The sequence below is a fragment of the Methylomonas rivi genome (assembly GCF_024505165.1).
GTDB lineage: Bacteria > Pseudomonadota > Gammaproteobacteria > Methylococcales > Methylomonadaceae > Methylomonas > Methylomonas rivi.
Window position 1 is genome coordinate 1 of sequence record NZ_JANIBK010000021.1, and the last position, 44,436, is coordinate 44,436.

The 44,436-nt window shown below is 53.6% G+C and carries 43 protein-coding genes and 1 tRNA gene; 25 read left to right on the forward strand and 19 right to left on the reverse strand.

Annotated features, from left to right (window positions below):
- Positions 1–545 precede the first annotated feature (545 nt).
- From NP596_RS05945 to NP596_RS06000, 12 genes are all read left to right on the forward strand, one after another.
- Complete coding sequence (locus NP596_RS05945; protein ID WP_305891694.1) at positions 546–893, forward strand: GTP-binding protein; 348 nt, start codon at positions 546–548, stop codon at positions 891–893.
- Positions 886–1,131, forward strand: a complete 246-nt coding sequence (locus NP596_RS05950; RefSeq protein ID WP_256614362.1) for a hypothetical protein — start codon at positions 886–888, stop codon at positions 1,129–1,131. The genes NP596_RS05945 and NP596_RS05950 overlap by 8 nt, the downstream gene beginning before the upstream one ends.
- A complete protein-coding gene (locus tag NP596_RS05955) occupies positions 1,128–2,642 on the forward strand; it encodes a DUF1826 domain-containing protein (RefSeq protein WP_256614363.1) in 1,515 nt (504 codons plus the stop codon). Before NP596_RS05950 ends, NP596_RS05955 begins: the two co-directional genes overlap by 4 nt.
- Positions 2,643–2,652: 10 nt before the next feature.
- Positions 2,653–4,362 carry a formylmethanofuran dehydrogenase subunit A gene (locus NP596_RS05960; RefSeq protein ID WP_256614364.1) on the forward strand — a complete coding sequence of 570 codons (1,710 nt, stop codon included), beginning with the start codon at positions 2,653–2,655 and terminating at the stop codon, positions 4,360–4,362.
- Between the two features lie 2 nt (positions 4,363–4,364).
- A complete protein-coding gene (thrS, locus tag NP596_RS05965; protein WP_256614365.1) occupies positions 4,365–6,149 on the forward strand; it encodes a threonine--tRNA ligase in 1,785 nt (594 codons plus the stop codon).
- On the forward strand, positions 6,146–6,559 hold the full coding sequence (gene queD, locus NP596_RS05970) for a 6-carboxytetrahydropterin synthase QueD (protein ID WP_256614366.1): 414 nt from the start codon (positions 6,146–6,148) through the stop codon (positions 6,557–6,559). Before thrS ends, queD begins: the two co-directional genes overlap by 4 nt.
- Positions 6,556–7,368 (forward strand): GTP cyclohydrolase FolE2, encoded by an 813-nt coding sequence (folE2, locus tag NP596_RS05975; protein ID WP_256614367.1) that lies wholly within the window; start codon positions 6,556–6,558, stop codon positions 7,366–7,368. Before queD ends, folE2 begins: the two co-directional genes overlap by 4 nt.
- Positions 7,365–8,354: a CobW family GTP-binding protein gene (locus NP596_RS05980; protein WP_256614369.1), complete on the forward strand. Its 990-nt coding sequence runs from the start codon at positions 7,365–7,367 to the stop codon at positions 8,352–8,354. Before folE2 ends, NP596_RS05980 begins: the two co-directional genes overlap by 4 nt.
- A 388-nt stretch (positions 8,355–8,742) precedes the next feature.
- On the forward strand, positions 8,743–9,018 hold the full coding sequence (locus tag NP596_RS05985; protein WP_256614371.1) for a type II toxin-antitoxin system Phd/YefM family antitoxin: 276 nt from the start codon (positions 8,743–8,745) through the stop codon (positions 9,016–9,018).
- A 2-nt stretch (positions 9,019–9,020) separates the two neighbouring features.
- Entirely contained in the window at positions 9,021–9,437 is a 417-nt protein-coding gene (locus NP596_RS05990; protein ID WP_256614372.1) for a putative toxin-antitoxin system toxin component, PIN family, read from the forward strand.
- A 780-nt stretch (positions 9,438–10,217) separates the two neighbouring features.
- Positions 10,218–14,048: an AAA family ATPase gene (locus tag NP596_RS05995; protein ID WP_256614373.1), complete on the forward strand. Its 3,831-nt coding sequence runs from the start codon at positions 10,218–10,220 to the stop codon at positions 14,046–14,048.
- Between the two features lie 264 nt (positions 14,049–14,312).
- Entirely contained in the window at positions 14,313–15,293 is a 981-nt protein-coding gene (locus tag NP596_RS06000; protein ID WP_256614374.1) for a CobW family GTP-binding protein, read from the forward strand.
- A 412-nt stretch (positions 15,294–15,705) separates the two neighbouring features.
- Here NP596_RS06000 and NP596_RS06005 read toward each other — a convergent pair whose 3' ends face one another.
- Positions 15,706–16,167, reverse strand: a complete 462-nt coding sequence (locus NP596_RS06005) for a single-stranded DNA-binding protein (protein ID WP_256614375.1) — start codon at positions 16,165–16,167, stop codon at positions 15,706–15,708.
- Positions 16,168–16,202: 35 nt separating this feature from the next.
- Entirely contained in the window at positions 16,203–17,588 is a 1,386-nt protein-coding gene (locus tag NP596_RS06010) for an MFS transporter (RefSeq protein WP_256614376.1), read from the reverse strand.
- Positions 17,589–17,664: 76 nt separating this feature from the next.
- On the opposite strand from NP596_RS06010, the gene uvrA reads away from it, so the two are divergent.
- Positions 17,665–20,481, forward strand: coding sequence for an excinuclease ABC subunit UvrA (uvrA, locus tag NP596_RS06015; RefSeq protein ID WP_256614377.1), 2,817 nt, complete (start codon positions 17,665–17,667; stop codon positions 20,479–20,481).
- A 4-nt stretch (positions 20,482–20,485) separates the two neighbouring features.
- Here uvrA and NP596_RS06020 read toward each other — a convergent pair.
- Positions 20,486–20,561, reverse strand: a tRNA-Val gene (locus tag NP596_RS06020).
- Positions 20,562–20,876: 315 nt separating this feature from the next.
- On the opposite strand from NP596_RS06020, the gene NP596_RS06025 reads away from it, so the two are divergent.
- Positions 20,877–21,911 carry a GGDEF domain-containing protein gene (locus tag NP596_RS06025; RefSeq protein ID WP_256614379.1) on the forward strand — a complete coding sequence of 345 codons (1,035 nt, stop codon included), beginning with the start codon at positions 20,877–20,879 and terminating at the stop codon, positions 21,909–21,911.
- 73 nt (positions 21,912–21,984) lie between these two features.
- On the opposite strand, the gene fabG is transcribed toward NP596_RS06025, so the two are convergent.
- The 6 genes from fabG to NP596_RS06055 all read right to left on the reverse strand — a co-directional run bounded on the left by fabG (position 21,985) and on the right by NP596_RS06055 (position 26,582).
- On the reverse strand, positions 21,985–22,731 hold the full coding sequence (gene fabG, locus NP596_RS06030) for a 3-oxoacyl-ACP reductase FabG (protein WP_256614380.1): 747 nt from the start codon (positions 22,729–22,731) through the stop codon (positions 21,985–21,987).
- A complete protein-coding gene (gene fabD / locus NP596_RS06035; RefSeq protein ID WP_256614381.1) occupies positions 22,706–23,674 on the reverse strand; it encodes an ACP S-malonyltransferase in 969 nt (322 codons plus the stop codon). Before fabD ends, fabG begins: the two co-directional genes overlap by 26 nt.
- 8 nt (positions 23,675–23,682) lie before the next feature.
- A complete protein-coding gene (locus NP596_RS06040) occupies positions 23,683–24,651 on the reverse strand; it encodes a beta-ketoacyl-ACP synthase III (RefSeq protein WP_256614382.1) in 969 nt (322 codons plus the stop codon).
- Positions 24,648–25,676, reverse strand: coding sequence for a phosphate acyltransferase PlsX (plsX, locus tag NP596_RS06045; protein WP_256614383.1), 1,029 nt, complete (start codon positions 25,674–25,676; stop codon positions 24,648–24,650). Before plsX ends, NP596_RS06040 begins: the two co-directional genes overlap by 4 nt.
- A gap of 199 nt (positions 25,677–25,875) precedes the next feature.
- The gene (gene rpmF, locus NP596_RS06050; RefSeq protein ID WP_256614384.1) at positions 25,876–26,061 is read right to left on the reverse strand and encodes a 50S ribosomal protein L32; all 186 of its coding nucleotides are present in this window, start codon (positions 26,059–26,061) and stop codon (positions 25,876–25,878) included.
- Between the two features lie 2 nt (positions 26,062–26,063).
- Complete coding sequence (locus NP596_RS06055; protein ID WP_256614385.1) at positions 26,064–26,582, reverse strand: YceD family protein; 519 nt, start codon at positions 26,580–26,582, stop codon at positions 26,064–26,066.
- A 68-nt stretch (positions 26,583–26,650) separates the two neighbouring features.
- Here NP596_RS06055 and NP596_RS06060 point away from each other — a divergent pair, with 68 nt between their 5' ends.
- Positions 26,651–27,229: a Maf family protein gene (locus tag NP596_RS06060; RefSeq protein ID WP_256614386.1), complete on the forward strand. Its 579-nt coding sequence runs from the start codon at positions 26,651–26,653 to the stop codon at positions 27,227–27,229.
- Positions 27,230–27,237: 8 nt separating this feature from the next.
- Here NP596_RS06060 and NP596_RS06065 read toward each other — a convergent pair whose 3' ends face one another.
- The 8 genes from NP596_RS06065 to NP596_RS06100 form a co-directional block, all read right to left on the reverse strand.
- Positions 27,238–28,089: an HDOD domain-containing protein gene (locus tag NP596_RS06065; protein ID WP_256614387.1), complete on the reverse strand. Its 852-nt coding sequence runs from the start codon at positions 28,087–28,089 to the stop codon at positions 27,238–27,240.
- 2 nt (positions 28,090–28,091) lie between these two features.
- Positions 28,092–28,667 (reverse strand): lytic transglycosylase domain-containing protein, encoded by a 576-nt coding sequence (locus tag NP596_RS06070; protein WP_256614388.1) that lies wholly within the window; start codon positions 28,665–28,667, stop codon positions 28,092–28,094.
- 22 nt (positions 28,668–28,689) lie between these two features.
- Entirely contained in the window at positions 28,690–29,892 is a 1,203-nt protein-coding gene (purT, locus tag NP596_RS06075) for a formate-dependent phosphoribosylglycinamide formyltransferase (RefSeq protein ID WP_305891695.1), read from the reverse strand.
- On the reverse strand, positions 29,889–31,487 hold the full coding sequence (locus tag NP596_RS06080; RefSeq protein ID WP_256614389.1) for a MutS-related protein: 1,599 nt from the start codon (positions 31,485–31,487) through the stop codon (positions 29,889–29,891). Before NP596_RS06080 ends, purT begins: the two co-directional genes overlap by 4 nt.
- 28 nt (positions 31,488–31,515) lie before the next feature.
- Entirely contained in the window at positions 31,516–32,493 is a 978-nt protein-coding gene (gene hemH, locus NP596_RS06085; protein WP_256614390.1) for a ferrochelatase, read from the reverse strand.
- Positions 32,494–32,499: 6 nt separating this feature from the next.
- Positions 32,500–33,045: a GTP cyclohydrolase I FolE gene (gene folE, locus NP596_RS06090; RefSeq protein ID WP_036275942.1), complete on the reverse strand. Its 546-nt coding sequence runs from the start codon at positions 33,043–33,045 to the stop codon at positions 32,500–32,502.
- 39 nt (positions 33,046–33,084) lie between these two features.
- Entirely contained in the window at positions 33,085–34,089 is a 1,005-nt protein-coding gene (dusA, locus tag NP596_RS06095; RefSeq protein ID WP_256614391.1) for a tRNA dihydrouridine(20/20a) synthase DusA, read from the reverse strand.
- 289 nt (positions 34,090–34,378) lie between these two features.
- Positions 34,379–34,705 (reverse strand): hypothetical protein, encoded by a 327-nt coding sequence (locus NP596_RS06100; protein ID WP_256614392.1) that lies wholly within the window; start codon positions 34,703–34,705, stop codon positions 34,379–34,381.
- Positions 34,706–34,994: 289 nt separating this feature from the next.
- On the opposite strand from NP596_RS06100, the gene NP596_RS06105 reads away from it, so the two are divergent.
- Both NP596_RS06105 and dctA read left to right on the forward strand, forming a co-directional pair.
- Positions 34,995–35,651 (forward strand): DUF1614 domain-containing protein, encoded by a 657-nt coding sequence (locus NP596_RS06105; protein ID WP_256614394.1) that lies wholly within the window; start codon positions 34,995–34,997, stop codon positions 35,649–35,651.
- A gap of 39 nt (positions 35,652–35,690) precedes the next feature.
- Positions 35,691–36,977: a C4-dicarboxylate transporter DctA gene (gene dctA / locus NP596_RS06110; RefSeq protein WP_256614395.1), complete on the forward strand. Its 1,287-nt coding sequence runs from the start codon at positions 35,691–35,693 to the stop codon at positions 36,975–36,977.
- 52 nt (positions 36,978–37,029) lie between these two features.
- Here dctA and NP596_RS06115 read toward each other — a convergent pair whose 3' ends face one another.
- On the reverse strand, positions 37,030–37,341 hold the full coding sequence (locus NP596_RS06115; protein WP_256614396.1) for a DUF5710 domain-containing protein: 312 nt from the start codon (positions 37,339–37,341) through the stop codon (positions 37,030–37,032).
- A 390-nt stretch (positions 37,342–37,731) separates the two neighbouring features.
- On the opposite strand from NP596_RS06115, the gene NP596_RS06120 reads away from it, so the two are divergent.
- Together NP596_RS06120 and NP596_RS06125 are read left to right on the forward strand one after the other, a co-directional pair.
- A complete protein-coding gene (locus NP596_RS06120) occupies positions 37,732–38,127 on the forward strand; it encodes a DUF5658 family protein (protein ID WP_256614397.1) in 396 nt (131 codons plus the stop codon).
- A gap of 118 nt (positions 38,128–38,245) precedes the next feature.
- On the forward strand, positions 38,246–38,722 hold the full coding sequence (locus tag NP596_RS06125) for a ProQ/FinO family protein (RefSeq protein ID WP_256614398.1): 477 nt from the start codon (positions 38,246–38,248) through the stop codon (positions 38,720–38,722).
- 64 nt (positions 38,723–38,786) lie between these two features.
- On the opposite strand, the gene NP596_RS06130 is transcribed toward NP596_RS06125, so the two are convergent.
- Positions 38,787–39,485: a ComF family protein gene (locus NP596_RS06130; RefSeq protein WP_256614399.1), complete on the reverse strand. Its 699-nt coding sequence runs from the start codon at positions 39,483–39,485 to the stop codon at positions 38,787–38,789.
- Between the two features lie 68 nt (positions 39,486–39,553).
- On the opposite strand from NP596_RS06130, the gene bioB reads away from it, so the two are divergent.
- From bioB to NP596_RS06160, 6 genes are all read left to right on the forward strand, one after another.
- Positions 39,554–40,546 carry a biotin synthase BioB gene (bioB, locus tag NP596_RS06135; protein ID WP_256614400.1) on the forward strand — a complete coding sequence of 331 codons (993 nt, stop codon included), beginning with the start codon at positions 39,554–39,556 and terminating at the stop codon, positions 40,544–40,546.
- The gene (bioF, locus tag NP596_RS06140; protein ID WP_256614401.1) at positions 40,543–41,703 is read left to right on the forward strand and encodes an 8-amino-7-oxononanoate synthase; all 1,161 of its coding nucleotides are present in this window, start codon (positions 40,543–40,545) and stop codon (positions 41,701–41,703) included. The genes bioB and bioF overlap by 4 nt, the downstream gene beginning before the upstream one ends.
- Complete coding sequence (bioH, locus tag NP596_RS06145) at positions 41,700–42,461, forward strand: pimeloyl-ACP methyl ester esterase BioH (RefSeq protein WP_256614402.1); 762 nt, start codon at positions 41,700–41,702, stop codon at positions 42,459–42,461. The genes bioF and bioH overlap by 4 nt, the downstream gene beginning before the upstream one ends.
- Positions 42,458–43,249, forward strand: a complete 792-nt coding sequence (gene bioC, locus NP596_RS06150) for a malonyl-ACP O-methyltransferase BioC (protein WP_256614403.1) — start codon at positions 42,458–42,460, stop codon at positions 43,247–43,249. Before bioH ends, bioC begins: the two co-directional genes overlap by 4 nt.
- The gene (gene bioD, locus NP596_RS06155) at positions 43,246–43,911 is read left to right on the forward strand and encodes a dethiobiotin synthase (RefSeq protein WP_256614404.1); all 666 of its coding nucleotides are present in this window, start codon (positions 43,246–43,248) and stop codon (positions 43,909–43,911) included. The genes bioC and bioD overlap by 4 nt, the downstream gene beginning before the upstream one ends.
- Before the next feature lie 85 nt (positions 43,912–43,996).
- Positions 43,997–44,392, forward strand: coding sequence for a bacteriohemerythrin (locus NP596_RS06160; RefSeq protein ID WP_256614405.1), 396 nt, complete (start codon positions 43,997–43,999; stop codon positions 44,390–44,392).
- Positions 44,393–44,436 lie beyond the last annotated feature (44 nt).

A 44,436-nucleotide genomic window follows, 5' to 3' on the forward strand; every position in this document is an offset into this window, starting at 1 on the left:
AGATGGAGCGCTGCAGCCGGCCACTTTGCGATATTCAGATAACTGAAATTCAATGATCAAGAACGTCAGGTTTATGGCGTCATGCTGACATTAACACTTGAATTTTTAATTCAGCATCTTGACTTCCGTCTATATGGCGTCGGACTCAATTCTCCGAAAGCGGGAAATCCTAACCAAAATCTTTATCCATATCGCTCGTCGCTTAAGGGGAAATATTGGCGCATCAGAACGATATGTTATATTGTAACAATTACGATTAAAGATGTACTATATGCTTTACCGCAACCCATAAATAATGGGATAGCAGGAATTTACAGAGGCAAATGACCTACATGTTTGATTGCATATCCAAAACGAAGGCCAATCTGTTTACAACAAAGATCGTATTCAGCTTCCTTCTTACTGTGCAAGGTTTGTCCGAAACCAGTCCCTGCCGTAAGCGAAACCAGACTTTAAATTCTGTAAGTTACCCTGCTAACCAAGATGTAGTCATAGGCCGACTAAATCTTAGTTACAACCAATAAAAGTTTTAACATAGCATTGCAATGACATTGATTCCGAATCAGACACTCTCCGGCAAACTGCCCGTCACCGTGCTTTCCGGCTCTCTCAGTGCCGGCAAAACCATGTTGCTCAAACATATTCTCGGCAACCGCGATAACCGTCGACTAGCAGTCATAGTCAACGACATGAGCGAAGTCAACATCGACGCCGCATCGGTTAAAAACGAGGTGCAATTGAATCGCGGCCAGGAAAAACAGCTCGAAATGAGCAACGGCTGCATTTGCCGCACCCTCCGCGAGGACTTGCCGACCGATGCCGAATTGGTGGCCGGCCCGGACGCCTGGCGCAACTACCGGGATGATTTTCCGCAATGGTTTGCCGATGGCTAGCATCGACACCTACTTGCACATCATCGGTATCGAGTTGTTGGCGATGCTGGCCATCGTGCAGGCGTTGATCGATGCGGGTAAAACCAAGCGAGCCTTATCCAGACTGTTTCTGACTGTACTCGGTTTTATGCTCGCGCATTTCGCCGCGCACATATTGCCCAACACCCTCGCCGAATTTATCTACAGCTCGCGCCACGAATATCACTCGGTCAAACCCTTCGCATTACATCGAACATGACGATTGCTTTAACCACCCTGGCCGGCACCATCGCTGCCTGTCTCGCCGTCAGCTTGTGCTCGCTGTCGAGTGCGATTGCGCTTTGGCTAAAAACCGAGACTTTAAAATGGCTGGTACCCAATCTGGTGGCCCTGGCTGTCGGCGTACTGCTGGGCGATGCCTTCATTCATCTGATTCCCGATGCCATTCAACGCCATGGCGCGGTCAGCGAGGTCTGTCTGACTGTGCTGATCGGCATGTTTGTTTTTTTCGTGTTGGAAAAAGGCGTGCGCTGGCGACACGACCACAATGTCGACTGCAGCCCAACGGCCGATCACATTTTGCCCCTGGCGAAAATGAATCTGATCGGCGACGCCATGCACAACTTTGTCGACGGCATTTTGATCGCCGGCAGTTTTCTGGCCGATCCGGTCATGGGGCTAACTACCACGCTGGCCATCGTCGCCCACGAAATTCCGCAAGAGTTGGGCGACGTCGGCGCACTGCTGCGCGGAGGTTATTCGCCACGGCAAGCAGTGCTCTACAAACTTTTACTGCTCGCTGAGCGTGTTGCCTGGGGCGATATTTACCTTGCTGCTCAGTCAGGCCGCCGAATCTTCCTTGATCGTGTTGCTGCCGATAGCCGCCGGCGGCTTCATCTACATCGCCGCTTCCGACCTGATCCCCGTGTTGCACGAGCGTTCCAGCCTGGCCCATCTCGGCGGTCAAAGCGCGGCTTTTGCCTCGGGCATAGTTTTCATGCAATTCATTGTTTTTTTCGAACAAGCCTTACTGGCTGCCTAAGGAGTTTTTCAATGTTCGCCCGTGTTCCATTTCGTCAACCTGACATTGCATCATCCCTCATTGCCGGCGGATTTCGACCGCTATTCAACCCCTCGGCAACCAGGACCGTCATCTCCAATCAGTTCGCCGATTTGTCGCGCATTTATGAAGACGGCGTCAATCTGTGCCTGATCGAACGGCCGTTACCTGCCGCTATAGAGCAATTCGTCTATCGGGCTGTGCAGGATGCCGGCCGCGTTGAGATTAGCCAGCCGGTCGATCAGCTGCATTTCGACTTCAATCGCTTATGGCCAAACGCAGCTCAACTGCCCGGCTATCACCTTTGGCTGGAGGATGTAGAGATGCTGGTCTCGGCGTTCTGCGAATTGTTCGACCGCCGTGAAGCCGGTTTGCGCCTGCGTACATTGGATAAAGCCATGTGCCCGCGTTTTCACGTCGACCGGGTGCCGGCGCGAATGATCTGCAGTTACGGCGGCATCGGTACTGAATGGTTGCCTGAATATGCGCTCAATCGCCATAAACTGGGCATGGGCGGCTGTGGCCAACCCGATGCCGAATCCGGTTTGATTGCCGATCCGACCGCAATCCGGCAAATGCCGGCTTACGCGGTGGGGCTGATGAAGGGCGAAAACTGGGAAGGCAATGAAGGCCACGGCCTGGTGCACCGCTCGCCGCAACCCACCGCCGTGCAACCGCGACGTCTGTTGTTGACCCTGGACATGTTGTAAGGACACGGATTTGCTGATCAAGTTGAGTGGCGGGCAAATTTTCGATCCCGCGCAAAATCTGCATGGCGAACAACGCGACCTGTTCATCCGTGACGGCTTGATAATAACCAATCCCGGTCCGGACGCTCGCTTCGACACCGTTTACGACCTATCCGGCCAAATCGTGATGGCCGGCGCGGTGGATATCCATAGCCATATCGCCGGCGGCAACGTCAACACCGCGCGCATGCTGTTGCCGGAGCAACACCGCAACCACATGGCGCGCCGCTTAAACCAGCCGTTTTCCACCGCCAAATGGTCCAGTACCGACACCGGCTACCGCTACGCCCGGATGGGTTACACCACCGTGGTCGAGCCGGCCATGCTGCCGGTCAACGCGTTGGACGTGCACCTGCAAATGGCCGACATCCCAATCATCGACACCGCCGCGCTGGAGATTCTGGGCAACGACGACTTGCTGCTGCGGCTGATGCGGGCCAAGGCCGGCCAAAACCAAATCAACGATTACGTGGCCTGGACCCTAAACGCCACCCGCGCGCTGGGTTTGAAAGTCATCAACGCCGGCGGGGCCAATGCGTTTAAAAGCAACGTGCGCCAATTCGATCTGGACGACATCGTGCCGGATTACGGCGTCAGTTCCCGGCAAATTCTGCAAACCCTGCAAACCGCCGCTTGCCAGCTCGGCGTGCCGCACCCGGTGCATGTCCATTGCAACAACTTAGGCATTCCCGGCAACGTCGAGACCATCGTAGCCACCATGGAAGCCGCGCAAGGCCTGCCGATGCATCTGGCCCACGTGCAGTTTTATGCTTACGGCAACGAGGGCGCCAAGGGCTTTTCTTCGGCGGCCGCGCGATTATTGGAAGCTTTCAACCGCCACCCCAACATCACCATGGATGTCGGCCAAGTGCTGTTCGGCCAGACCGTGACCATCTCCGGCGATGTGATTGCCCAATACAGCCGTCACGGCGACGCCAGCCCCAACAAGTGGATGATGTGGGACGCCGAATGCGAAGGTTCCGGCGGCGTGGTGCCGTATCGCTATCGCGAAGCCAGCTTCGTCAACACGCTGCAATGGGCGATTGGTTTGGAGTTGTTTTTACTGGCCGAAGCCCCGGAGCGGCTGTTTTTCACCACCGATCATCCCAACGGTGCACCGTTCACGGCTTATCCGGAATTGATCCGGCTGCTGATGGACGCCGATTATCGGCAAGCTTGCATGGCCCGGCTGAATCAGGAGGCATTGGCCTTAACCCTGTTGCCGAACCTAACCCGAGAATTTAGCTTGAGCGAAATCGCCACCATGACCCGTTTCGCCGCCGCGCGCTTGCTGGGCTTGCGCGACCGAGGTCATCTCGCCCCCGGCGGCATTGCCGACATCGCTGTATACGACCCACAGGGCTGTGGGAAGTGCGGCAAAACGCCGGGAGCGTTTGTTGCCCAACCGCAAGCCGACTATCGAGCCATGTTCGCCGATGCCGCCTTGGTGTTCAAAAGCGGCCACTTGGTAGTCAAAGACGGCGAAGTCATTGCTAGGCCGACCGGTAATGCTCACACCGTTCAGCCCAATTTCGACCCGCGCATCCAACGCGATATTCAAAACCATTTCGACCGCTTTTACAGCCTGAAATTAAACAACTTCAAAGTCGACGATGTCGCTTTTAGCGTCGAAGATAGCCAGCGTTTCCGCAACGTCGACGTGAATCAATCAACCAATTAACCATGACTTCCTCAGCAGACCAAACCGAAGACTCTCTCGACACCTTACGCCACGATACCGCGCACCTGATGGCCCAAGCCGTCAAGGAACTCTATCCTGATACGCAAGTAGCCATTGGTCCGGCTATCGAAAACGGCTTTTATTACGATTTTGCCTTTGCCGAACCGTTATCCGTCGACGCCTTGCTCGTCATCGAACAACGCATGCGCGACATCGTCGAGCGTGCCGACCCTATCACCCGCGAACAATGGAGCCGGGAACAGGCGATTGCCTTTTTCAGTCAGTGCAACGAGTGTTTCAAGCTGAAACTGATCACCCGTATTCCCGAACATGAGACTATCTCCGTCTACCGACAAGGGCAATTTACCGACCTGTGTCGTGGCCCGCACGGTGCGGATACCGGGCAAATTGGACTAGCCTTCAAACTGCTCAAATTGACCGGCGCCTATTGGCAAGGCGATCACACGCAGCCCATGCTGCAGCGTATCTACGGCACGGTGTGGCCGACACAAACCGAGCTGGATTGCCATCTCAAGCAATTGGGGGAAGCGGAATTACGCGACCATCGTCGCCTGGGCAGAGAGATGGACTTGTTTCATTTTCAGGAACAGGCACCCGGCTCGGTCTTCTGGCATGCCAAAGGCTGGCGATTGTTTCAGCGCTTGATCGGTTATTTGCGGCAACGGCAGACGGCGGCGGGCTATCAGGAAATCAATACGCCGGACGTGATGGACATTGGCCTGTGGCAGGCCTCCGGGCACTGGGAGAAATTCGGCGAACACATGTTTACCACCCAAACCCCGGATGAGCGGGTGTTTGCGCTGAAGCCGATGAACTGCCCCGGCGGCGTGCAGGTATTCAAACAAGGCCTGCGAAGCTATCGGCAATTGCCACTGCGGTTGGCGGAATTCGGCAAGGTGCATCGTTACGAGCCGTCATGCGCCTTGCACGGCTTGATGCGGGTGCGGTCTTTTACCCAGGACGATGCGCATATCTTTTGCAGCGAGCAGCAAATCACTCAAGAAAGCCTGGCCATCTGCGAGCTGATTTTAAGCATCTATCGCGACTTCGGCTTTCACGACATTCGCATAAAATTTTCCGACCGGCCGGCGCAACGGGTGGGTGGCGATGCGGTTTGGGATCAGGCCGAGCAGGCCTTGATTCAAGCCATGCAAACCAGCGGACTGCCGTATACGCATAACCCCGGCGAAGGCGCGTTTTACGGACCGAAACTGGAATTTGTGCTGCGCGATGCGATGGGCCGCGATTGGCAGTGCGGCACCTTGCAAGTCGACCTCAATCTGCCGGACCGTCTGGGAGCCAGCTATATCGACGCCGACGGCAACAAGCAAACCCCGGTGATGCTGCATCGAGCCTTGTTCGGCTCCCTGGAACGCTTTACCGGTATCTTGCTGGAGCATTACGCCGGTTGGCTGCCGTTCTGGCTAGCGCCACTGCAAGTCGTGGTCGCGCCCATCAGCGAACAAACCGAAACCTATGCGCTGGAAGTTGCCGAGCAATTAAACAGCGCCGGTTTGACGGTGGAAACCGACTTACGCAACGAAAAAATCGGCTACAAGATCCGCGAACACAGTTTGGCCAAAGTGCCGCTGCTGATCGTGGTCGGCCAGCGGGAAATGCAAGACGGCCATGTCACGCTGCGCTGGTTGCACGGCGGTCACCAGCAAACCTTGCCGTTGGCGCAAGCCCTGATCGAACTGGCCGCGCAAAACCGCTACCCGTCTTCCCTACACACCATTGACTCACGACACGTTGAAAATCGATGACAATAACTGAACAAACCCCGTCCACCTGCGGCCTCTATACCCTGAAAGTTCACGCGCAATTTTGCTCCGCCCATGCCTTGCGCGAATATCCCGGCGATTGCCGTCGCCTGCATGGGCATAACTGGAAAGTCGAAACCGAAGTACAAGCCAAGGTGCTGGATGACATTGGTATCGCCATCGACTTCAAAGCCATCAAGGCCGCGACCCGACAACTGGCGGATAGTCTGGATCATCGGTTTTTGAACGACATCAAGCCCTTCGACCGCATCAACCCCACCGCAGAGAATTTGGCGGCCTGGTTTTACCGCCAACTATCGGCCACCCTGAACAGCGCGCATGTCAAAGTTGCTGCCGTCACACTATGGGAAACCGACAACGCCTGCGTGCGTTACAGCGAGGTGGCCGCATGAACATCAGCGCCATCGAAGACATTCAAGGCCGCGCCGACAGCCGCCGCATCGCCATCGACAAAGTCGGCATCAAGGACATCCTGCACCCGGTGCGGGTTAAGGACAAGAGCTGCGGCGAACAACATACCGTCGCCCGCTTTGATATGTACGTGAATTTGCCACATGATTTCAAGGGCACGCATATGTCGCGCTTCGTCGAAATATTGAATAGCCATGACCGGGAGATCAGCATCGCCTCATTCCCGGTCATGTTGCAAGAAATGCTGTCCCGGCTGGAAGCCGAATCCGGTTATATCGACATGCGCTTTCCGTACTTCGTCGACAAGGCCGCGCCGGTCAGCGGCGTGCGTAGTCTGCTGGATTATCAGGTCAGCTTCATCGGCGAAATCGACAGTACCGGCTGCCGGATCAAAGTCAAAATCGTGGTGCCTGTCACCAGCCTGTGCCCGTGTTCCAAGGAAATTTCAGAGCGTGGTGCCCACAACCAGCGCTCGCATGTGACGATTACCGTGTCGGCCAGCGAATTTATCTGGATTGAAGAACTGATCGCGCTGGTGGAAGCCGAAGCCTCGTCACCGATCTATGGGTTGCTGAAACGCCCGGATGAAAAATACGTCACCGAATATGCCTATGATCACCCCAAGTTCGTCGAAGACATGGTCCGCGACGTGGCCGCCAGATTGGAGGCGGAGCCCCGCATCGCCGCCTATTCCGTGGAATCGGAAAACTTCGAGTCTATACACAACCATTCCGCCTACGCATTAATCGAACGCGACAAACGACAAATCCAGTCGCAAGGAAACTTATGAACCGCATTCTCAACTTCCCGGTGCCAGTCACCATTCTGACCGGCTTTCTCGGTGCCGGTAAAACCACCTTACTGAACCGCATTCTGACCGAACACCACGGCCGCCGTATTGCGGTGATCGAAAACGAATTCGGCGAAACCGGCATCGATAACGAACTACTGGTGCAGGCCGACGAGCAAATCGTGACCATGAACAACGGTTGCATTTGCTGTACGGTGCGCGGCGACCTGGTGCGCATCCTTGGCGAATTGTCCGACCGCCGCGAAAATGGCGACATTCACTTCGAACGGGTCATCATCGAAACCACCGGCCTGGCCGATCCGGCGCCGGTGGCGCAAACCTTTTTCATCGAGCAGGACATCGCCGAAAACTATAAGCTGGATGCCATCGTCACCGTGGTCGACGCGGTACATGCTCATCAACAATTGCAAGAACACCACGAAGCGCAAGAACAAGTGGGGTTTGCCGATCGCATCCTGTTGTCGAAAACGGATTTGCAGGAAGCCGAAGTGATCGCCGATCTGGAAACACGACTGCGGACCATGAACCCCAGAGCACCGATCAAACGCGTGCATTTTGGCGCAACCGAGCTGAGTGACATTCTGGACATCGACGGCTTCAACCTGGACGATATACTGAAAATCGAACCGGACTTTTTGGAGGACGTCAGCCACGAGCATGAAGACGACATCAGTTCATTTGTATTTCGCACCGACAGGGAGCTGGATGCTGCGCGCATACTCGCATTTCTGGACATCATGGTTCGCGACTATGGTAACGACCTGTTGCGCTATAAAGGTATTTTGAATATCGCCGGCTGCGACAAGCGTGTCATCTACCAAGGCGTACACATGCTGATGACGCAGGATTTTGGCGCCCCCTGGCAAGACGGCGAAGCCAAGGCATCAAGCCTAGTGTTCATAGGCCGCAATTTGCCCAAACAGGATATGCTGGAGGCCTTGGAATCGTGCCAAGTGGCGGCTTGATGCTTTGATTGGTTCTAAGATCAGCCTATAAACCAAAAAGCTTCAAATTCAATGTAACTGTTCAGTATGGGTTCAGAAGTGATCCTCCCCCTTTGAAAAAAAGGGGGATTTGAGGGGATTTATTTGAAAAATCTCGTTGTATGCGTCTGTGTCAGCAGTTGAGCCATTTCTGCCGGTTAAGAAGGGCCGCTTTATGGCGATGAATATGGTGGAATGAAGCTCGGCAATTAGCGTAATCAGGTCGCCAATTGATCTAAAAATAACCCTGTTGAACGCCCAATTTCCCGGCCAAACGTTGACATGGGCTTAAATTAATGATCAATTTGCCATTAACTTAATAAATCATTATGATCAATATGATCTCGGTTTCTATAATAAGAGCGTTATTATGATTAATGAAGTAAATGCTGTTGCTTTTCGGCAAAATCTAGGGGAAATGTTGAATCAAGTTCAATACCGGCATGATTCAATTTTAATCAAAAAGGACGGGAAACCAGTGGCGGCACTGGTCGATGCGCAATTATTCGATCGAATTCGCCGTTTCAAAGATCGATTTGATCAATTAAGTCAACAAATGGCCGATGCTTTTGCAAACGTGCCTCAAGAGGAAGGGCTAAATGAAATTGATGCCATAGTTTCAGAGACTAGGCGTTCTCAATTTTAGCTATGACGCAAATTTACATTGTCCTCGATACCAACGTTTTGCTTTCCGGCACCGCCTATCCCAACTCGATACCGGGCAAAATCGTTTCCGCTTGGCGAAACGGAAGCCTGGAAGTTGTTCTTTCCCAATATATCTTGGATGAATTGCAGCGGGTTTTACCGCGGCTCAATCACCGTCTTGCTTGGTCAAGTGTCGAAATTCGCGACTTTGTCGATAGCCTGACTTTCCTTGCCGATCTGGTCGACCCGGTGGAAACAGCCGAGCCTGCACTCCGCGATAGTGCCGACCAACCCGTACTGGGGACTTTTCTGGCTGCAAAAGCCAATTACCTTGTTACCGGCGACAAGGACTTATTAGCCCTATCCGCGCACTATCCCATCGTTACCCCGGCCCATTTTTGGCAATTGCATGGCGGATGAGCCGATTGCGTTGAACATGGCTGCCATACTTTAGATTAAGGATAAGCTTTGAGTCTTGCAGGCGTGCGTTCCAATCGAGGCGATCATTACCAAACCTTAGTCGCGTTTGACTGGGCGTTAAGCATTTTGGTTGATGAAGCCTACCATTGGCTGGAAGTTGATTCCACGGCACTGGATGCCAGCGGAAAACCGATACCCGTAGACGATGTGGTAATCGGTTGCGCTGATGGTAGCCTGATAGCTTGTCAATGCAAAAAGAACCAACCCGATTTTAAACCGTGGTCGATTGCCGACTTAGGCGATGAGTTGGTAAAAGCCTCACGATTCCTGGCAGCTAATCCAAAGGCCCAGCTCAAGTTTTACTCTCGTAACGATTTTGGCGACCTTGCTAAGTTGCGAGAGCATGCGCGAACACAGCCTAATACTGCTGCTTATCAGCAAAGTCTAACATCCCATCATCGTAAGACCGATGTAGCCTTGGCTCAGCGATTAACTGAGACACCTAGCCTGACGACATATGATTGGCTCCACCAAACTTCGTTTGAAGTTTCCAATGAATTCGAACGCACGGAAGAGCTTCTAAAAGAACGGCTACGGTTTTTAGCGACCAACGCCGAGATGGCTTTCAGCGCTCTCAAGGACAAACTGAGCAACCTTGGTGCCTGCATCGGCGAAGGCGGTTCATCGGCTCCGCCCTCGCATCGACTCAGCAAAGCCGATCTTATAGACATATTGGAAAAATCTGGCGCAACGCTAGCGCCGCCAATGTCGCAACAACAAATGCAACAATCGCTTGCCAGCGCCTCGACAGTCGGACGTTCATGGCGGCGAGATATTTCCGGTACTCGTCTGCATGTCGATACCGCCGCTGAATTGATAACAGCCATTGAATCGACGGATCGCTCAATACTGCTCAGCGGAATTCCAGGTTCGGGCAAGACCTGTGTGCTGTTGGAGCTACAGGAAGCGTTGGATCAACGTAACGATTTGGCCTCTGTGTTTATCCAAACCCGCGAATATGCCTGTTGCCTGACACCCGAAGCACGGACCGCACACGGCCTGCCCGCAGACTTGGTCGGCCTAATTGCCCGGATGGCGGACAACAAACCCGTGGTTATCGTCATCGACTCGCTGGATGTGCTTTCCTTGTCCCGCGATCATGTGGTTTTGGATTTTTTCCTGGCGCTGATGGATCGCTTGCTGCTGATTCCCAAGGTCACCCTGATCGCGGCTTGCCGGGAGTTTGACCGAAAATATGACCGCCGTCTGGCCGAGCGCAGCTGGGATAAGGTCGTCAACACCCAGCCTTTAAATTGGGATCAGGTCGTTGCGCCTATCATCAATACCTTTGGCATTGATCCACAAACGCTGGACTCGATGACGCAAAGCTTGTTGCAAAACCCGCGTGAACTGGCGATGTTTGCCGATATTGCCAAGCAAACCGGCGGCTTTAATGTTGCGTCCAGCCAGGCGCTGAGCCGTAAGTACCTGGAAATAGTTGTTCAAAACGACAGTTTGTTGGGTGATGAAGCTATGGCGGCACTCGAAAAAATCGCCGGCAAGATGTTGAAAACCCGCAAGCTGGACATTGTTCGGGTGCAAGCAGCGTTGCCGGATAACATGCGCAAGCGATTATTGAGCGCGAATGTGTTGCACGAAAACCAGTTCGGCAATATCGAATTCGGCCATCAAACCTTACTGGATGTACTGGTGGTCAGTGGCGCGCAACGCAACGATTTGACACTGAAGGCCTTTATCGAACAACTGCCTGCCGTACCGTTTGTAAGGCCAACCATACGTGCCTATGTCGCTTATCTGGCGGCAGGCGATAGAAGCAGTCTGCGTAAGCAACTGCGGGCGGTTTTCGATAGTCAAGCCGCATTTCATATCCGCCGCTTGGTGGCCGAATCCCTGGCCGAGTTAGTCCCACAGGATGACGACTGGTCTTTGCTCAAACACCTGCTTAGCCAGCATCGCGAACTGTTTACCCCGTTGTATTACCAAGCTGCATCGCTGGAATGGCATCGTTTTTGGCTCAAATTTCTTATCCCTAACCTGTTGCAACAACGTGATGCACAAAGCCTGTCACTACATGTGCAGCATATCGGGCTTTGGAAAAATGCCGATCCCGAGGCTGTCGTGGCTTTCTGGATGTTGGCCTTGCAACAGGAATGGGCGGATCGTGAGCAGTTGGCGGACAACTTAAAGTTTCAGTTGCACGATTTCGACTTTCGTACCCAAACTGTTGTTGCTGCCTTGATCGAAACATTGCTGAGTTATCCGCGCCGTGATCACGATTTTCTTGGCCGAGCCATTGCCCGATGCGTGGAAGCAGGCGGCGCCGACGACACATTGTTGTGGCACTATATCGCCGGCGACATCCAGCCGGATGATGTGTTGAAATTTCATTTCAGCCAAAAACTCAGATGCGATCCGCATGTGTTTGACAATCAAGATTTCCTGGCCAACCGCATGCAGGAATCCGAATGCCTGCTTAATCTGGCTATCGACGCAGTTGAGCGGTGGAGTGCGATAAAAACCGAACACTATTATGGCAAGCGGGAATTGGGGACGCATTTCCTGAATTTCACTTCATATGAATATACCCACAGCCAACACGATACTTATCATGTTTCCGCTGAAAATGTGCTGTTTGGCGCCATGGAAAAATCCATTATCCAGCATGCCAAACAACACTCCATCTGGTGGCAGGCCAATCGACAAAAGCTTTGCCATAGCCGGGAATTGGCGTTGCGCTATCTGGCACTGTTGGCATTGATCGAATCGCCCGAGCCGAATCTGGCCGAGGTGTGTGGTTTGCTAACCGATCAAGAAATGCTGACTTCGGATTTGAGTTTCGAGTTGGGCAATTTGATCCAGGCTGCTTTCATATTCCTGCAACCGATGGTTCAAGATGCAATTGAAACCGCAATCCTGTCATTGGGAGGCAATCAAAATCCTGCTGAAAATCCGCGGATACTTGGGGCGAGAGCGAAATTATTGGCGACCATTCCGGTTTTCTTACGATCACCCACTGCTCAAGCAACCTTGCTTGAATGGGAGAAGACCTTTGGTCCCTGTATCCGTCAGCCGCATATCGGTTCGCGGGGTGGCACGGTGCGAGCTCCATTTTCTTATGAGCTGTTTCTGGAGTTTTCCGACGTAGGTATATTGAAACTTCTAAAACACTATCGAAATGATACCGGCCGCGATTGGGGCGAGGATTTTCTGGTGGGCGGCACGGAAGAAGTGGAATGGCAATTGCGCGAGGCCGCTTCGCGTAGTCCAATGCGTTTTATGCATTTGTTGGCCGAAAATTGGGCCGATATACCCGAACGTTTTACCGATGACATCCTGGATGGCGCGGCAAGTTTTCTGCTAAATCGTTACGGCAATCGTCGTCCCGCCGACAATCAGTGGGAACCTGTAGAACAACCCGACCCACAACAGCTAGCAACCGTGCTTCTCGATGAGATTGAAAGGCATTCGACACACTGGCGACATGATCGAGTTGCCGCCAACGCATTGGAAGCCTTCGCCAACGTAATCGAAAACGAGCAAGAAACAAAGCGTCTCATTTTTGCCGCCATTGGCTTTATCGATTTACAGGAACATAGCAACAACGACGATAGGGATCTGATCGGCGAGGGCATCGGCATGATACGCGGAAAGATAACCGAAGCTCTCATGATTGTGGCTACGAATTGGTCGGAAAAACAGAAGCCTTTCCCGCAATTGCTGGTGCCGGCGTTGAGGCGTTTGGCTTGCAACCCGGAGCCAGCCATCCGCGCCTTGATTCTGCGCCGTTTACCTTATCTGCAAAGTCACAGTCCGGAACTGGGTTGGGAATTGTTTCATTTGGCACTTTCCGAAGAAGAGCCTAAGCTTTGGAAGGAGGCGGAACCGTGTCTGTATTACGCCTATCATCAACGTTTTGCCGAGGTCGGCGCGGTATTGCAGCGGATTGTTTGCCATGAATTGGGCGAGCCGTTGGAAACCTGGGGCCGGATTTCGGCGTTAGCGGCGTTTTCAGACTATATCGATTTTCAGCAGTTTATTCACCAATTAGAGACACTCGCCAGTATCGAGGCCTGGAAAGGCGCGGCAACGGTTTGGACTCACAAAGATAACCATGCCCGGCATGCCGAACAATGTTTGGCCGGCATCCGTGCGGGCCTAAATCAGCCGAATGGGTTTGCTACGACTATAGCCCGGGAACTGTCGTCGTTGTTTGATAAAGACCAACCAGCAATCTGCATTTCTTGGGATATTGTCGATCTGTATTTCTCGGCTTACGAACAAGATCAGAGTGACGAACGTTTTCGTCTTTACGGTTTCGACGAGTGGCTAAATGCATTATCGCAAAGCTATCCCGATGAAAGCTTGGCGGCCGCCGAACGGTTTGCGGTGTTTATGCGTGGCGGTAATCATCCCGTTTATGACCGTGGGCCACTTTCCCAGCTATTGACCCGATTATTCCGGGAAGCGGAAGAAAGGGAAGAATCTGACGATGGCCGGATGCTGTGCCGGGTTATTGCATTGCAAGATGCGTTTTTGGCTATCGGTGTTAATGGTTTGCAAGATTGGTTGCGGGATGCTGAGCGGCCTTAAGCGGCTCTCAATTCGATATAGTCACTTGCGGATATCGGAAATGGTACTTTGCCAATAACCGGTATCGGCAAGCCTAGAACCCTATTCGAATATTTCAACGAGGCCGAAACCTTGCCAGTTATTGATTTATCATGTTGAAGCCGATTTTCATCAATGGCAGCTTGGTTTAAGACTTTTACCCATAAAACAGTTAATCCTGCGAGCTTAGCCCGACGTTATTGAGAACTACTAAACCGCGTTCATGAACCTTTTCTGCAGCAACTTATGATGGAATTAACCAAAATCCCCGTTATCGTTGTCACCGGTTTTCTCGGCAGCGGCAAGACCACGCTGTTAAACCGCTTGTTGGCGGACGGGGTGAAAACGGCGGTGGTAATCAACGAGTTCGGCGCTACGGCTATCGATCAGGATTTGCTGCTAAATCAGGACATTCCGATGACGGTGCTATCGGGCGGCTGCTTGTGTTGCCAGATCAAGGGCGCGTTGGCGCCGACTTTGAAGAATTTGTGGATGGCTTGGAATAAGACAGACACCAAGCCTTTCGAACGCATCATTATCGAAACCAGCGGCGTTGCCAGTCCGGAACCCATTTTAGACACACTACTGCGCGAACCCTGGCTGTCCAAACGCTACCGGTTGCAACAAATCGTCGCCACGCTGGCGATTCCGTCCGCCATTACCCAACTGGAGCGCCACGCCGAAGCTCGCGCGCAAATGGCTTGGGCCGACCTGTTGCTACTGACTCACGCCGATCTGGCCGATGCCGCGCAACACGCGGAACTGATCGACTACTTAAAGCTGCAGGCACCGGCTACGCCAACGCTGACGGCTACGCGCGATCCGTTTGATACCTCCACGTTGCAAAGCAAGACGCCACCGTCTTTCCGGCGAGTTCCCTCCGGGCAAGCCTTGCCGGAACACGGCTTTCGCAGCGTGTCGCTTTATCTGGAACACACGCCGAGTTGGCCTCGGTTGCAGGCCACTTTGCAAGCCTTGTTGACCAACCATGCCGATGACTTGGTTCGCATCAAAGGGGTTGTTTATTTCCCCGAGTGTGCCGAGGCGTTTGCGGTGCATGCCGTCGCCGGACATTTGTATCCACCCATTCAGTTGCCGGAACGTCCGAACCTGGATAGGCGTAGCCGCTTGGTGTTGATCACGGTTTCGAATCCCGAACAATTGGCCAATGAATTATTAATCCACTTGGGTGTGGAACGCAGTCAAAATCCGATACGGCTGCATTGAGAATTAAGTTGGCAATTGGGGGAAGGTGGACTTGGTCGTCAGTTGCCGTTTGGCGGAGGTTAGGCGAATTTAAAAATTTATTGGCGATAAAAAATATCCCCAACCGATAGCCTTAATTTTTGTCGTGTCGCAATTCGACAACAGGAGTTATTTAGAGATTCTGCACTCTGTGATTTCAAGATTTGAATGGCGGCTATACCGGTCACGGCAGACATAGAAGGCTGACATGTCTGACTGGCAGAAGGGGCATAGCCAGACAGTCACGGCGGTAATGCGATTTTATCCAAAGTGACAGCGGCTTTGCGGCTGGAATCAGTGGCCCGCCAGCCCATACAAACCGTTGCATAAACCAAAAAGGCCGGCAAAAGCCGGCCTTTTTGGTTATTCGCTGCATTTCTAAAAATGCATCGGATCAAAACGGAATATCGTCGTCGAAATCGTCGTAACTGGCGGGGGCCGGTTGCGAAGAATTGGACGGTGCAGGGCGATTATTGTCATAACTGCTAGCCGGCGGGGCGTTATCGGCATAATTAGCGGTACCGCCGCTACGGCTGTCCAACATGTGCATGTTGTCGGCGACGATTTCGGTGGTATAGCGGTCCTGGCCGTCCTGCCCTTGCCATTTCTGGGTGCGGATGCGGCCTTCGACATAGCATTGACTGCCTTTTTTCAGGTACTCGCCGGCGATTTTGGCCAAGCCGCTGAAGAACACCACCCGATGCCACTCGGTCTCTTCCTTGCGTTCGTTGGTGTTACGGTCTTTCCAGCGGCGGCTGGTGGCCAGGCGAATGGTGGTGATGGCGTCGCCGCTCGGCATATAACGCACTTCCGGATCGGCCCCCAGGCGGCCGATCAGCATGACTTTGTTCAACATGATTGTCTCCCTATAAAAAACTTAACCGCACCGGCTTATCGCCACTGCTTTAAAAAAATATTCAATTCGTTTTTGTTCAGCCGCTGGCTATCGACTTTCAGATAAGCGGTACTTTCTTCGAAATGCAAACGCACTTCCTCGACACCGTTGATGGCTAACAGCTGCTTGGAAAATTCGCTTCCCCGTTCCGGTTTGACGGTTTGCAGCGACAGCAGCAGGTTGGCGAGATAACGCGGCGGCGACATGAATAACGCAATTAACGCCCAGCTGGCGGCCACGGCGGCGGAAAATATAAACACCGCGCTTGGCCCGTATTCGCCGTACAGCCAGCCGCCGCTGGCGCCGCCCAGAAAAGCCCCCATGAATTGCGAGCTGGAGTAGATCCCCATGGCCGTGCCTTTCAAATCGCCCGGCGCGGTTTTGGAAATCAGTGACGGCAGCGTGGCTTCCAATAAGTTAAAGCCGCAGAAAAACACCCACAGGCAGGCAATCAAACCGATCAACTGGCCGTGCAGCAGTATGAAGCCCAAATTGGCAAATACCAGTGAAACCACGGCACCGACGAAGACGGTCTTCATCCGGCGCTTTTTCTCGGCGATGATCACGAACGGAATAATGGCCGCCATGGAGGTCACCAGCACCGGCAAATAAACCAGCCAATGTTTACCGGCCAGCAGACCGGCGTCGCGCATCAGCAAAGGCACCACCACGAAGCTGGCCATCAAGATCAGATGCAGCGAAAAAATGCCGTAATTAAGCCGCAACAAATCGGCGTTTTTGATCACCGAACTCAACTCGGACGGAATATATTCGGCGTCGCGGTGCACGCTGATCTTTTGCGGATTCGGCACGATGAACAGGACCACCGGTACCGCCAGCGCCGCCAGAATCGCGATCAGCCAGAATATGCCGCTGATGCCGAAGTGGTGGGCAATCACCGGTCCCACGGTCATCGCCACCCCGAACGACACGCCGATACTGGCGCCTATGGTGGCCATGGCTTTGGTGCGATTGACTTCCTGGGTCAAATCGGCGAGCAAGGCCATCACCGCCGCCGACACCGCGCCGCAGCCCTGCAGGGCGCGGCCGATCAGAATGCCGTAAATATCCGTCGCCAAAGCCGCCACCACGCTACCGGTCAAAAACAGCAGCAAACCGATGACGATAACCGTTTTACGATTGAAACGATCCGACCATAAGCCGAACGGGATTTGCAGCACGGCCTGCGTCAGGCCGTAAATACCCATGGTCAAGCCGACCAGTTTGGGTGTCGAGCCCGGCATTTGTTCGGTAAACAGCGACAATACCGGCAGCAACATGAACAAACCCAGCATTCTGAGCGAATAAATACCGGCCAGCGAAACCGTTGCCCGCTTTTCCATGCGCGTCATTGCACCCGAAACATCCTGAACCTGTGTCAAACCCCAACTCCTCTTTGCCTTGCATCGTGAAAGACACGTATAGTATCAGGTTCTTTAAATTGCAGGAATCGACACAGTGGACACCATCAGTATTCGCGGCGCCCGCACCCACAATCTGAAAAACATCGACCTGGATCTGCCCAGGGATAGCCTAATCGTCATCACCGGCCTGTCAGGGTCCGGAAAGTCGTCGCTGGCGTTCGATACGATTTACGCCGAAGGCCAACGACGCTACGTGGAATCGCTGTCCGCCTACGCCCGGCAGTTTTTGTCGATGATGGAAAAGCCCGATGTCGATCATATCGAGGGCTTGTCGCCGGCCATTTCCATCGAGCAAAAATCCACTTCCCACAATCCGCGCTCGACGGTAGGCACGATTACCGAGATTTACGACTATTTGCGCCTGCTGTATGCCAGGGTCGGCATCCCGCGTTGCCCGGAACATGGCGGTTCGCTGGAAGCCCAGACCGTCAGCCAGATGGTCGACCAGGTGTTGGCGCAACCGGAAGGCGAACGCTGGATGTTGCTGGCGCCGGTGGTCAACGACCGCAAGGGCGAACACGTGCTGCTGCTGGAAGATCTGAAAGCCCAAGGCTTTTTGCGCGCCCGCATCGACGGCGAAGTTTACGAACTGGACGAACCGCCCGCCCTGGATTTAAAGAAAAAACACACCATAGAAGTCATCGTCGACCGCTTCAAAATCCGCGACGACATTGCCCTGCGGCTGGCGGAATCTTTCGAAACCGCGCTGCGTTTATCCGACGGTCTGGCGCTTGCCGCCTCGATGGAAACCGGGCAAACCCTGCTGTTTTCCGAACGTTACGCCTGCCCGCATTGCGGCTATAGTTTGAGCGAACTGGAACCGCGCATCTTTTCCTTCAACAACCCGAAAGGCGCCTGTCCGAGTTGCGACGGCCTGGGTGTGCGCCAGCATTTCGACCCGCAACTGGTGGTGCACAATCCCGACATCAGTCTGGCCGGCGGCGCGGTGCGCGGCTGGGACCGCCGTAACGCCTATTACTACCAAATCATTTGCGCCCTGGCCGAACATTACGGCTTCGACCCGGAAGCGCCGTTCTCGAAAATAGCCAAGGACATACAGGCGGTGATTTTGTACGGCAGCGGCGAAGACAGCATCACTTTTCAATTCCAAATGGGCCAGGGCAAACCCAAGATCAGCCGTCATCCGTTCGAGGGCATCATTCCCAATATGGAGCGGCGTTACCATGAAAGCGATTCGCAGATGGTACGGGACGAGTTGTCCAAATATCTGGCCCAGCAAACCTGCGCGGTCTGCGACGGCGCCCGTTTGAATCTGGGCGCGCGCAATGTGTTCGTGGCCGACCAGCCTTTGCATCACATTACCCGCCTGCCGATCAAGCAAAGTCTGGCATTTTTTCAGCAACTCAGCATCCCCGGCCACCGCGGCGAAATCGCCGCTAAAATCAACAAGGAAATTCAGGAGCGGCTGGAGTTTTTGGTCAACGTCGGCCTGGATTATCTGACCCTGGACCGCAGCGCCGACACTTTGTCCGGCGGCGAGGCCCAGCGTATTCGCCTGGCCAGCCAGATCGGCGCCGGACTGGTGGGGGTGATGTATGTGCTGGACGAGCCGTCGATAGGCTTGCATCAACGCGACAACCAGCGGCTGCTGAACACCTTGTTTAGATTGCGCGACCTCGGCAATACCGTGATCGTGGTCGAGCACGACGAGGACGCCATCCGCGCCGCCGACCATATCGTCGATATCGGCCCCGGCGCCGGCGTGCACGGCGGCCAGATCGTCTCGCAAGGCACGCCCGCGCAAATTCTGGCGGACCCGAATTCGCTGACCGGCCAGTATTTATCCGGTGCCTTGGCTATCCAACTGCCGGAACGCACCACGCCGCCCGACCCCACCCGGCAACTCACCATACGCAACGCCCACGGCAACAATCTGAAAAATGTCACGGTAAGTTTCCCGGTAGGTTTGTTGACCTGCGTCACCGGCGTGTCCGGCTCCGGCAAATCCACCCTGATCAACGACACCCTGTACAGCCATGCCGCAAGAACCATCAACGGCGCCAGCTGCATTCCCGCCCCTTGCGACGCCGTGGACGGTTTGGAACAGTTCGACAAGGTGGTGGATATCGATCAAAGCCCGATTGGCCGCACCCCGCGATCCAACCCGGCGACCTACACCGGCATCTTCACGCCGGTGCGGGAATTGTTCTCGGCCACGCCGGAAGCCCGCTCGCGCGGATATACCCCGGGCCGTTTCAGCTTCAATGTCAAGGGCGGCCGTTGCGAGGCCTGCGCCGGCGACGGCGTCATCAAGGTGGAAATGCACTTTCTGCCGGACATTTTCGTGCCTTGCGACATCTGCCACGGCAAACGTTACAACCGGGAAACCCTGGAAATCCGCTATAAAGGCAAGACCATCCATGAAGTATTGGAAATGACGGTGGAAGACGCCGCCCAGTTTTTCTCGGCGGTACCCAGTCTGGCCCGCAAGCTGCATACGCTGATCGAGGTGGGTTTGAGCTATATCACGCTGGGTCAAAACGCCACCACCTTGTCCGGCGGCGAGGCGCAGCGGGTCAAGCTGGCCAAGGAGCTGTCCAAACGGGATACCGGCAAGACGCTTTATATTTTGGACGAACCGACCACCGGCTTACATTTTCACGACATCAAGCAATTGCTGTCCGTGCTGCACACATTGCGCGACCACGGCAATACCGTCATCATCATCGAGCATAATCTGGACGTGATTAAAACGGCGGATTGGATTGTGGATATGGGGCCGGAAGGCGGCAATGGCGGCGGTACGCTGGTTGCGGAGGGTACGCCGAGAGAGATTGCCCGACATGCCGAGTCGCATACCGGAGTTTATCTAAAGCGTTTTTTCGATTGAAACCTGGTGGGTGCTGAGGGGTTCGAACCCCCGACCCTCGCCTTGTAAGGGCGACGCTCTCCCAGCTGAGCTAAGCACCCGGCTTCAACTGGCGCGCATTCTATCCAAATTAGCCGGCGATGCAAGGTGTTTTTATACCGCCGGTTAAAAACCGCGGCAAGCGTGCCCTAAAAACTTAAAGTCCGGCACGGATTAATTATCGTTTTGCCTGTAGTTGAAAAAAATCATTCTTAGCATATCTTTATGTAGTTAGACGCTTACGCTTTAAAGGGCTTACTTCTCCCAGTGTCCGGACTGCTGGCTTTTTGTAAATATCCGGTAAATTCGCCAACCAAGGGATTTCTTGACTGGCGCGCTAGAAAAATCAATATCACAGCCTAATCAAAAACAAAGATATGACCGACAGCACAGCACTATTGCCCATTTACGATTTTTCTTTCACTCTTAACGCCGATTATCTAAAAAAAATTATTCCGCTGTTGACTCGGCACCAAATTGCCGCCAACCCGATCAATTACGCTATTTTTTACGATTATGTCACCGAACTGAATCCTTCCTTAACGTCGGCAGTCAATCGCCTGCTGAGCCAAAATACTGTATTCGATAGCGAAACCAGCCTTGAGCTGTATGGAAACTTTATCAGCAACGCCTCTTTAAAATCCTTCGACAATATCCAGCAACAAATTCATAAAGTGATTCGTCAGGCAACCGACGCCATTAACGATACTTGTCACAAGGCGGAACAGACTAACGATAGCTTTCAGAAAAAGTCGGCGATATTGGAAAGCAAGCCGGAAATAGCGACGACCCAATCGATCTTGCAAGAGATCATTCAAGAAACGAAATCGCTCGCCGCGACCAGCCACGCGATGCAGATGCAATTGAACCAAGCCAATGCGGAAATGGAGCAATTGCGTAACGAGCTGGCCCGGGTCAGGCAAATGGCCGTTACGGACGGTTTAACCGGTTTGTTAAACCGCCGGGCCTTCGACCAAACTTTAAGCGAGATTATCGAACAGCCGGACGGCGAAACGACGTGTTTGTCGTTGCTGGACATCGATCATTTCAAACGTATAAACGACACCTTCGGCCATACCATAGGCGATAACGTGCTCAAATATGTGGCGTCGTTATTGAAGAAACATGCAGAAGGACATCATCATGTGGCGCGTTACGGCGGAGAGGAACTCGCCATCATCATGCCCAACACCCCCAAGCATAAGGCCATCGAAATTTCCGAAAACATCCGGATTGAAATGGAAAAGAGCCGCTTGAAACGCAAAACCGATAACGCAACCCTGGGCCTGATTACCCTTTCTGTCGGCATAGCCGAATTACATGTCAACGATAACCCGGAAAGCTTCATAACCCGCGCCGATACGGCTCTTTATCAAGCCAAGGAATCGGGCCGAAATAAAGTCATGCATTAAACCGCAGGCAATAAAAAACCGGCGTCATCCGAAGTTAACGCCGGTTTTCGATCAACCAACCGCTGGGGGCGGGTTAGGGCATGTACATGCCGCCGTTCACATGCAAAGTCTCGCCGGTAATATAAGACGCTTGCTCGGAAGCCAGGAAAGATACCGCGTGAGCGATTTCTTCCGGCCGGCCCAGCCGGCCCAGGGCGATTGAACCCAGCAACGCGGTTTTAATCTCTTCCGACAATTCCTTGGTCATATCGGTATCGATAAAGCCCGGTGCGACGGTATTGACGGTAATACCGCGCGAACCCACTTCCTTGGCCATCGATTTGGCGAAACCGACCATGCCGGCCTTGGCGGCCGCATAATTGGTTTGTCCGGCATTGCCGGTGGAACCGACCACCGAGGAAATATTGATGATACGGCCGTAGCGTACCTTCATCATGCCGCGCAGCACGGCCTTGCTCATCCGGAATACCGAAGTCAGATTGGTGGCGATGATGTCGTCCCATTCCTCCTCTTTCATGCGCATCAATAAATTATCGCGGGTGATGCCGGCGTTGTTGACCAAAACCGCCGGCGTGCCGTGCGCATCGCCGGCGGTTTTGATAAAGTTTTCGATATCGGCGGCGTCGGCCACATTCAATTTATAGCCCTTGCCGTTTGCGCCCAGATAGGCGGAAATCGCCTCGGCGCCGCTATCGGATGTGGCGGTTCCGACAACGAAGAAGCCGTCGGCAACCAATTTTTCGGCAATGGCGCGCCCTATGCCCCGGCTGGCGCCGGTCACAATGGCCAGTTTTTTATTTATGCCCTTGAGGGTATCCATGTAATTGCTCCAAAACAGTATTCAATGAGTCGGGGTCGAATATCGAGAAATGCGCCGCATCCGGGGCAATGCGTTTATTCAAGCCCGTCAACACCTTGCCCGGTCCGCATTCGACAAACCCGGACACCCCTTGCTCGTGCATGAATTTGATGGTTTCCACCCAGCGTACCGGGTTAAAAAGCTGCTCTTTTAGTGCATTGCGTATCACTTCGGGCGAACCGTGGGATTTGACGTCGGCGTTGTGAATCAAGGTGACATCCGGCATTTCCACGTTGATACCCTGCAAAATCTCATTGAGCTTGTCGGCGGCATCTTCCATCAGCAGGCAATGCGAGGGTACGCTAACCGGCAATTTCAAGGCCCGCTTGGCTCCCAAGGCTTTCAGCGCATCGATCGCTCTATCGACGGCGGCGGTGTCGCCGGCAATGACTACTTGGCCGGGGGCATTAAAGTTGGCCGCGGCCACCACTTCGCCATTGGCTACATCCAAACAAGCGTTCACGACTTGATGGTCTTGCAATCCTAAAATCGCCGCCATCGCGCCGACGCCGACAGGCACTGCCTCCTGCATCAAGCGCCCGCGCGCTACGACCAGTTTCAAGGCGTCTTCGAACGCAATAGCCCCGGAACATACCAAGGCGGTATATTCGCCCAAGCTGTGTCCGGCCATCCAGGCTGGGCGAATTTTTGAGTTATCGCGCCAGACTCGCCAGAAAGCCACGCCCGCCGCCAACATGGCCGGTTGGGTGTTTTCGGTTCGATTTAAGTCCGCTTCGGGGCCGCTTTCAACCAAGTTCCACAGGTCGAATCCCAGAGCATCGGCAGCCTGTTCGAAGGTTTGCCTGACTTGCGGAAAAGCCGCCGCCATGGCCGACACCATGCCGACCGATTGCGATCCCTGCCCGGGGAACACGAATGCCAAGTTGTAATTTTGTTCGCTCATAGTCATGTTTAGTATTTGATTAATGCTGAACCCCAGGTAAAACCGGCGCCAAAGGCTTCCATCAAAACCATCTGGCCTTTTTTGATGCGGCCGTCGCGCACGCCTTCGTTAAATGCCAACAAACAGGATGCCGACGAAGTATTGCCTTGGGTTTCCAAAGTCAAAATCACCTGGTCCATGTCCATGCCCAACTTTTTGGCTGTCGCGGCAATGATGCGGGTATTGGCCTGATGCGGCACCAGCCAGTCGATGTCGCTCTGTTGCAAATCGTTGGCTTCCAGGGTTTCATCCACGATGCGCCCCAGGGTATTGACCGCCACCTTGAACACTTCGTTGCCGCGCATGCTGATATAGCCGGGTTCATGTTGTTTAGCCGCCGCGGCGACTTGCGGATTGGGGCAATACAGCAAATCCTCGTAGCCGCCGTCCGAATGAATGTGAGTAGACAAAATGCCGGGTTGGTCGGAGGCTGACAGCAGTACCGCCCCCGCGCCGTCGCCGAATAAAATGCAGGTGCCTCTGTCGGTCCAGTCCACGATACGCGAGCATACCTCGGAACCCACCACCAATACCGTTTTGCAAAAGCCGGTTTTAATGTATTGATCGGCAATGCTTAACGCGAATACCGAACCGGAACAGGCTGCTTGCACATCGAAAGCCACGCATTGCTTGATGCCCAAACGTTCTTGCAGAAGGCAGGCCGTGCTGGGGTAGACTCTGTCCGGAGTGCCGGTGGCGACAACGATCAGCTCGATATCTTCCGCATCGATGCCCGCCATGTCCATGGCTTGCCGGGCGGCGATTTCAGCCATGCTGGAGGCGGTTTCATCGGGACCGGCTATGCGCCGGCTTTTAATGCCGGTACGCTCGTAGATCCAGCTATCCGAGGTGTCCACCATGGCCGATATGTCGTCGTTGGTGCGAATTGTGGCGGGCAGGTAGCCGCCCGTGCCGATCACATTACTCCAGCGGCTCATTCCGCATCCTTCCGAGCCAGGGCGATTTCCAACTTTTCGCTGATTTTACGAATAACATCTTTCTCAACCTCTACTTCCGCCAAGCGAATGGCTGTTTCAAAAGCAAGGACGTCGGCGCCACCATGACTTTTAATGACCAGGCCGCGCAAACCGATAAAACTGGCTCCATTATAAAGTCGCGGATCGATGCTATCTTTAAATAATTTTAGTACCGGGTACGCCACCAAACCGGCAAGTTTTGTCAGAATATTCCGGGAAAAGGTTTCTTTCAGCTTTACGGCAATCATTTTTGCCGCGCCTTCGATCGACTTCAGCGCCACATTGCCGACAAAGCCATCGGTAACGATTAAATCGACTTGGACGCTGCCGGCATTGATGGAGTTGCCTTCCACATAGCCGATGTAATTCAAGCTCGAATTTTCCAATAATTTGGCGGCGGCCTTGACTTGTTCGTTGCCTTTCATATCTTCTTCGCCGATATTCAGCAAACCGACCCGCGGGCGTTCGATGTTTTCAACCGCCTTCACCACTTCCTCGCCCATCACGGCGAACTGGTAAAGATGCTCGGCGCTGGAGTCCACGTTTGCGCCCAAGTCCAGCACATGGGTGTGGCCGAATACCGACGGCAAGGTGGAAATAATCGCGGGACGTTCGATGCCCGGAATCATTTTCAACACGAAGCGCGCGGTCGCCATCAAGGCGCCGGTGTTGCCCGCGCTGACGCAGGCATCGGCTCGGCCGTCCTTGACAAGATCTATGGCCACCCGCATCGAGGAGTCTTTTTTGTTTTTCAACGCCTTTTGCGGCGGTTCGTCCATTTCCACCACTTGCGTGGCATGCTGAATACTGATTCGATCTTTAAACTCAAGCAAGGCATCGGACAACATATCCTGAAGCACGGCTTGGTCGCCGACCATGATCAATTTTAATTGGGGATTTTTTCGTAAACAGGCCAGTGACGCGGGAACTGTCACTTGGGGACCGAAATCCCCGCCCATGGCATCAATCGATAGAGTTGAGCTCACGCTTAGGACCTAACCCTTGAAGTTGAAAGGAGGAGGCACGCCAAATAAAACGTGCCGTCTTTGATAATTAACAAAACCGCTGCTTTGCCGGAAGCCGAAATGACGCCAGTCGATAAAGGGAAAAGCCGGTATGCCCCGGTCTTTTCACTAAAATATCAGTCGTTAAACTACATCGCCGGCATCCGACATGCGGCGATTTTTACTCTTCGTCGATGTTGCCGGTAATGATTTGGCGGCCTTTGAAAAAGCCGTCTGGCGTCATGTGGTGACGCAAATGCACTTCGCCTGTCAACGGATCGTTGGCCAAGGTTTTGGCTGTTAATGCGTCGTGTGAACGACGTTGACCGCGTCTTGAGCGCGATACTTTGCTTTTTTGTACTGCCATTTTTACTCTCCAGTTTTTTTAAGTTTGGCTAAAACAGAAAAAGGGTTATTCGTTTCGGTCTGGCTGTTATCGTCAAAATCGGAATCTCTCGACTGGTGCCGAGGGATACAGTCATATTCGTGTCTGGGATAATCCGGTATCGCCAACAATATTTCGTCTTCTATCAAATCATGCAATGAGACCTTTTCGCCATTCAGCAGCAAAGGTTCGCAATCGATCTCGAGGCTATCCGCCTCTTGTAGCGAGGACACCACGGCCAATTTGAATGCAAGCGTTATTGGCCATGCCAGGGCCTGCAAGCAGGATTGGCATTCCAACTCCAACACCGTTTGAATCTTGCCGGAAACCACCGCGCGCTTGCCTTGCTTGGCAAACCGCGCGTCGACGGCGATATCGCCACCCGTGTTTACGACCATGCCGGACAAGCGCTCGAGTTCGCTTATTTTTAAGACGCCCGTCAATATGCTACGCCTTTCGGCGAACAATAAGGGATCAATAAGATTAGGAAGTTTGTCTGACATAACTGTACAATCATACAGACAACTCGCTGTTGCGTCAAACCGACAACCTTCCGAACACTGTTAACGGCATGCAAAATCTGGTTTTAGCCTCAAGCTCGAAATATCGCGGCCAAATTCTCGGTAAGCTTCAATTGGCGTTTAGCTGTTGCGGCAGCGGAGTTGACGAAAGCCCATTGTTCGATGAACCCCCGGACGATCTGGTTCTAAGGCTGGCCGAGGCCAAGGCGCAAGCCGCGGCGAAAACGTACCCCCGGCACTTAATCATCGGCTCGGATCAGGTGGCTGTTTGCGGCGGCACCATATTGGGTAAACCCGGAAATAGAGAGGGGGCGTTTCGGCAGCTACAGCTGCAGTCGGGCAAAAAAACGACTTTTTATACCGGTCTCTGCTTGCTCGATAGCGGCAAAGGGACCATCAAAACCGATCTCGACATTTGCCATGTCTATTTTAGAGACCTCAACCAAGCGCAATTAAACCGCTACCTGGACAGGGAAGAGCCCTACGAATGCGCCGGCAGCTTCAAATCGGAAGGCTACGGTATTGCTTTATTCAGCAAAATTGAAGGCGACGACCCTAATGCTTTGGTCGGCCTGCCATTAATCAAATTGATCGATTTATTGAATCAATTCGGCGTGGCAATTCCTTGAGAATCGGCCTATCTAGGCAACAGCTGTTCGAAAACGTCCAGAAACTCAGCCGCCGCCTGCTGCATGACCTGCTCTATTTGTTCCCGGGTCAAGCGCATGGCAGCCAATGTGTGGTCCGGTATCTCGACCAGGGTCTGTTCAATGGGCCTGCCAAATTCCCTATCGTCGATAAGCCGGGCGGCCAACCACAACAGTTGCGCATCCAATTTATGCGTCACAACGGAGCCGGGATTGAGAACGCCGCCGACAACTTCATACAACGACTCCGGCAACTCCCAATATTTTAACAATTCGCGTCCGACATCGGCATGGGTAAAACCGATGATTTCTTGCTCGAACCCCGCCAATAAGCGCCTGTCCTGCCGGATTGACAGCAATACTTTGGATGCCTGTTCCGGCATGACCTGATACAGCACCAACGAACCCAAATCGTGCAGCAACCCCGCCAAAAACAAGCGTTCGGTATTCAACGGCATGCACTGGTTGCCCAATAGCTTGGTCACCACGCCGCAATGAACGCTACGCATCCAGAACGCCGTCATGTCGACCAAATCGGAAGGGATTTTGGCAAAACGGTCGACCACGCAGGTCGCTACCACCAAATTGTACAAATCGTCGATGCCGACAATGGAAACGGCCCGTGAAATCGTATCGATTTTGGATTGAAAACCGTAAAAAGAGCTGTTCACCAACCGCAAAAGCCGGGCGGACAGCGCCGGGTCCTTACCGATCACCGCGCCGATATCCGTCATGGAATAACGCGGATCGCGCACCATCTGATTCAGTTGAAAATAAATGTCCGGCAAGGAAAATAACTCCCTTACCTCCGTAACCACATCCAATGCGCTAACTGGTTTCATAATCAACCCTTCCCGTAGAGCCTGAGAACCTGCTGAACATAATTCTGGGTTTCCCGATAGGGCGGAACCGTGTAATTATATTTCATGACAGCGCCCTCTCCGGCGTTATACCCAGCGACAGCCAGCTTCAAATTAGAATTGAACATGGCCAATAAATCCTTCAAATAACGCGTGCCGCCGTCGACATTCTGTTCGGCGTCATGCCTATCGGTTACCCCATAGCGTTTCGCGGTGTCGGGCATCAGCTGCATTAATCCGACCGCTCCCGCCGAGGAAACCGCATGCGGGTTATAGGCGGACTCGGCTTGAATCACCGCATGCAGCAATTTGGGATCCATTTGATGCTTGGCCGCCGCCTTGGCGATTAAATCCTGATACTTAAGCCTATTGCCCGCCATGAATTTCACGTCCCTGGCATAGGTTTTAGGCCGGGTCCGGATAATCAAACGATAGTTAAAACCTTTTTTGGGTTGGTCGGTGTAATACACCCGCCCATCCGGCGCAACATATTTAAATATATCCGCGGCGGCGGCAGATGAAATGCATAACAACAATAGAATAGTTTTTAGCGATTTCAACTGCCTCACCTTTTCGATAAATTTAATCCGCCTCGACGATGTTAATCATGGCAGCCGCGGTAACCGCTTTTGTTCGCGCATCCCGCACGGAGCCGGCGGTAGCCAGCGCTACGCCCATCCGCCGCGTCACGAAAGCCTCCGGCTTGCCGAACAAGCGAATCTCGCTATCCGCCACGGCCAGCGCTTGGTTCAATCCCTGATATACCACGGCTTTCGCGTCGATACCGCCCAAAATCACGGCGCTGGCCCCGGTTTTATCCAATGCCGTATTCACGGGCAAGCCCAGAATGGCGCGGGCATGCAGATCGAATTCGCTTTGCACCTGGCTAACCAGGGTCACCATGCCGGTATCGTGCGGGCGCGGACTGACTTCGCTGAACCAGACCCGGTCGCCTTGTACAAACAATTCAACCCCGAATAAGCCCAATCCGCCCAGGGCTTCCGTCACTTTAGCGGCAATCCGTTGGGATAGTTGAATGGCTTTTTCGCTCATGGGCTGGGGCTGCCAGCTTTCCCGGTAATCGCCATTCTCCTGTATATGGCCGATAGGTTCGCAGAAATACGTACTTATTCGGCCTTCGGCGTCCACGGCCCGCACGGTCAACAGCGTAATTTCAAAATCGAATTCAATTTTGGCTTCGACTATTACTTTACCTGTATCGGCGCGGCCGGCGGCCTTGGCATACTCCCAGGCGGCCTGTAATTGGTCGGCGCTTTTCACCATGGACTGGCCCTTGCCGGAAGACGACATGGTCGGTTTGATGAAACAAGGATAGCCGATGCCGCCGTCGACAGCGGCCTTTAATTGCTCATAGGTTTCGGCGAACGCATAGTCCGAAGTCGGCAGCCCCAGTTGCTCGGCGGCCAGCTGCCGTATACCCTCGCGATTCATGGTCAGCTGAATGGCCCGGGCATTAGGCACTATTTCGGCTTCGCCCGCCGCCTCGATTTCAGTCAACGCAGCGGTGGCAATCGCTTCGATTTCCGGCACCACCAAATCGGGTTGTTCAGCCGCGATCAAGGCTTTAACCGCCGCCGCATCGGTCATGTCGATGACATGGCTGCGATGCGCCACCTGCATGGCGGGGGCATGGGGGTATCGATCCACGGCGATGACCTCAACACCGTAGCGTTGTAAGGAAATGGCAACTTCCTTGCCCAATTCGCCACTCCCTAAAAGTAATGCTTTGGTTGCGGTTGCACTGCCGGGGGTACCTATTTTCATGACGATTTGGCCAAATAATTTTCAATGTCTTGCTTAGAAAAACCGATTTTCTTCGCCACCCGGTCGGCGTGGCTGACTCTGGAAATACCCGGAACCAATTTAAAGGTCGGCAATTCGTCGGCGAATTCCACCTGTTTCGGCGTCGCAATGCCCCTGTCGACGAACACATCCACCAGTTGATGGTTATGGGTAATCAGAATAGTGCTGTTGCCCTTGCGGTAAAACCCGTCCAGCACATCGATGGACGATTGCATCTTCTCTTCAAAGGTAGTGCCTTCCGCCATTTCGTCAAGCACCAGCAAGCTTTTCGCAGTGGTTGCCAAAAAAATATCCCGGGTACGTTTCAACTCGGTACCGAAACGGCCTTCGCCGTCGTCGAGATGGCTGATTTCGGGTGCCTGATAGAATATTTTATCCGCCACGCTCAAACTTGCCGCCGTGGCGGGCACATAGCAGCCTATTTGCGCCAACAGCTGAATCTGGGTAACGGTCTTGCAAAACGCGGTTTTGCCGCCGCTATTCGGGCCGGTCACGCACACCAGACGCTCTTCGCCCATGGCAAAATCGTTGGCGACGTAATCCGGGTTTTTATGACCCAGCACCGGATTTTTGGCGCCCGCCAATTGCATCGCATGCCGTTCCGTTGCCCGCATCTCCGGTAGTACGGTTTCGCTGCCGTAAGCTTCGGCGTATTTGATGAACGACAGCAGTTCATCCAGCTGTCCCAGGCCATCCAGCATCTCGCCCAAGGCCGCCGAGTTGCGGAAAATAGTGCGCAACGGAATGATGCAATTGTCTCTATCGTAGCCGCCTATCACCGGAATATACGCCAGCATCAACGGCAGGAAAAACACCGACGCCACCGAAATACCGTCCTTGGAAAACTGGAACATGTCGGTGGGGAATATGGTCACCAAGCCCCAAATGGCGGCCAGCAGCAAACCGATCAGCAAGGGCTTGAACAGCGTGGGCCGAAAGATGGTTGCCGGCGCGTAGGAGTTCCGGCGTTCTTCCTTGCTTTGCAGGCCTTTTTCGCTGTTATAAACCGGTCCCACCATTAGCGAATAGTCGTTACTTTGGGCAAAATCGCCGATTTTATTGAACACGCTTTGCAGATAAGGCGTTTGCGGGGTGCCGGAATTATGAATGGCGCCCACCAGATTCAGCGCCGCGTTGATACCGCGCCGGTACTGTTTGTAGCCATAGCCTTCGATTTGATTGTCTTCCCGCGCCGTGCCGAAGCCGCCCAGAAATTCGCCGAACAATAACAAATACAAACGATTTTCGCTGCCGGCGGCATTGGCAACGATGTTTTCCACGTTGGCGCGCACATCCGGATTATCGCGAATCTCCCGCACCGCGGCCTGTTTGGCGGCAATAGTATCGAGGTCGTCCGGAGGCCGGGTCAGCGAACGGTATAAAACGGTCTGGCCGGCAACGGTACTGGCGTAATTGACCGTATCGAACAGCTCATCCACCTCTATGGTATTAAATGCGCCTTGATCCAGCACGCCTTTCCCGGTAGGCAAGGGCTTGCTTTTTCGCACCACCGGCCATTCGTCGTCGCTCCAGCTTTGTAATACGTTTTGTTGCATGCTGCCTCCCCGGTTATTTTTGTTCCGCTTATCGCGCGGATTTTATTAATTCGGCCATTACCTCGACATGGGCGTCGCAATCGTTCAAGGCCGGAATGTAGCGATAACTTTTACCGCCCGCCGCCATGAAAATCTCTTTATTGGTAATGGCGATTTCTTCCAGGGTTTCCAGACAATCCACCGCAAACCCTGGGCACACCACATCCACCTGTCTTATATCCTGTTTGGGCAAGTCCTGTAACACTTCGACGCAATACGGTTTCAGCCATTCGGCGCGGCCGAAGCGGGACTGAAATACCAGCTGCCATTGTTTATCTTTCAAGCCCAACTCGTCGGCCAATAAGCGCGCGGTTGCCTGGCAGTGATAAAAATACGGATCGCCCCATTCGGTCAGCTTGGCCGGCAAACCGTGAAACGACATCACCAATAACGCGGCTTGGCCGTGATTGAGCCAGTGCTGGCGGATCGAGTCCGCCACCGCCTTGATATAGGCGGGGTTTTGGTAATAATCGCTGACGAAGCGCAAGGACGGCATATGCCGCCAGCGCACGAATTCGTCCGCCACCACATCGAAAATAGACGCCGTGGTGGTCGATGAATATTGCGGATACAGCGGCAGGATGACGATGTCTTCCACCCCCTGTTTTTTAAATTCCCGCAGTTTCTCCCGCAAGTCCGGCTTGCCGTAGCGCATCGCGCAATCGATCAATAATTTCTCGCAGCCGTAACGCTTCGCCAGTTTCGCAGCCAACTGCTGGCTAAAAACGATCAGCGGCGAGCCTTTTTCGGTCCAGATGGTTTTATAGGCGTGGGCGGATTTACGCGGACGAAACGGCAATATAAACAGATTCAGAATCAGCCACCACAAGGGCCGGGGAATATTGACCACCCGCCGATCGCCGAGAAACTCGCGCAAAAAGGCTCTGACGTCTTGTGTGCTTGTGCTGGCGGGCGAACCCAAATTGACCAGCAATACGCCGGTTTTCTTTTCCAGGTTTTCGAACATGGCGGCTTATTTGCGATTGATCAGATTCAAAAATTCGGAACGGGTGCTGATCTCTTCGCGAAAGATGCCCAGCATGACGGAAGTCGTCATCACCGAGTTTTGTTTTTCCACGCCGCGCATCATCATGCACAAATGCTTGGCTTCGATGACCACGGCCACCCCGCGGGCGTCGATGGCGGTTTCCACCGCCGTGGCGATCTGGCGGGTCAATTGCTCTTGGATCTGCAAACGGCGGCCATACATATCCACAATTCGCGCCAGCTTGGACAAACCCAACACTTTGCCCTGCGGCAAGTAACCGATATGGCATTTGCCGATAAACGGCAACAAATGGTGCTCGCACAAGGAATACAACTCGATATCCTTGACGATTACCATATCTTCGGTATCGGCCTGAAAAATAGCCCCATTCAGCACTTCTTCCAGGGTTTTTTCATAGCCGTTATTCAGAAATTTAAAGGCTTTGGCCGCCCGCTTCGGCGTATCGCGCAAACCCTCACGATTGACGTCTTCACCTATTGCTTGAATGATTTTGGAGAAATATTCTTCCATCGCCGACCCCGGATAAAAAAATGCTGTGAGTATACAGTATCAAACCGTAAATTCTAAGGCACGCAACAACACATCCTCATCGGCACCCGGCTTATTGGCGTTTTCGCTAATATGGCGGCGCCAAGCTCTCGCACCCGCCACGCCATGAAACAATCCCAACAGATGGCGGGCGATATCGTGTAAGCGCACCCCTTGTTGCAACTGCTGCCGTATATAGGGCAACAACGCCAAAATCGCGTCCTGGCGGGTTTTCAGAGGATGGCTATCGCCATATAAACGGCTATCCACTTCGCTGAGCAAATACGGATTGTGATACACCTCGCGCCCCAGCATCACCCCGTCGACATGGTTCAACAAATCCAGCGCCGCATCCAGACTATTAATGCCGCCGTTGATGATAATGTCCAATTCAGGAAAGTCCTGTTTCAACTGAAACACCATATCGTAACGCAAGGGAGGAATATCGCGGTTCTGTTTGGGCGACAAGCCGGACAGCCAGGCTTTACGGGCATGCACGATAAAAGTATTGCAACCGGCGACCGCCACGGCGCCAATAAACCGCGTCAATTCTTCATAGGAGTCCCTGTCGTCGATGCCGATACGCGATTTTACAGTCACGGGTATCGAAACCGCCCGTTGCATGGCGGCCACGCATTCGGCCACTAATTCGGGTTCCGCCATCAAACAGGCGCCGAAGCGGCCGTTTTGCACCCGATCGCTCGGGCAGCCGACATTCAGGTTCACCTCGCCGTAACCGTATTGTTCGGCAAGTTCGGCGCAGCGGGCCAAATCCCCCGGATGACTGCCGCCCAATTGCAACGCGACGGGGTGCTCCCGCGGGTTGAATTGCAAATGCCGTTGCGGATTGCCGTGCAAAATAGCGCCGGTCGTCACCATTTCGGTATACAGCAGCGCGTGCCTGGACAATAGGCGGTAAAAATACCGGCAATGCCGGTCGGTCCAATCCAGCATGGGGGCCACCGCAAAGCGTCTGTTTATTTTGCCGGTGTTTGAGCGTGTTTGAGTGTGTTCGAGTGCTTGCATAATGAATTATAGGGTACACCACTTGTTCGAATTGTTTGGGCAGCCGGATTGGATAATCCATGTAGGGGGACTGACGTAATCAGGTAGGTTTGGCTGCATGCAATAAGTCCAACATTTTGATTTTGTTGGGTTATGCCTCGCTAACCCAATCTACATTTTGGCTTTTACGACAGCCTCCGTGCGTCGGGTAACAGGGATGTTGGAATGCGGGGGTATAGCGGTTACAGTCATGATAAAAAAAGCCGGTGTCGCCCGGCTTTATTTATTGCGTGGCCGAGTCGGCTCGGGGTTAATGCATGTTGTTGTGATCCGCCGGTTTGCCGTGGTGCATCGACATCATTTCCATGTGATGGGCTTTGATGAGTTCCAGTTGGCGGTCTTTCAAGGCTTGCTGCTTTAGCGGGTCTTTTTCGGCCAGGATTTTATTGGATAAATCGTGCATCGTCAGCATGTGTTCTTGTTTTTGTTTGAGATGCTCGGTCATTTTTGCCGGATCCATGGCGCCCATTTCATGTCCCATACCCTTGCCGCCGGCCGTCGGCGCCTGTTCGGCATGGCTGGCGGCGCTCAGGGATAATAGGGCCGATAATGTCAGGATTTTCAGCGAAGAGTTCATGGGGTGCTCCAGTTTTTCTAGGGATGGGTTTGGCTAAATGCCGGATGTCGGCTTAAATCGATGCATGGCCGAGGATATTGGGTCTTGACCAAGGCTTCGGCGGTTATGCCGAGGCCATGCCTGCGAATAGCCGTAATTGATATAAGTTAATGGCCCGGCCCGATTTATAGTCCGTATAGTATCTTAAAACCGGCTTAATGCCGTTATGCCAAAATTTCATACAACCGTAACGATAAACCGGCTTAGACTATGCGCGGTCCTATTCCACTGGCCGCAAGAGGAGAACCCCATGCCCGCCATTTCATTGATGCTGTTTTTTTTGATGTCCGTGTTTTTAGTGGCGATGATACAGGTTCAGTTTTTTCAAATTGCCTTTGCCAAACTCGGTTTAACCCCTGAGGCCACGCTGGCGGTATTAATCGGCACGTTGCTGGGTAGCGGGATTAATTTGCCGATTTTTAAATTAAAAATCCAACATACGGGGCATCTGGTTGCGTTACCGGGCAGAAAACCCATTTGGGAGTTATTTCAGCCCGTCCGGGAGGGCTGTACCGTAATTGCCATTAACGTGGGCGGCTGCGTGATTCCGGTTGGTTTGTGCGTCTATTTTATCTCCCTGCAATTGATTGAGCCGCTTTTGCTGGGCGTGGACATCCTGATCATAGCCGGCTTAAGTTACCGTCTAAGCCGGCCGGTTCCGGGCCTCGGCATCGCCATGCCGCTATTCATTGCCCCGCTGGCGTCGGCTTTGCTGGCGTTGATACTCGATCCGGCGCATGCCGCGCACCTTGCCTATATCGGCGGGGTTCTGGGCGTGTTGATAGGCGCGGATATTCTGCATCTGAAAAGTGTCGGCAGCCTTGGCGTTCCGGTGGCGTCGATCGGTGGCGCCGGCACTTTCGACGGGATTTTTCTGACAGGTATTATCGCCGCCCTGTTGGCTTGATAGGTCAGTTAACAACCTGCATTCGGGTATTGGTTTCGTATGGAAAAGAGCAGGGCGCAAGCGGCTGAAACCGGGATATCCGCCCCAAAATCCCGGCTGTATCTGTGGGTGCTGCTGGCGATCTTCTCGGGCGGGATTTTAGGTTATCTTGACGCCGAGCATGCGGTGTTGTTGAAACCGGTCGGCGACGGTTTTATCAATTTGATCAAGATGCTGATTGCGCCGGTGGTGTTTTGTACCGTGGTGCTGGGCATTGCCGGAGCCGGCGATATGAAAAAAGCCGGCAGGGTGGGTGTCAAGGCGCTGTTGTATTTTGAGGTGGTGTCAACCTTTGCGCTTGCCTTGGGCGTGTTGGTCGCCAATCTGCTGCGGCCTGGGCATGGGTTTAACGTCGATCCTGCCACGCTGGATGCCCAAGCCGTTTCAGGCTATGTCGAACAGGCCCGGCATCGGACTACGGCGGAATTTCTGCTGCATATTATTCCTAAAACCTTTACCGATGCCTTTACGGGGTCGGGCGATTTGCTGCAAGTGCTGTTGGTCGCGGTACTGTTCGGCTTTGCCTTGCAGCAAATGGGCGGCGCGGGGCAATTGGTGCATAAATTCATCGAGGAATGCGCGCATATCTTTTTCGCCATGATGAATGTCGTCATGAAACTGGCGCCGCTGGGCGCCGGGGCGGCCATGGCGTTCACCATCGGCAAATATGGGGTCGGGTCGCTGAAACCGTTGGCGGCATTAATGGGCTGTTTTTATCTGACCTGCGGGCTGTTTGTGATGGGAATACTGGGAAGCATAGCCGCGCTGACCGGCTTTAATATTTTTAAATTGCTGGCTTATATCAAGGAAGAATTGCTGCTGGTGCTGGGGACCTCTTCGTCCGAGTCGGCGCTGGTGCCGTTGATGCAAAAATTGGAAAACTTGGGATGCTCGCGCTCGGTGGTCGGCCTGGTGGTGCCGTCGGGCTATTCGTTCAATCTGGACGGTACCAATATTTATCTGACCATGGCGGCGTTATTCGTTGCCCAGGCCTTGAATATCGAGTTGACGCTGACGCAGCAACTCACCTTGTTACTGGTTGCCATGCTGACCAGCAAGGGCGCCTCCGGCGTAACCGGTGCCGGATTCATCACGCTGGCCGCGACATTGGCGGTGGTCCCGGCGGTGCCGGTGGCGGCATTGTCGCTGATTCTGGGCATAGACCGCTTCATGTCCGAAGCGCGGGCCATCACCAATATGATCGGCAATGCGGTGGCCACCATCGTGATCTCGCATTCGGAACGCGAGCTTGACCAAACCAAAATGCGCGCGGAACTGCGGGGTTAAGGCGGATTCAGCCCCGCTTGCGCTACAAAGTCCGTAACCTGTGCGAATAAAATCAATCCCAAGGCGGCTCGTTCCCGGCATAGGGGACAAAATCCGGGATTGACGGATGGGTAAAAACGCCCGCGCTTGGGTTGGCCGAGGCGGTTTTTTTAGGTTTCGAGGCTTGGGAATCCGGCTGGTTCGATGCAACGGAGTTGCCCGCCTGCCGAGGCACAAAATCGGACTGCCATTGCGCGAAGGGGGTTATGTCCTTACCGATGGGCACATACCATTTCTTATTGGCGGCATCCCAGCGCGCGCCCAAGGCTTTCGCCGCGTCTTTTTGCGCGTAAGGGACATGCAAATAGGTTATCGATTCAGTCATTTCGCTTTGGAAGGGTGATGAATTTGCAGCGCACAGCTAAGCGGTGCCGAGGAATGGGTTCATTCTTGCTTGACCCTTTACTTTACTGTTGGCTTAACGGGTTTGCAACAAGGGAATGTTGTATTTTTATTGCCTTTAGAGAAACAAATAATGCATATATGGGCGTATTGTAAACCATACATAAAGGTTTATAGTTGAGTTGCGTTCATTAAAGTAGCCGGGTCAATTTGGTTTTGGATACGAAAGGGGAAATATCAAGTAAACGGTAACGAAATATCGCGCTGCCTTCCGGTCGAGTCGATTTTAGCTTGGGAGCGTCGGAAAGCGTATTGACGGTTCGGTATTTTGAAACCCAATCTATCAGCGTATTACCAGCTTGAGGAGTGCGACATGCAGCCCATCAACTTATGTAAAATCGTAAATGCCAGTGCGGTCAGGTTATTGGAACCCAACGGATATTGGCTTACGCAGCCGAAACATGTCGTCAATGCACTGTTGATTCTATTTTTTGGTTTGTTGCATATTGCCGATGGTCTGGTAACCTACCTCGGCTTGAGCTTTGCCGCGGTGGACGAGGTCAATCCGCTCCTAAACTATTTTGCCGGGTTATGGGGGCTGGGAATGGCGATTATGCTGTTGAAGCTCATCATACTTTTTGTCATTACCTATATTTTTATCGATCGGCATGCCATCAAAAGCCGTTGGGGTACCGCAACGCTGGCGTGGGCCGATACGTTTTACAGCTGCGTGGTGACCAATAATTTCATCCTGGTGATGGGTGCCTAGCAAAAGGCCATCGGATTAAATCAGTTCGAAGCTCAATTTTAGTCGCTAGGAACTTGATAAATGATGTAAACGGCGCATAACATGTTTACTTATTTCTTAACTTAACTGCGAAAAATTTATGGGCTTTGAACAACTTGCATCACTCAGGGACGAATTGGCGCAGCAGGCCGCGGCCGAGAAATCAAAAAAACGCCAACTTAAGGAGGAGGGCGGTGCGACGGCAAAGAAGGCGGTCAAAGTCGATCCTGTCGTGTTGATTATAGGGCAGTTGCAGAAGAAGTTTCCGTTGGCTTTTCCTAAGAATCCCGCGCCCAAGGTGCCGTTAAAAATCGGCATCCACAAGGATATATTCGAGCAATCCGAGCAGTTGGGTATCGATAAAAACGATTTGCGGGCAGCTATTAAGACTTGGTGCTGGGGCAAGCGTTATTGGGAATGCCTGGTAGAGGACGCCGTCAGGATTGACCTGGATGGTAATGCGGCGGGTCAAGTGACTAAAGTAGACGCCGATCAGGCGAAAAAACTCAAACAGGGGCGGCGGCGGCCCCCAAAATCTTCGCCTGAGCAGAATGAACCTAAAACGGAACCAGGTTAAAAGCCTTTATCGTATCGGGTCTTGCCGGCATTCTTCATCCTCCTGGCATTTTCTCCAAATCCCGTCAAGCACGGGCGCAAACCCAAATATCGACCCGGTTGACGCCTTGTTCTTTTAGGGCCGATGCCAGTGCCGCTACCGTTGCGCCGGTAGTCATTACATCGTCGACAATGGCGATATGCCGGTAAGCCGGCGGCCGGCTGACCGAAAAAGCGTGGCGCATGTTTTTGCCGCGTTGCTTGGCCGGCAAACCGGTCTGATGAGCCGTATCACGGTTTCGCGTACAGCTATTCAAATCCAGCGGCAGTGCCAGTTGATTGGACAAGTGGCGGGCAATCTCTATGGATTGGTTAAAGCCGCGCTCCCGGTACCGATTGCTATGCAATGGCACGGGAATGATGCACTCCGGCAGTTCCACATTTTCAGCTAAATGCCGGGCCAGCAAGGTTCCCAGCAAGCGTGCGTGCTTGAATTGCCGGTTAAATTTCAGCCGAGTAATCAGAAAACGCAGCCCGTCGTCATACAAAAAAGGTGCATGGGTCTCATCGAAACTGGGCGTTTTTTTCAGACAGCGGCCGCACAACTGTGGAGACTGTATGGGAATTTCGAAGTGTTCGGCGCAGCGATAACAGCAATTGTGGTTTCTGGCTAGGTCGTAAAAACAGTCTCGGCATAAATCCATTTCATCAAAGCCCGGCCGGCCGCAAAACATACAGCGCGGCGGCAGGCATTTGTTCTGTATAATATTCAGCCAGTTGTTCACATTATTTTTTTAAAAAGGTTGATAAGCATCCATTTGCTGTTTGCCTGCATTGCTTGGAGATTACCAGAATGTCTGTTACGCCGGAACCCATTCAAATAAAAGCGCCATTGCGCCACGACTGGCGGTTGAGCGAAGTCGAAGCACTGTTGGTTATGCCGTTCAACGATTTGCTGTTCAAGGCGCAGACTGTACACAGGGTGTATTTCGATCCCAACGAAATTCAGGTCAGCAGTCTGTTGAGCATCAAGACTGGCTCCTGCTCCGAGGATTGCGGCTATTGTCCGCAAAGCGCGCGCTACGATTCCGACCTGAATCCGGAAGCCTTGATGCCGGTCGATGCGGTATTGAAAGCCGCCAGCCAAGCCAAGGCGGAAGGTGCTTCGCGGTTTTGCATGGGCGCGGCTTGGCGTAGTCCGAAAGATCGGGACATCGAACGGGTAGTGGAAATGGTGCGGGGCGTCAAGGCGCTGGGCATGGAGACTTGCGTGACGCTTGGCATGCTGACCGACAAGCAAACCCAAGCCCTGAAGGACGGCGGTCTGGATTACTACAACCACAATCTGGATACCTCCGAGGATTATTATTCCGAGATCATCACCACACGCACCTATCGGGACAGGCTGGATACCCTAGATCGGGTGCGCGACGCCGGTATCAACGTCTGCTGCGGCGGTATCGTCGGCATGGGGGAAACTGAAACCGACCGGGCCAAATTGTTGCTGCAACTGGCCAATATGCCCAAGCATCCGGAAAGCGTGCCCATCAATATGCTGGTGCAGGTGGAAGGCACGCCCCTGCACGGTACCGAAGCGCTGGACCCCTTGATGTTTGTTCGCACGATCGCCGTGGCGCGCATTCTGATGCCGCAATCGCGGGTGCGTCTGTCCGCCGGCCGCAAAGCCATGAGCGATGAAATGCAGGCGCTATGCTTTTTGGCCGGCGCCAATTCCATATTTTATGGCGACAAACTGTTGACCACCGATAATCCGATGACCAATCACGATAAGCAATTATTTGATCGTTTAGGTGTGCGAATGGGCGGATCCAGTTACGCTGGATGAGCGCGGGTTTTTACGATTTCGCCGAGCAGCTGACTCAGCTAAACCAACAGGGCCTGTACCGGCGGCGGCGGGTTATCGATGGGCCGCAAGGTATTTTGCTGCGGGTCGACGGCAGACAAGTCGTTAATTTTTGCAGCAACGACTATCTGGGTCTGGCCAATCATCCCGAGGTAGTGGCCGGTTTTAAACAGGCGGCCGACCGGTATGGCGTCGGTAGCGGTTCCGCGCATTTGATTTGCGGCCACAGCAGCGCTCACCATGCCTTGGAAGAGGAGTTGGCGGCGTTTACCGGCCGTGCTCGCGCTTTGCTGTTTTCCACCGGCTACATGGCCAATCTGGGGGTGATATCGGCATTGGTCGGGCGCAACGATAGAGTGCTTGAGGATAGGCTCAATCACGCTTCGCTGTTGGACGGCGGCTTGCTGTCGCGCGCGCAATTCAAGCGTTTCCGGCATCTCGATAGCGTGGATTTACAAGCGCAATTGCTTGCGCATACTGAAAAGACTTTGATCGTCAGCGACGGCGTGTTCAGCATGGATGGCGACCTGGCCGATTTGCCGGCCTTGGCGGCGATGGCGCGACAGCACCGTGCCGGATTGTTGATCGATGATGCCCATGGTTTCGGGGTGCTGGGTCATAAAGGCGGCGGCATTGTCGAGCACTTCGGTTTGACAGCAGGCGAGGTGCCGATTTTGATGGGTACTCTCGGCAAAGCATTCGGCACCTTTGGCGCGTTTGTGGCCGGTTCCGATGATCTGATAGAGATCTTGATCCAAAAAGCCAGAAGTTATGTATTTACCACCGCGCTGCCGGCCGCCGTTGCGGAAGCGACGCGAATTAGTCTGCGCTTGCTGCAAACGGAAACCTGGCGGCGGGATAAATTGCAAGCCTTGGTGGCGCGGTTTAGAGCCGGCGCCCGGCAGCAAGGTTTGCAACTGATGGATTCTATCTCGGCCGTTCAACCCATCGTGTTGGGCGATAGCCAACAAGCGGTGTCCGTTAGTCAGGCTTTGCTGCGGCAAGGATTTTGGGTGTCCGCGATTCGGCCGCCGACCGTGCCGGCCGGAACCGCCAGGTTGCGGGTGACTTTTTCCGCGGACCATGAAATACAAAATGTCGATGCCTTGCTGGAAGCGTTGGCTAAGGTGATGGCGTGACCTATATCCATACCGAGATTTACGGGCAGGGTCAGCCGCTGGTCATGCTGCACGGTTGGGCCATGCATACAGGCGTGTGGCGGGATTTCGCCCGGCGGCTGGCCGAATATTATCAAGTGATTTGCGTGGATTTGCCGGGTCACGGTCGTAGCGAAATTCTCGAGCCGTTCGGTTTGGAAAATATTGCCGAAGCCGTTTTGCAAGCGATTCCTGTGCAAGAGTTTTCGGTGTTGGGTTGGTCTTTAGGGGCGACCGTGGCAATGGCGATAGCGGAACGGGCGCCGCAACGCATCCGGCATTTGCTCGTATTGGCCGGTAATCCGTGTTTTATGGAAACCCAGGACTGGCCGGGGGTAAAAAGTCGGACGCTGGATGGGTTTGCCGAGTTGTTAAAAACCGACGTGCAGCAGACTCTGATGCGATTTCTGGCGTTGCAAGTGAACGGTTTGGCGCACGGAAAAGCCTTGCTGCAAACCTTGAAACATGCCTTGCACGAATGCCCGCCCCCACCGGTCACGGTGCTGCAGGCTGGGCTGGATATTTTGAAAATCAGCGATTTGCGACCGTTTATCAGCAATAACGCCTCGACTATCAGCCTGATACTGGGCGAAAAAGACACCTTGATCCCCTTGAGTTGCGGCGAAGCGGTGCGGGCGTTGAATGCCGGCGTGAATGTACATGTTTTGGCATCGGCCGGGCATGCGCCGTTTCTGTCGCATCCGCAACAGTTGCTCGCCGCCATAACGCATACGCTATGACCGCTGAAATCCTGCTGGATAAACACAAGGTCAGGCGCTCGTTTGCGGCCGCGGCGGCCGGTTACGACAGTCTTGCTTCGCTGCAGCGGCAAGTGGGGCTGGAATTGTTGCGACGCTTTCCCTTGCACGGCCGGGATGAGGTGATAGTGGATTTAGGCTGCGGAACCGGTTTTTTGACCCATCAGCTGGCTGCGAATCCGTTGCGGCAACAGTTGCTGGCTTTGGATGTCGCCATGCCGATGCTGGCCGCCAGCCGCCGAAATTATCCGGCCATGCGCGCGGATTATGTGTGCGGCGATGCGGAGAAATTGCCGTTTGCCGATAACAGCATCGATCGTATTTATTCCAATCTGGCTTTGCAATGGGCGCAGGAGCTATCGGCTGCGTTGTTGGATTTTCAGCGGGTTTTGAAAAGCCGCGGTAGCCTGGTGTTTGCCACATTCGGCCCGCAAACCTTGGTTGAATTGAAAGCGGCCTGGTCCGTTGTCGACGACTATACGCACGTCAACGATTTTCATACCGCGGATCAAATTGAGTGGTTTTTGCAAGTGGCGGGTTTTGAAGGAATTAACGTGGACAGTGTGCTGTATCGGTCCGAATATTCCGATGTCGAAACCCTGATGAGGGAATTGAAAGGGATAGGCGCGCACAATGTTAACCGGAAGCGTAACCCCCGGCCGACCACCAAAACGCAGCTGCAAGAAATGATTAAGCACTATCCGCGGCAAGGTGCCGGCATCCTGGCCAGTTATGAGATTATTTTCGTGCGGGCGGAGTTGTCGGCATGAGTAGCGGGTTTTTTATCACCGGCACCGATACCAATGTCGGCAAAACCTGGAGTACGCTGGCCTTGATGCGGGCCTTGCAGATGCGGGGTTTGGTGGTTAACGGCATGAAGCCGGTGGCCGCCGGCTGCGAATGGCAACAAGGCGGCTGGAAAAACGCGGACGCCTTGTTGCTGCAGCAGTATGCTTCCCGCGCTTTGGATTACCGGCGCATCAATCCTTATGCGTTTCAGTTGCCGGTATCGCCGCATATAGCTTGCGGCGATACCGAGGTGAAATTGGATGTCATTTTGAATGACTTTAGGTTTTTAAAAGCCCGGAGCGATTGCGTATTGGTCGAAGGGGCGGGCGGCTGGTTTTCGCCCTTATGTCGGGAATGGGACAATGCCTACTTGGCCAAAGCCTTGCAATTACCGGTCATCTTGGCGGTGGGTATGCGCCTGGGCTGTATCAATCACGCCCGCTTGACGAACCAGGCCATACGGCGATCCGGTTGCACGCTGGCGGGTTGGGTGGCGGTGCGGATCGATAAGGATATGCCGGAATTTCAAGCCAATCTGGATTTTTTGCGGGCCGGCATCGAAGCGCCGCTGATAGGGGTGCTGCCGTATATGCCGCATCCCGATTTTGCCTATTTGGCGTCGCGGTTGATAATTCGAAACTGAAAGTTTGTTGATCTAAATCAAGATTTACGGCCTGTATTGTCATGACAATGCGACCTCCATAATAAAAAATCACTGGAGGTAAGCTATGGCGTTAATCACTTGGACTGCGGAACAATACGGCACCAATGTCGGATTTGCCGATCAAGAGCATCAAACTCTGTTCGGGTTGCTGAATAAATTGTACGACGATGCAACCGGCGGTGCGGCGCGCGCCACGATAGGCGTATCGCTGGATGCCTTGATTGCCTATGTGGTCGATCACTTTGCCCATGAAGAAAAAGAAATGGTAGCCAAGGGTTTTGGCGGTTACGAACGCCATAAGGCGGAGCATGATGCCCTGGTGGGCATTTGCGCGGATTTACAGAAAAAGTTTCATGCCGGCGAAGCCGATGTGACCGATGAGGTCGGACAGATGGTGAAAGGCTGGCTGGACAGTCATATCCCTACTTTCGATAAGGCTTATTCGTCGGCATTACAGTAATAAATAGTTTTATTTTAAGAAATAAAGGCCCGCGAATAGGCCTA

Bases quoted from the DNA above. Each gene is read 5' to 3' on its own strand.
- NP596_RS06055 (WP_256614385.1), bottom strand. From the start codon at position 26,582: ATGTCAGACAAACTTCCTAATCTTATTGATCCCTTATTGTTCGCCGAA.
- fabG (WP_256614380.1), bottom strand. From the start codon at position 22,731: ATGGATACCCTCAAGGGCATAAATAAAAAACTGGCCATTGTGACCGGC.
- NP596_RS06105 (WP_256614394.1), top strand. From the start codon at position 34,995: ATGCCCGCCATTTCATTGATGCTGTTTTTTTTGATGTCCGTGTTTTTA.
- NP596_RS05995 (WP_256614373.1), top strand. From the start codon at position 10,218: ATGCAACAATCGCTTGCCAGCGCCTCGACAGTCGGACGTTCATGGCGG.
- NP596_RS06000 (WP_256614374.1), top strand. From the start codon at position 14,313: ATGATGGAATTAACCAAAATCCCCGTTATCGTTGTCACCGGTTTTCTC.
- dusA (WP_256614391.1), bottom strand. From the start codon at position 34,089: ATGCAAGCACTCGAACACACTCAAACACGCTCAAACACCGGCAAAATA.
- NP596_RS06100 (WP_256614392.1), bottom strand. From the start codon at position 34,705: ATGAACTCTTCGCTGAAAATCCTGACATTATCGGCCCTATTATCCCTG.
- bioB (WP_256614400.1), top strand. From the start codon at position 39,554: ATGTCTGTTACGCCGGAACCCATTCAAATAAAAGCGCCATTGCGCCAC.
- NP596_RS06025 (WP_256614379.1), top strand. From the start codon at position 20,877: ATGACCGACAGCACAGCACTATTGCCCATTTACGATTTTTCTTTCACT.
- queD (WP_256614366.1), top strand. From the start codon at position 6,146: ATGACAATAACTGAACAAACCCCGTCCACCTGCGGCCTCTATACCCTG.
- NP596_RS06080 (WP_256614389.1), bottom strand. From the start codon at position 31,487: ATGCAACAAAACGTATTACAAAGCTGGAGCGACGACGAATGGCCGGTG.
- bioD (WP_256614404.1), top strand. From the start codon at position 43,246: ATGAGTAGCGGGTTTTTTATCACCGGCACCGATACCAATGTCGGCAAA.
- bioF (WP_256614401.1), top strand. From the start codon at position 40,543: ATGAGCGCGGGTTTTTACGATTTCGCCGAGCAGCTGACTCAGCTAAAC.
- NP596_RS05945 (WP_305891694.1), top strand. From the start codon at position 546: ATGACATTGATTCCGAATCAGACACTCTCCGGCAAACTGCCCGTCACC.
- NP596_RS06120 (WP_256614397.1), top strand. From the start codon at position 37,732: ATGCAGCCCATCAACTTATGTAAAATCGTAAATGCCAGTGCGGTCAGG.
- folE2 (WP_256614367.1), top strand. From the start codon at position 6,556: ATGAACATCAGCGCCATCGAAGACATTCAAGGCCGCGCCGACAGCCGC.
- hemH (WP_256614390.1), bottom strand. From the start codon at position 32,493: ATGTTCGAAAACCTGGAAAAGAAAACCGGCGTATTGCTGGTCAATTTG.
- rpmF (WP_256614384.1), bottom strand. From the start codon at position 26,061: ATGGCAGTACAAAAAAGCAAAGTATCGCGCTCAAGACGCGGTCAACGT.
- NP596_RS06060 (WP_256614386.1), top strand. From the start codon at position 26,651: ATGCAAAATCTGGTTTTAGCCTCAAGCTCGAAATATCGCGGCCAAATT.
- thrS (WP_256614365.1), top strand. From the start codon at position 4,365: ATGACTTCCTCAGCAGACCAAACCGAAGACTCTCTCGACACCTTACGC.
- purT (WP_305891695.1), bottom strand. From the start codon at position 29,892: ATGAAAATAGGTACCCCCGGCAGTGCAACCGCAACCAAAGCATTACTT.
- NP596_RS06160 (WP_256614405.1), top strand. From the start codon at position 43,997: ATGGCGTTAATCACTTGGACTGCGGAACAATACGGCACCAATGTCGGA.
- NP596_RS05980 (WP_256614369.1), top strand. From the start codon at position 7,365: ATGAACCGCATTCTCAACTTCCCGGTGCCAGTCACCATTCTGACCGGC.
- fabD (WP_256614381.1), bottom strand. From the start codon at position 23,674: ATGAGCGAACAAAATTACAACTTGGCATTCGTGTTCCCCGGGCAGGGA.
- NP596_RS06040 (WP_256614382.1), bottom strand. From the start codon at position 24,651: ATGAGCCGCTGGAGTAATGTGATCGGCACGGGCGGCTACCTGCCCGCC.
- NP596_RS06065 (WP_256614387.1), bottom strand. From the start codon at position 28,089: ATGAAACCAGTTAGCGCATTGGATGTGGTTACGGAGGTAAGGGAGTTA.
- NP596_RS05950 (WP_256614362.1), top strand. From the start codon at position 886: ATGGCTAGCATCGACACCTACTTGCACATCATCGGTATCGAGTTGTTG.
- NP596_RS05985 (WP_256614371.1), top strand. From the start codon at position 8,743: ATGATTAATGAAGTAAATGCTGTTGCTTTTCGGCAAAATCTAGGGGAA.
- NP596_RS06125 (WP_256614398.1), top strand. From the start codon at position 38,246: ATGGGCTTTGAACAACTTGCATCACTCAGGGACGAATTGGCGCAGCAG.
- NP596_RS06005 (WP_256614375.1), bottom strand. From the start codon at position 16,167: ATGTTGAACAAAGTCATGCTGATCGGCCGCCTGGGGGCCGATCCGGAA.
- NP596_RS06115 (WP_256614396.1), bottom strand. From the start codon at position 37,341: ATGACTGAATCGATAACCTATTTGCATGTCCCTTACGCGCAAAAAGAC.
- NP596_RS05955 (WP_256614363.1), top strand. From the start codon at position 1,128: ATGACGATTGCTTTAACCACCCTGGCCGGCACCATCGCTGCCTGTCTC.
- folE (WP_036275942.1), bottom strand. From the start codon at position 33,045: ATGGAAGAATATTTCTCCAAAATCATTCAAGCAATAGGTGAAGACGTC.
- NP596_RS05990 (WP_256614372.1), top strand. From the start codon at position 9,021: ATGACGCAAATTTACATTGTCCTCGATACCAACGTTTTGCTTTCCGGC.
- bioC (WP_256614403.1), top strand. From the start codon at position 42,458: ATGACCGCTGAAATCCTGCTGGATAAACACAAGGTCAGGCGCTCGTTT.
- dctA (WP_256614395.1), top strand. From the start codon at position 35,691: ATGGAAAAGAGCAGGGCGCAAGCGGCTGAAACCGGGATATCCGCCCCA.